Source organism: Epibacterium sp. ABV4_022 (assembly GCF_056159345.1).
Genome location: NZ_JBSWVA010000003.1, coordinates 56,516 through 112,077, shown reverse-complemented (window position 1 = coordinate 112,077; position 55,562 = coordinate 56,516). Strand labels below are relative to the sequence as shown.

The following is a 55,562-nucleotide window of genomic DNA, read 5'->3' as shown; positions in this document are numbered from 1 at the left end:
CATGCCACAGCCACCAGCGAAGGCTTTTCGCGGGGCGCTGGAACAGCACCGGAATTCCAGTGAATCCCGGTATCTGGACCAGACCCTGAACGGCGGCCTCGACATGTCGAATACGCATCGAGATGTGCCACCAGTCGAGGATATGCTTCACCTGGCCGTCGCCACCCATGGCATTCCGTATGAGGTTCGGGAGAGCAAGCTCGCCATCAGAGATTACCGTCAACAGACGGCCCGGCTTCCATCCAAAGTCTGACAGCTCTTCTCGCATCCGGCTGCCTGGCGATGCCGTCGCATTGGCGACCAAGCCAAATCGTCGGCACATATTGCGACTTTCAATCTTACCGACCACAAGATCCAGGTGTCGCTGCTGATACTCCGGTCGACAGCGGATATGCGCACCGTCCAGAAAAACCGTCAAACCCCCTTTGGGAAGTGCTTCAGCGGGATCGCCTGATGCCCTTCGACTTTTCTCGAGCCCCGCGGCTACTCTTCCCAACCGGTCACGCACCGTGGTGTGATGGGGCGGATGGCAGGGGAGGAAGCTTTTCATCAGCCGCGCGGCTTCGCGAAAGGAATGCCGGGACCCGAGTTCCGCATGGAGCCGCTGCAGCTCCGGGGTAGCCCGGTCAGGAAAGAAATAGGCCAGCGGAGAAATAGGTCCGCCTGGCATCGCCGCTGACCTGGCATCACACGAACAGCGGCGCAAGCGCGCGGCTTTGACCCGAACCCGCCCAAAGAGCGTGTCGAGATCGCGCGTGCGATAGTCATGAATGGCACGAACCGAGGCGCAATCCGGGCATACGCGGCTTTCTCGGATGATTTCCTCAACCTGATCGCAAAGAATTGCCCGCTGAATCTGTTCGACAACCCTCTTCCCATCCTCGAGGCGCAACCCGATCCCGTCTGGACAGGTCACCCGGTAGGGTCGTGAAATGCCGTCAAGCTGATGAGTGCGCTTCTCCCCGTTGTCGAAGGTAGTTTCGATTGTAATCCGTACGTCCATGGCAGCCCCACACGCAAAGAACTCACCTTAGCACGGGCCGCAACGACGAAGATGACCCCCATGTTTTGTCCACTCCCGCCAAACGCGTCGCGTCTCAGATTAAAGGGCAACGCGACAGCTCCAGCAGGTCAGGCAACATCGGCGCGTCGCCGACATTGCTTGTGGTGACCCCGACTGCGCGGATCTCCAGTGTTTCCTCGTCCATACCGAGGTGAAGCTTGCGCCACAGGCGCTTCTTTGGGCCGCCATGCTTGCGCGCATTCCATTCGCCTTCACCTTCGGCCTTGATCCCGGTCGCATCAATCAACAGATGGAGAGGCCCCGACCCGCCACGATAAGGGATGGCGACGTTCAGCGTCTTCTGGCGGCGACACAGAGTGCTGAAGTCGGGAACTTTCCAGTCAAGCCCAGCCAAACGCAGCAGGCTTTCGACGAAGCCCGTTGTCTGCCTCAAGGGCATGCCGAACAGTACCTTCATCGTCAAACAAACCTGGATCGCTGCGTCGCTGAAATCGGGTTGACGCCCCCGCTTGCCTGTCGGCGGCGCTTACCACGACATCTCGGGATCAAACCAGATTGATAGCGAACCGCGCTGCTTCAGCGCCGTGTTGTACGAAGGCCAGTTCCTGGTCTTGTACTTCGTAGGGGACCAACTGCTCATGCACCGTTGCTACCCCACTGGATTCACACAGTGAATCCCTTACACCATTTGTGCAACAAAGCCTCGCTGAAGTATCCTCTTTTCATCGACAGTCTTCTCAGTCCGAGAGCAGGCTCACTTGAAATCGAGGAAGTTTGATACGAGAAGGTCAATATCGCGCAGAATCTGAGTCTTCCTTTTCCAGCACAGATGCAGATTGTTTCCTAGATCAACATGCGACCGACGGTTGATACAGTCGGATTGAACCGCCCCTTCCGTTCAGAAGGGGCGGTTTCGCGTTAAAACATCAGACGCGTCCCAAAAACAATAGAGGTAACGCCGTTTTCTTCTCCGCTTGCACGAATAAGATCAGCCGTCCCACCGAAGGACTTTTCGTAGTTAACCCCTATGTAAGGTGAGAAGGAACGATCAATCAAATCATAGCTCAGCCGCAGCCCAGCTTCGATTGTTGCACCACCCGAAGCTTGATCATAAGCAAGATCATCCTCAAGGGGAACCGTTACTTCGATGCTAGGTGTCAAGATGAGTCGATTGGTAATTAGACCCTCATACTCCGCCTCAAATCGAAAGAACGAATGATCGGACAAAAAGAAGTCAGCATCAACCTCTAGGAAACCAGGAGCAAGACCTTTAAGGCCTAGCACCGCATTATACCGATCCGGTAATCCGTCGGGTGTACTTGCCTGAACACCGACAACGCCGTCAAAGAAAGTCGAAATCGGGAACTGTAGCCGCAGCTGGTTTTCCAAGCCTTCGAAGTCGCCAGACCCTTCCACGATTTCAGCTTCGCTCCGCCAAACGAACTTCAACTCGTCTGTTCCAACGACGAAATCGAAATCCCAGACAAAGACGTTTTCGCCGTTGTCACCGTCTCGATATTCGAACTGCTCCGCCTGAAACCCGTAGATGAGCGGTTCGGCTTGAGCCGTCGAAGCGGCTGCAAGCATCATGCCTGCAGCGCTAGCTATCTTTATGTTTTGCATTGATCTTTTCCTTCGTATTCGAGGCACTTATGCCGGTCGGCCGCGCACCACGACTTTGCGGAACATGCCAGCATCAGCGTGGTATGAGAGGTGACAGTGGAACGCCCACTGACCGGGTTCGTCGACCTCCACATCTATGTCCACCGTCATGGCGGGGTTCACATTGACGGTATGTTTGATGGGGTTGCGAGACCCTTTGCCCACATCCACGAGCGACCAAAGGCCGTGTAGGTGCATCGGGTGCGCCATCATCGTTTCGTTGATGAAGCGAATGCGCACGCGTTCTCCGTAATTCAGGACGATCGGCTCTGCATCATTGAATTTCACATCGTTAATCGACCAGATGTAGCGCTCCATGTTCCCCGTAAGGCGCAATTCGATGGTGCGCGACGGCTTCCTGTACTTGTATTTGGGCCGCGCAGCCGTGAGGTCGGCATAGGACAGGAATTTCCCACCATTGTAGGCCCTCGGTATCAAACCGCTGCCATTGGCATAGGAGGAGTCGACGCTGCTGGGCTCCGTCATGCCACCCATATTGGAATGATCCATGCCAGCCATATTGGAATGATCCATGCCAGCCATATTGGAGTGGTCCATACCGGCCATATTGGAATGATCCATACCGGCCATGTTGGAATGATCCATGCCAGCCATGTTCTGCATCACATGACCCTCCATGCCCATTCCACCCATCATTCCGCCCATGTCGGCCATAGTGAGAAGTGGTTTCGGCCGCATCGCCGGCACAGCGCCTGCCATACCTTCTCTTGGTGCCAGAGTTCCCCGCACCATGCCGGTACGTCCCACCGATTCCGCGATGATGCTGTAAGCTTTGTTCTCACGCGGCTGAACAATGACATCGTAGGTTTCGGCTACAGCAATACGGAGTTCGTCTACCTTGACCGGCTTAACATCATTCCCGTCCGCTTGAATCACGGTCATTTTGAGCCCCGGAATCCGCATGTCGAAATAGGTCATCGCGGACGCGTTGATGAAACGCAGCCGAACTTTCTCACCCGCTCGGAACAGGCCGGTCCAGTTCTGCGATGTGCTCTGGGCATTGATTGACGCAGTGAACCCTTGAACGTCCTCGATATCGGTCGGCATCATGCGCATTCTGCCCCACATCCCGCGTTCCTGCAGGGCTGCTTGCAGACTGTCAGCGCGCGAGTCTTTTATGAGCGTCTGGAGCGTGCGCTGCGACCGATTGTAGTAGTCAGGCATCCGCTTGAGATTGCGCATGATTTTTTTGCCGGAGTGTGGGTGATTATCTGCCAACTGAACGACATAATCGCGATCTGCCCGCACCCGTTCGCCTCCGCGAGGCTCGATCACAATGGCCCCGTAAGCACCGTCGGGTTCTTGGAACCCGGAATGGCTGTGAAACCAATAGGTGCCAGCCTGGGTGATCGGAAACCGATAAGTGAAGGTCTCTCCCGGGGGGATTCCGTTGAAGCTGATCCCAGGTACGCCGTCTTGTCTAAACGGCAGGATTAGCCCATGCCAGTGAATGGAGGTGGTTTCGTTTAGATTGTTTTTGACGTTGATCGTGACTTCTTCACCCTCCTTAAAACGGAGGACGGTTGGGAACTGACTATTGTTGTAACCGACACCCGTCTTACGGAAGTCTCCCGTATCGATCCGCACCCGATCGACTGTAATGTCATACGTTCCTTTGGATGTAATCGTAGGGTTTTGATGAGCCTGCAAAGCAGATGGCATTGCAAGAGCCGCCGCGGCAGCCAAACCGAATTGTCGCCGGGAAAGGCTACCCGACAAATGCTCCGATGTACTCAGAGCAGTGTCCGAGCGTGCAAGGAATTTTGCGCTAAAGAGAGGCATTTTCTTTTCCTCATTAGTGAGATTGTTGGAATCTGTTAAAGAGCAACATCTGAGATCGGGTGACCGGTTTCTGCGGCGTTGCGAAAAAGCCTACCGGCAACCGCCCTCAACGCATGCAGAAGCACGGACTAAGCGCTGTTCGCAGTTAACTACACGCACAGAGCCACCTGCAGATCGGATGGGATGTCAGGAACGCGGAGGGGGCGACTTCACTTCGAGTGTTCGACTCTCGGCGCTCTGCGCCTCAAGCTTATGAGCATCAAAAACTGTCACAAGACCTGGCGCACAAGGCGTCGGAGGCGTTGTGGAAATAATCGAACAGTACGCCATCGAGCCAAAGCACGCAGTGTCATGACGCCCTTGCTGGTCAGTAACCAGCGCAGCATGCCCTGAGTTATCTTCCGCGCAAATTTCCTCGAACGTTAGAGGCGGGCTCTCAACAGCAACAGACACAGTTGGAATGAGCGACAAAACAAAAAAAGCGAGCGACAAGACGCAAATTATCTTGGTCATCCATTCCAGCCGCATAGGTCTCTTTCTCCAGTGTTCCGACCAACTGCTATCGGTCGTACTCGTCGATGTAAACCTTACAAATTGATACATTTCAAACCGGCCCAGTGGTATTGATTTGGTTGGGGTTTTTAGCTTTATTAAGAATAGGCAGTCACCGTTCACAACTGAGTATGTCATGGGACTTTGAAGGTAGAAATGACGAGGTCGCCCTTACTGTCATCGTCAAAACGGCCGTTCGGTCAGACTTGGCAGCGAGAGTGAGTTCCCTCGGCGGTTTACAACAAAACCCAAAAATTGCCTGTTTTGAAATTAAGAAAGCCTCGACACTAACAATCGATCTTGTGCCTCTCAAAGGAGCATACAAAACATGAAAATTCTCTCACTCGCGGCCGCTTTGGCAGTTACTGCAACAACATCATTTGCTGGCGGCGACCATGATATGTCGATGGGCACCGTCACGAACTTGGACCGCAAGTCGAATGTGGTGACGATCAACCACGGCCCGCTCAAAAACATCAACATGCCCGCGATGGAAATGGGTTACGCGGTTGCCAAGCCTTCGATGCTGAAAGGCCTTCGCAAAGGCTCCCAGATCCATTTTGTCGTCGAGCAAGTCAATGGCCAGTACATTGTAACAGAGATTATGAAGTAGAAAACGTCATGTTGAGACTCCAGGGCCGTTACTCTGCTGGCCTTTTTGAGGAAATACAATGAGTGCGCCCCTGGAAATCGACGCGTTTACACTTTCCGGTCTTTCCGGCTGGACGCATCATATTGCAGACACATTGGGATTTCACATCAGTGAAAACCCGCCTCACTGGCTACATATGGCGCTGCACTTTATTCTAGTCGTTGCTCCACTGGTTGCTCTATTTGGTTTCCTGGTATTTTTAGCTCAGATTATCAAAAAAGCGGCTCGGAACAGTCTGTTTTCCGATGAAGATCGCGCTGAGTTTGTGCTTGTTCGCAATTTGATAGGATTGCGCTGGCACGAACAGGTTACCGTGATCTTCCTTGGTGTGTTGGCACAGCCAATTCTATATGCGACCCTCGAATTGCCGAAACGCATTGTCAATGGTGCTATCGAATCAAATCATTTTCCCATCGAGATTCTTAGCGGTCAGTATACGCAACTAGAGTACCTCGGGATCTTGTCAGGCCTATATCTTATTACACTGATTGCGAGTGGAGCAATTAAATATTGCATAAATGTCAAAAAGGGGCAGATCGGAGAGCGAACACTTTTGAGGCTTCGTCTGGTGCTTTACCGGGCATGGCGCCGTGCACCGGAAGGACAGCGCAGAACCGAAATCATCCCACTATCGACGAGCGAAATAGAGCCCATCGGAGGGTTTGCGGGAGAGGTTCTGGCAACACCTGTTTTCCAAGGCGGTACATTGATCACGGTCTTGTTGTTTATGTTCATTCAAGATCCGATATTGGGTGCAGCGGCGATGGCACTCGTCCCTGTTCAGCTGTTCATCTTACCCATTTTGCAAAGGTGGGTAAACAAACGGATGAGACTCCGGATTCGTGCTGTTCGCGCATTTGGAGACATTCTTGGTGAGCAAACCGGCGATGTGTCCGGCCGAAACATAACTCGCAGAACACTTTCAGCAGCTCACCGGCTAAGAAACACAAGACTCGACTTGCAGCGCGCAAAGTATTTGCAGAAAGCAATCAGCAATTTTCTAATGTCATTGACGCCCTTTCTACTCTACTCAATTGGAGGTTGGCTTGTCATTGAAGGCCGATTATCACTAGGGGCCTTGGTGGCAATAATTGCAGCCTTCAAAGATTTTTCCAGTCCTTTCCGGGAACTCATTCTCTACTACCAGAATTCGTCCGATGTCAGACTTCGATCAAGAGAGTATGAAAATTTCTTGATGAAATGTGGAAGTCTAACCCATGGGCCGAGCGTGAAGCAGTGGAGTAATCGTCCACAATTCTCTGAAATCGAAGGAGCTTCATGATGCGCTTTGCTCGGCTAGCTTTGGTGATGGGACTAATTTGGTCGACGGTGGCTGTTCTGCCTGCACACGCGGATGGCGTCGAACAGTCCTTGGAAGGTCTTCACGGCATCTACGTGAGCAAACTGTGCGTTGCCAGCGGTCTTCAAGATGGCGACGCTGAGATTGAGATGGTGTTCGAGAACATTTCCGCCGAGATGGTGTTCCTAGATGGTGTCGCATCCGATGTGTCTTTGGGTGGTGAGTTATACTTCAAAGATCTCGTGGGTTCGACGATCACGCAGAATGGATTTGGCGTGGATGAAGGAGAAATACTTGATGTCTCGAGTTCCCACATCGGCGCGCGATTGACTGATCTCAAACAAGATCTCAGCCCAGGCGACCATCCAACTGTTTTCTTGAACTTCAGGCACGGAACGCTGGAGGTCACGGCACATGTATTACCGCGAGGTCAATGCTGACCGTGACCGAGGCACAAAAACTTCTCAGTGGCGTAAACGGAACGTCGATTTGATTCCGTCATCGCGAAGTTGCTGCATCTCACCCTCATCAAACAATCCCCATGGAGATATACAAATGAAAAAGACCACCCTTTTACTCTCACTAGCCGCGATTTCCGCCGCAAGTCTCGTATGGGCGCATGGCGGTGCCACAGGGATCGTAAAGGAACGCATGGACGGCATGGTGGCTATGAGCAAGGCGACAAAGGCGATTACACCCATGATGCGCGGTAACGTCGAATACAATGCCGAAGCTATCCGAGAATATGCACGCACGATCGAGGAACATGCCGGAGAAGCAATGACAAAGCTTTTTCCCGAAGGGAGCGGTGGCATGCCCTCCGAGGCGAAAGACGATGTGTGGACCGACTGGGAGCAGTTTGAAGTTCTTGCCATGCAACTGGAGAGCCTTGGCAAAGGTCTCGGCCAAGCTGCCGAAAATGGCCTGGCGGCATCAGGTTCTGCGGACGGAGCTAGCACTAATATGATGGGGACCGGCGGCATGATGGGCACCGGCAGCATGATGGGCGCGGGCAGCATGATAGACATCGAGATGCTTGCGCAGATGCCAGCCGACGCGGTCTTTGCAAAAGTCGGCCAAGCATGTTCGGCGTGTCATACAAAATTCCGCGCCGAGTCCAACTAACATGAAGCGCTTATCTATTGGCCTTGGCTTGTTTGCCGCCCTTGCGGTGATCGGCTTTCTTGGGCTCGCTGCTTGGCCGATTTCCCGAACTCCGTCGCCTTCACTGGCGACTCTGGACGGCAATGTTCAGAATGGAGCCTATCTTGCGAGAGCATCCGGCTGCATCGCTTGCCATACCAACCCAGAGGGCGGCGCTCCTCTGGCAGGTGGTATAGCTCTGGAGACGCCATTTGGCACATTGTATTCGCCAAATCTAACGACAGATCCTGTTCACGGGATCGGGGATTGGACAATCGACCAGTTCGCAGTCGCGGTAAGGCAGGGCATATCCCCGGAGGGAGAGCCCTATTATCCCGCTTTCACCTATCCGTTCTATGCGGACTTCTCAGATCAGGACATCGCGGATCTCTGGGCGGCATTCCAAACTGTGCCACCGGTGGCGGAACCTTCTATCGCGCCAAATATGATGTTTCCGTTCAATCAGCGTGCGGGTCTAAAGTTGTGGCGCGCAGCATTTATGTACGACCCTGATACGGAACCTGTGGAGGGCAAAAGCGATAGTTGGAATCGTGGCAAATGGTTGGTCGAAGGAGCGACTCACTGCAGTGCGTGTCACACACCGCGCAACTTGGCTGGAGGGCGCAAGGAAAAAACGGAGAAGTTCGCTGGTTCAGACTTGATCCCAGGTGGAGGTAAAGCGCCTGCGATCGACACAGCGTCGCTTATGAATCAAGGATGGGACGCGGACAGTTTGGCCTATGCATTAAAGACCGGTCTTACCCCGTCCGGGGATGCCTTTGGCAACGCCATGGGAGAAGTCGTTTTACATGGAACCCAGTTTCTCAGTACCGCAGATCTTGCAGCCATGGCCGAGTACTTAATGGATCAACCCAGAAAGTGAAACCAGCTGAGGTATTTGATGGGTCCAATAAAACTCAGTTTCTGCGTTGGTGTCCACTTATCAAGCGGAATTTGACGTTAGCACTGCAAGAGACGTTGGACCGATTTAAACAGAGGGAGCAAGACTATGGACAAGTCTACCAACCAGCCGCCCCTAAATACCAGTTCACAAAGCACTGATCCGGAGGCGATGCTGTCAACGAACAGAGGAGCATTTCTCGGCTTCTTGATGAAGCGATTGAAGGACAGGTTGGGAGTGGACAAAACATGGGGGTCATCTTCGTCGTTGCGGCCCGTGCTAAGGTGAGTTCTTTGCGTGTGGGGCTGCCATGGACGTACGGATTACAATCGAAACTACCTTCGACAACGGGGAGAAGCGCACTCATCAGCTTGACGGCATTTCACGACCCTACCGGGTGACCTGTCCAGACGGGATCGGGTTGCGCCTCGAGGATGGGAAGAGGGTTGTCGAACAGATTCAGCGGGCAATTCTTTGCGATCAGGTTGAGGAAATCATCCGAGAAAGCCGCGTATGCCCGGATTGCGCCTCGGTTCGTGCCATTCATGACTATCGCACGCGCGATCTCGACACGCTCTTTGGGCGGGTTCGGGTCAAAGCCGCGCGCTTGCGCCGCTGTTCGTGTGATGCCAGGTCAGCGGCGATGCCAGGCGGACCTATTTCTCCGCTGGCCTATTTCTTTCCTGACCGGGCTACCCCGGAGCTGCAGCGGCTCCATGCGGAACTCGGGTCCCGGCATTCCTTTCGCGAAGCCGCGCGGCTGATGAAAAGCTTCCTCCCCTGCCATCCGCCCCATCACACCACGGTGCGTGACCGGTTGGGAAGAGTAGCCGCGGGGCTCGAGAAAAGTCGAAGGGCATCAGGCGATCCCGCTGAAGCACTTCCCAAAGGGGGTTTGACGGTTTTTCTGGACGGTGCGCATATCCGCTGTCGACCGGAGTATCAGCAGCGACACCTGGATCTTGTGGTCGGTAAGATTGAAAGTCGCAATATGTGCCGACGATTTGGCTTGGTCGCCAATGCGACGGCATCGCCAGGCAGCCGGATGCGAGAAGAGCTGTCAGACTTTGGATGGAAGCCGGGCCGTCTGTTGACGGTAATCTCTGATGGCGAGCTTGCTCTCCCGAACCTCATACGGAATGCCATGGGTGGCGACGGCCAGGTGAAGCATATCCTCGACTGGTGGCACATCTCGATGCGTATTCGACATGTCGAGGCCGCCGTTCAGGGTCTGGTCCAGATACCGGGATTCACTGGAATTCCGGTGCTGTTCCAGCGCCCCGCGAAAAGCCTTCGCTGGTGGCTGTGGCATGGCAGAGCACGGGTCGCGGAAACTTATCTGAAAGGGCTCATGCACGATTGCACCCGCCTTGCGGAAGAACCTTTGGCTGTCCGCACCGCTGCCGCTCGTGTGCAGGCCCGATGCGGGACACTGTACACCTATCTCGCGAACAACATGGAATCCCTTGTCGACTATGGCCGACGGTACCGTAACGGGCTGCCCATCTCGTCATCTCGTGCCGAAGGATCAGTCGATGACATTGCCAATGCCCGCATGGGAAAGCGCAGAAGGATGCGGTGGTCGCCCAAAGGGGCTCACCGAGTAGCCGTCACAAGGGCCGCAGTTCTCGATGGTCGGCTGACCGTCGCAAACAGAAAACGCGCCGCATGACCCCCATGTTTTGTCCACTCCCCCAAACGCGTCGCGTCTCAGATTAAAGGGCAACGCGACAGCAGATCATTGAAATTGTCGGCATCCGCCGCGCCGAGGATCGGGTGATGGCGGGGATCGTTACGGGTCTTCTGGAGGGCACAGTCGTCGACTTTGCCGCCCGTCTCCAGCTGACGCATGAGGCGACCTACCGTGCGCTGCGGGCGCTTGTCGAGGCGGGCCGGGTCACAAACCCGTCCCGTGGGACCTACCGATTGGCCTAGCTGTGACTGGCAAAGACCGATGTCGCGCCATCGGGCCCGACAAGCAGCGTATCAAACGTATCACCGGCCCCGGGACCACCCATGCCGGGGGAACTCATCGGCATACCCGGCACGGTGAGCCCGCGCGCCGCCGGTTGCTCTGCGAGAAGCCGGGCGATGTCTTCTGCCGGCACATGGCCCTCGACGAAATAATCGCCCACCACGGCGGTGTGGCAACCGGCCAGTTCCGGCGCGATCTGGAGCCTGTCTTTCAGCGCATAGAGGGCGTCCTGCTCGACATCCTGGACCTCGACCTGGAATCCGGCCTGCCGGACATGATCGACCCAGGCGGTACAGCATCCGCAGGTCGGGGATTTGACAACCTTTATGGCCGGTGCGGTATCGGCCATGGCCGGAAGCGCGATTGTGGCGGCAGCGCCGGTCAGTAGAAAGGTGCGTCGTATCATTCATCAATCCTTTTCTTCGGTATCTGGAATATTGGTCTTATCGGACTGGGAGTCGAGCGCCTGTTCGGACTGCGGTTCGCTATTCCCGGACATATCGAGCGCATATCCGCTTGCTGGTCCCCGGATCGGCTGAACCAGCATTCTGTCGATCCACAAATCTCGCGTCGTCCGAAATTGCTCGATACCTATTTCCATGCCGGTGTGTCCCTTCGCAGGTTGCGCGACATAGGTCCCGAGAAGCCGATCCCACCAAGGCAGGTTGAAACCGTAATTCGAGTTCGTTTCCCGCGGATCGACCGAATGGTGGACGCGGTGCATATCGGGGGTGACGATAATCCACCTCAGCCAGCGGTCGACGGACGGCGGCAGACTGATATTGGCGTGGTGGAACAGGGCCGTGGCGTTCAGGATCACCTCGAACAACAAAACCGCGACGGCAGGGGGTCCCAGGGCAGCGACGACTGCGAGCTTGAACACCATCGAGATCAGGATCTCGATTGGATGAAAGCGCAGGCCGGTCGTTGCATCGAATTCGAGGTCCACATGATGCATGCGGTGCAGGCGCCAGAGCGCAGGAATGGCGTGAAACATCACATGCTGCAGGTAGATCGCGATGTCGAGCAGCAGCATTGAGACGAGCACAGCCGCCCAGAACGGGACCTCCACGGTGTTGAACAAACCCCAGCCACGGTCTTCGGCGGTGACTGCGAGGCCCACTGCCAGAATCGGAAAGGTCAGACGCAGGATTGCCGTATCGATCACGACAAGCGCGATGTTGTTGGTCCACCGGATGACACGCGGAATGTCGCGCCGACGACGAGGAGCGGCGATTTCCCACAGCGCCATGGCCGCAAGGACGCCGAGGAACACCGTCAGGCGAATGGCCGGTTCCGAACCAAGGATCGTCTCGGTCATGTTTTGACCTCGTATGTTTTCAAAGCCACTTGAGAATGACTGGCCATGTCAACTCTCCTTCCGTTGTCTGCCGGTCTTTCGCGTCGCGGCGAAGAGAACCGACAGGCCGGTAAAGGCACCGAGGGCAAGCGCGGTCCAGGTGGCGGTGCGGGTATCTCCGTTCATCGCCTGGCTGCCCGTGTGAGCGAGGAGAAAGCTCGCCGGGATAATCCCGGCCATTGTGGCCAGCGCGAACCTCCAAAGGTGCAGCTTGCTCAGACCGGCAGCGTAACTGATCATGTCGAAGGACAGAAATGGCAGCAGGCGGCTGCCGAAGACCAGAAATGTCAGCATGTTCTGCGACCCGAACAGCCCCGTGTTTATCTTCTGACCGAGATGACGCTCAACAAACGGTCGGCCCAGGCTGCGCGCCAGACCAAAGGCGATAAGCGCGCCGAGTTCCGCGCCAAGAACGACGAGTATCGTTCCAAAGGTATGTCCATAGGCGGCTCCGGCAGCGAGAGCGATGGGCGCGGAGGGCAGTGGGCTCGCCACGATAGCGAGTGTCATAAGCGCGACGATGACAATTGGACCGGCAAGACCTGCGGCCTCGATCCAGCGGTCGATTTCCGCGCGAGAGGGCAGGCGAATATCAATGCCGAAGACATCCGGGAATGCCAAGGCGACAGTTCCGACAGAGATCACTGCAAGAAGAAGTACACGCCACTTCACGGTTCAAAACACGCCATAAAGCAGGATAAAAAAGGCCGCTGCGAGTAGGTCGAAGGCAACGCAAAACGGAATGTACCAGTTCGGAACGCTGGCGAGACGGCGAGACTTGTGGTGCAAGATGTCCCACAAGGCGTGCAGGGCCAATCCCAACGGGAGGAAGGCCCAATGCCATATCAGCCCCAAGAACGCCGCCAAGGCGAACAAAAGAGCGACGGCGAGCTCTGCCCAAAACACGCGGGGATTGCCGTCCGCGGCGCCAAAGCCAATATAGGCGCCACCGATCAACGCAAGCGTGATCGAAGCAAGAGCCACCGAGGTTCTCTCATCCAGAAACAGGTGAGCCGGCAATGACAGCAGGACCAGGAACGCACCGATCCGCACGGGAAATTTCATGATATCGCTGTGGCGATGTCGGGATGCGGGATCGCCGGTTTTTTCGATTATCTGTGCCATAGCTTGGTACCTAGGGATTCCAGCTACTGGAAGGTCAAGGGATATTCGGACAGGCGCGCATTGAGGCGCTGGCTTACCCGCTCAATCCGGGTGGCTGTCATTGGGTATCTTTCGCCTGCTGCCAGACTTGCTGGCAAGCAGAGTAAAGAAACGTCGCCGACCAAGTCAGCAACATGAAGCCCAAAAGCGATTGGAGCATCAGCAATAGCCGAAAGGGCCCCGCCACCTCGAGGGACGAATAGCCAAGAGTCGAAAAGGAGATGCCTGTCACATAGAGAATATCCTCAAACAGCGGCGGGCTATTGCCGAACGATTGCGGCAGTAAGTTTTCCACCACCATCGCGTTGAACAAGGCAAGCGTGACAAGTTCCAGAACGTGGAACAGCAACAGGACGGAAAATGTGAGGATGATCCGCAATCCCGATCCCTCCGACCGGTGCGGAGAAAACCTCAGGATGCCCGACAGCGCGTAATGATGGACAATTCCCATCAGAACCGCAGCGCATGTTCCAACAAGCATCGCCATCGATACGGTCATTCGACCAGACCCGCCTTACTGCTCAACCAGATCAAATTGACCATATATCAGGCTCTTTTCACAACCGGGCGTCAGGCCTTCGCGGGTCAGGCCAATTCGGCGGGCAGCCCCTTCAGGGCGACAGTGATCTGAACGGTTGGCAAGCCCGATGCGATCCAGCCTTTTCCGTCGCCTGAACCCAGCATCCCCTCCGAGATATCAGCGTAGCCTGAGTAACCAGCTTGTTTCAAAGCGCGAAGCAAGGAAGCAGAGCGTCCGCCCGTCGCGCAGATCAGTCCAACGATACGATCACCGCTTAATTCCTTTGCCTTGAACAAGCGGTCCGGAAAGCCGGTCTCGTGCATGCTGATCGGCCAGACCCCGGCACCTGCACCGGTTTCTTGCCACTCGTCGCGCGTTCTGACATCGATGATCCGAGCCGTGTCCGCCTGAAGCGCGTCAAAGGCAGTCTCTGCCGACCAAACAGATCGGAACTGCGCCATCACCGGCGATGCCATTACGGCCAATATCGTCATCTGAGCACCCAGGGCAAAGCGGCGCCGGTTCAAATCAGCCATGTTCGAAAACCTCATCGTTTGATCGGTTGCGGTTCTATGCGTCACGGGCCACGTGCACGACGCTACCCGGGAGTGCCGCGCGGTGCAGGTTTAGATTTGTATCCATGTGTAGCAAGGGACTGACCTGATACAAACAGCTACAATTCTGCCCCTGAAACATGAAACGACTATGATTTAGGAAGGACGCCATGGGACCACCACCTCATATCCTTATCGTGGATGATCACGCTCAGATTCGCGAAAGCGTCGCGCGCTTTCTGGAGAAGAACGGGATGCGGACCACAGTCGCCAAAGACGCCGTGGAAATGGATGCGAAACTCGTGACCGGCCATTTCGACCTGCTCGTGCTCGATGTCATGATGCCTGGAGAGGATGGCCTGTCGGTGTGCCGACGCCTTGCGCCCAAAGGTGATCTTCCGATAATTATGCTTACGGCGCTTGGTGAGGAAACAGATCGTATTGTGGGTCTGGAAATCGGCGCTGATGACTATCTGGCCAAGCCTTTCAATCCGCGAGAACTGCTCGCCCGGATCAAATCGGTTCTCAGAAGAAGCAACCGCGATGAACCCTTGGCCGGAAGTCTGGCTGGACGGAAAGTCAGTTTTGCGCATTGGATCCTGGATACCGACCGACAGGTCCTGATCGACGGCTCCGCCACCGAGACGCCATTGACGACATCCGAGTTCAAATTGCTGGCGGTCCTGCTTGAGAGAGCGAGGATGGTGCTCAGTCGTGACCAGTTGCTTGACCTGACCGCCGGTCGGAGCGCCGGTCCCATGGATCGCACAATTGACAATCAAATCAGCCGTCTTCGCCGCAAGATCGAGCCGGATGTGTTAAGACCAAGCGTCATCAAGACAGTGCGAAATGGTGGGTACTGTCTGGCGGCCGATGTCGAGGATGCGATATGATGCGCCGTGCGTTGGCCTCTCTGAGCGGACAGTTGATCCTGCTTGTGGTCGCCGCGCTTGTCGTGGCCCAGGCAATCAGCCTTTTCCTCTTCGCAGATGAGCGCAGCCTGGCTATCCGGGCGGCTTTGGGTTTTGAAGCCGCCGGTCGAGCGGCGAATGTCGCACGGCTGATCGAGGAGGCGCCGCGGGATTTGCATCAATCGATCCTTCGAGCGGCAAATTCACCTCTTATCCGTTTTGATCTATCGAGTACCCCGAGTGTCGAACACACCGGCCATTCCGACGGCGGCATCGTAGAGGGACGCATACGCGCCCTGATGGATGACAGCTACAGCCGGGATATTCGTGTTGAGTTGCATGAGGTCGAGGGCGAGTTGCGACCCTTGCCCAATCTCTCTGATGAAATGACAGAAATGCATCTCGCAATGATGCGTGGGGAGTTGACAGCGGTTGAAATGAACTTGTCGATCGCGATCGAGGGATCGCGTTGGCTGAATATTGGAACGCGGTTCGAGCGGCCACCAATCCAGTGGCCTTTTTATTCGATGCTGACCTTCGGGATCTCCGCTGGACTGCTTCTGGTGGCCATCATCTGGTTTGTCATGACGCGCCTGACGCGTCCGCTTCGGAATTTGTCCAAAGCCGCCAACCATCTCGGCCGAGGCGAGGATGTGCCGGAGCTGGCAATTGCAGGGCCGACCGAAGTCAGGGACCTGACTGTCGCCTTCAATCGCATGCAAATCCGGCTGACCCGGTTTGTCAGTGATCGGACACGGATGCTCGCAGCCCTCGGGCACGATTTGCGCTCGCCGCTCACCGCCATTCGGGTCCGCGCGGAACTGGTTGACGATGCAGAGACTCGCGAAAGCCTCATTGCATCGGTTGAGGAGATGCAAACCATGGTCGAAGCGACGCTCACCTTTGCTAGAGGCCTGACCGGATCCGAAGAGTCCGAAGTGGTGGATCTACGCGACTTCCTGAAAAGCTTGTGCAGCGATATGTCGGCACACTGCTCGTTTGGCCTGAGCGACGATATTTCCGTGCGGCTTCGACCCAACGCGTTTCGCAGGGCGCTTCGGAACCTGCTGGAAAATGCCGTTCGCTACGGTGGCGGCGCCCAAATCAGCTGGGCGGTCCGAGACGCGAACCTAGTGCTCAACATCGATGACACCGGCCCGGGCATTCCGGACAATGAATTGCAAAAGGTGTTCGATCCCTTCTATCGGCTGGAGCAATCGAGGTCGCTTGAAACGGGTGGCTACGGACTAGGGCTCTCCATCGCGCGGACAATCATCCAATCCCATGGCGGGGATATTGGATTGGTCAACCGGCACGGTGTCGGCTTGCGCGCAGTCGTGACCATTCCGTTGGATGAAAACCAAGAAATGAAAGGAGAAACAGATGAAACCGAAGACGTTTTTTCCAATGTTACTGTCCAGCTTGCCCGCCAGCATGGCGCGAGCTGATGGACCCGACTCCTGGACAGGTCACATGTGGGGCGGAGGCTATGGCTTTATGGGCGGCTTCATGATGCTCGCCTTCTGGAGCGTCGTGATAGCATTGATCGTGTTTCTGGTGCTCAGGCTGCGGGACAATGGCACCCGTCCCCCGGACTCGGACGCGCAGGAAGCGCTCCGGCGCCGCTTTGCGAATGGGGAAATCGACGAAGAAGAGTTCCGTCGCCGCAAAGCAACGCTCGACGAATAGACCCCGCCGCGGACGCCAAAGCCGTCCGACGCGACGCCCACCGACACTGGATAGGAAAGAACGCCATGGTCCCGGAAATTGGTCACTTCGCACTGGCCCTCGCGCTTGCGCTTGCGCTTGTTCAAAGCGTTCTGCCGATTGCAGGTGCGTCGCGTGGAAACGCCGTCTGGATGAAATCCGCCCAGGCGACGGCAATAGGACAAGTGCTGTTTGTGGCCATCGCCTTCGCAGCGCTGATGCAGGCTTTCATCGTCAGCGATTTTACCGTCAGGAACGTCGTCGAGAACTCCCATTCGCTCAAGCCAATGCTCTACAAGGTGGCCGGGACCTGGGGCAGCCATGAGGGTTCGCTGCTGCTCTGGATCCTGATACTCGCGGTGTTCGGCGCGGGCGTCGCCTGGTTCGGATCGAACATCCCCGCCGAGACCAAGGCGCGCACCTTGTCGGTGCAGGCGTGGATCAGCGTCGGCTTCCTGTCCTTCCTGCTGCTGACGTCGAACCCCTTCGAGCGGGTGTTTCCGCCGCCGCTCGACGGCAATGACCTCAACCCGTTGCTTCAGGACATGGGTCTCGCCATGCACCCGCCGCTCTTGTATTTCGGGTATGTCGGCTTCTCCATCGTGTTTTCCTTTGCCGTTGCGGCTCTTCTGGAAGGGCGCGTCGATCCGGCCTGGGCCAGATGGGTCCGCCCGTGGACATTGGCCGCGTGGGTCAGCCTTACGGCAGGTATCGCTCTTGGATCGTGGTGGGCCTATTATGAACTGGGCTGGGGCGGCTGGTGGTTCTGGGACCCGGTCGAGAACGTGAGCTTCATGCCCTGGCTTCTGGGCACGGCGCTGCTGCATTCCGCCATCGTCACCGAAAAGCGCGACGCGTTCAAAAGCTGGACCATCCTACTTGCCATCCTGACTTTCTCGCTTTCGCTGCTCGGGACGTTCATCGTCCGGTCGGGCCTGCTTACATCCGTGCATGCCTTCGCCGTCGATCCAGAGCGCGGGCTTTACATTCTGGGTCTGCTGGCCGTGTCCATCGGTGGGTCGCTGGCGCTCTACGCCTGGCGGGCGCCCGAAATGGAGCCTGGCGGTCTGTTTCGCCCGATCAGCCGCGAAGCCGGGCTGCTGGTGAACAACCTCATTCTTGCCGCCGCTACCGGAACAGTCCTGTTCGGAACACTTTATCCGCTAATCCTGGAGGCTGTCACCGGGGACAAGATCTCGGTGGGTCCACCTTTCTTCAATGCCGCATTTATCCCGATGATGCTGGCTTTGGTGGTGTTCATGGGTCTCGGTCCATTCCTGTCGTGGAAACGGGCCGATATCGCTGGGTTGCTCGATCGCATTCGGTTCGTAGCCGTGCTGGCTGTCATCGCAACTTTGGCCGCGTGGTATCTTCTGAACGGTGGGCCGATCATGGCCTATCTTGCCATCCTCGGCGCTGCGTGGCTGCTTTTGGCGACTTTACGGGAATGGGCGCTACGCATCCGTCTGTTCGAGGTTTCCTTTGCTGAGAGCGCGAGACGGGCGCGCAACCTGCCACGGGCGTCTCACGGCATGACGCTTGCCCATGCCGGCGTTGCCATTTTGATGATGGGGATGATCGGCTCCAGCGCTTGGAAGAGTGAAGAGATCGTCTTTGCTGCTCCAGGGACCGAAGTTGCGATCGCCGGGTTCGACATCACCTTCGAAGGCGCCGCGCAGGTTCAAGGGCCGAACTACATTGCGGATCGCGGCACCCTTGTGGTCCGCAGGGATGACGAATTGGTCACGACACTGTTCCCGGAACGTCGATATTACCCGGTCGCGGAAAGCCAGACGACGGAATCGGCGATCCGGTCCACACTTGCGGGCGATCTCTACACGTCGATTGCAACGCCAGCCTCGGATCAAGTGAACAACGCCGGAGCATGGACCCTGCGGATCCTCTATGAACCGCTCGTCAACCTGATCTGGATTGGCTCGATCCTGCTGGTGATCGGCGGCTGTCTTTCCTTGTCGGATCGCCGCTTGAGGGTCGGGGCGCCGCGCCGCGCCAAACAGCCTGCCAGCGACGCTGTTCCTGCCGAGTAGGAGAGAAGATGAAACGTCTCATCGCCGGGCTGCCGTTTATTGCAGCAGTCATATTCGGGGGGTTTTTCCTCTGGGGGCTCAATCCCGACCGGGATCCGAACGAAATCCCCTCCGTCCTCATCTCGCAACCGGCCCCGGCGTTCGACCTCGATCCCGTGCCGGGGTTGGAGACACCCGGCCTGGCCCGAAGCGATCTTGTCGGCAACGAACGACCGGTCGTGGTCAATGTCTTTGCGTCCTGGTGCGTGCCCTGCCGCGCGGAACATGCCGTGTTGACAAGATTTGTCGAACGAGACGGCATGCGGTTGTTCGGAATAAACTACAAAGACAAACCTGAGGATGCCGTGAAGTGGCTCAATGACCTCGGCAATCCCTACGAGCGGATCGGGTCCGACCTGTCGGGCCGCACCGGGATCGAATGGGGACTCTCGGGCGTGCCGGAGACCTTCATCGTCGATGGCGATGGCACCGTTTTGTTTCGCTATGTCGGGCCAGTTGTGGGTCCGGACGCTGTTGAACGTTTCACTACAGCCCTGACGCAAGCAGGCGCGCTGCCAAACGGAGCAGGATCATGAGACAGCTGATTTTCGCATTGTGCATCGGGGCGCTTCCCTTTGCTGCCAACGCCGTCGAACCGGACGAAATGCTGACTGACCCGCTATTGGAACAACGTGCACGGGAGATCTCCAAGGATCTGCGATGCGTCGTCTGTCAGAATCAGGACATCGACAGCTCCAACGCGGGTGTGGCCCGGGACCTGCGCCTTCTTGTCCGCGAGCGACTGGTCGCAGGAGACACTGACACCCAGGTGATCGAGTACATTCGGGCGCGGTACGGCGATTACGTGCTGCTCAAACCGCCTCTGGAGCCTGCGACCTACGCGCTTTGGTTTGCGCCGATCGCTTTCGTTCTGATCGGGGTTTTCGTTGGTGGCGGGGTACTGATGAGTCGGCGAAAGCAAGAGGCTTTTGAAGATTTGGGCGCGGAGGATGAGAACACCGTGTCCGAGATTCTCAGACAAAACGAAGCGGGGGATGCGTCATGATCTGGGGTATTTTCGGTCTTCTGACGCTGGTCGCGATCGGAATAGTCCTCTACCCGCTGCTGCTGTCCAAATCGAACACTCTCACCAGAGGAGATGCGGTACCGGCCATCCTCGCCGATCAGATGCAGGAAATCGAACGAGACATGGACCGCGGTTTGATTTCTGAACAAGAAGCTCAAGCAGCCAGACTCGAGATCAAGAAACGGATCCTCGCGACGACCCGCAATTTGGAAGCAAAAGCCGGATCGTCCCGTAGTGGTGGCAGAGGCACTCTTGTTGTCGCGGCGGTCCTCGCGCCGGTTATTGCCGCGGGCTACTATCTGACAATGGGATCGCCGGAGGTGCCTTCAATGGCCTTCGCTGCCCGTGCAGAGGAGCGCGCACAGACTGATGAAGTGACGGCGCTGGCAATACAACTTCGCGAAAGGCTTATATCCGATCCGACCGGCGGCCCCAGCGAAGGGTGGATGCTGTTGGGCCAGACCTATCAGCGCATGGGCAGAGCAGCCGATGCCGTCGAAGCCTTCGAAGTCGTTGCCGAACGGGAGGATGCCACCTCCGCGACATTCTCCATGCTGGCAGAGGCTGTCGCGGTTGCCAATGACGGCGTTGTTATTCCACGGGCGAAATTGGCCATTGATCGCGCTTTGGACCTTGACCCATCCAATCCTGCGGCAACCTACTTCGAGTCTCTGTATTACTTTCAGCAAGAAGAGACGCGTAAGGCCTACGATCTGCTTGTTTCACGACTGAATCAGGAAGAGGCTTACGTTCCCTGGATGGAGACCTATGCAGCGCAGATCAACCGGATTGCAGCGGCAGCTGACCTTCCGGTCGTCAATCTACCCAGCGGGCCCACGTCGCAACCAGGCCCGAGTGCCGCAGATGTCGCGGCGGCGTCGGAGATGAATGACGCGGATCGCGCGGAGTTCATCCGATCGATGGTCTCGCGGCTGGCCGAGCGTCTTGAGGATGAACCGGACGATCTGGATGGTTGGATGCGGCTGGCAAATGCCTATACCGTCCTTCAGGAGCCCGATCGCGCCGTTGAGGCCTACCGCAAGGCTGAAGCGCTGTTGGAGCAGCAGCCCGCCAGTGATCCTCGGCGTGCGGCGGTCCGTGCCGCGCTTGAGCGGCTCGGCGGCTGACTACTGCTCGGTGTCCCGGTCGAGCAAGTCACTCCTGTCCGGCAACCTTTGCGGAAACATCCCGACCACTGGCTTGCGCCAAGGCGTTCATCACGTCCTCGGTTTTTAGCAATTCGGACAGCACAATGCCGTTCGGTGCCGATGGTCCGTAGACGGCATTGAAGGGGATGCCGTATCTGCCGAAACTCTCAAGGTAGCGGGAAATGCGCGTGTCCGGGCGTGTCCAATCTGCCTGCATCGCCGTGACTCCAGGCGCTTCAAGCGCGCTCCGGACTGGCTCCCGATCGATGATAAGTGTCTTGTTCGCTTTGCAAGTCAGACACCAGTCAGCGGTCACATCGACAAAAACGACCTCTCCTGCGGACACGCGTTTCGCTATTTCCGAACGATCAAATGCGATCCAAGCCATTGCCAACTGCGGCGTCGAACGCGCAGGTGCTGATTGCTGCAAGAGAGGACCTGCGGCAATGGCCAGGACAAGGCTGGCTATGGCAATAGACCACCTGAATTGGGACTGCACATTCGGGAGAGATAGTATCAGAACGGCGAGACCGGACAACGCCGCGACCGCGATGACAGACGCAAGCCCGGCGACACCGTCGAGCACCCAGAACAGCCACACGGCGGTTGCAAGCAACAAAACCCCCATGACGCTTTTGATGATCAGCATCCATCGACCAGGCTTGGGCATCAATGCGACCAGACGCGGGAACGCGGCGATGACGAGATAGGGCAGGGCGAGGCCGAGCCCGAGGCTCGTAAAGACGATGAGGATGTCCACGCCACGCCCGGCCAAAGCAAAGGCCACCGCGGTGCCGAGGAACGGTGCCGAACAAGGCGTCGCCATGACGGCACCGAACATGCCAGTGAAAAAGTCGGCGGAATACCCGTTGCGTCCTCCGGCCCCTGCAAGCCGCGTCTGCATGCCGTGTGGAAGGGCGAACTCGAACGCTCCGAACAGATTTGCCGAAAAGACGAGCAGGACAGCGATCATCGCCGCAAGAAACAGCGGGCTTTGAAACTGCAAACCCCACCCGACGCTGAGGCCTGCCGTCTGGAGCGCCCAGAGGACGAGCGCCAGACCCCACATGAACGTCATGATGCCGGCGCTGGCAGCGACGAAACCGAACCGGACACGGGTTGTGTCGTGATCGGTGTGTTTGAGCACAGACGACACCTTGATGGACAGCACCGGCAGCACGCAGGGCATCACATTCAGGATCAATCCGCCCAGCAGCGCGATCACGGCAATCCAGATCAGTTCCATCATGTCCGGTGTCGTGGCGGCCAGTTCAAAGGGTGGTGCTATTCCTTGCGCCACGCGATCCGCGATGATCGTGAAGGCCCGGTTCTCGCCGTCGGTGACGGTAATCGACGGAGCCACTGTCACATCCGTATTCGACGAGAGGATCGGCAAGCGCGCCCAAAGCAAACGATCCTCTTCTCCCAAACGGATATCGGGTTTGCCAAGCGCAACACCCATACCCAGTTCGGGAAACACATCCGGCGACTGGAGTGGTTCATCGACGCGAAGGCTGACGATCAACTCCGTGAGGTCTTCGTCGATGAAGGCATTTGCCTCGCTGACGCCGCTCGTCTTGGCCCCTTCGGGGACGCGCTCGGAAAACGTACCGATCAGCCCAGCCGAAGTGCTGTCGATGACGTTGCCCCGTCCGAGGCGAAGTGACAGGTCAAACTCTTCCGGGACACAGACATTGGAGCACACCAGCAGTTTGACCTGCGCGGAAAGAGTCACAGGTGCGCCGGGATCTTTGAGCGTTATGCGCAGCGGAAAGACGACTTCACCCGCATAACCAAAATTTTCGATGCCGAAGGCGGTGAAGCGCGTCGGGGCGGGCCACATGAATTCGACATCTGCGACGTTTTCGGAACCGCTCCATTCGACCGAAGGCGGTATTCCCACCTCGCCCGCCGACCGCCAATAGGTCTTCCAGTTTTCGTTCAGTTGAAGGTGAAGCCCGGCTGACAGAGTCTGTGTGTTCTCGGGAACGCCGTCCTGTACACTAATGAGATGCGCGGTGAGTGGCGCGCTCTGGTATTCAGCAGAGGTTGCTGCCGCGACACTTCCAGAGACAAGGGCCAGGAGCACGAAGGGAATAAGCAAAACCCGTCGCAGGATCAAAAGGCAATCGATCAAGATACCTGCTTCCTTCCCATATTTTCCGCAGATTTCGCCAGGACGGCGGAAATTGCGTCAAAGTCCACCTGTGGCAAAACCCTGACGACCGTCCGCACAGACAATTCGCGCAACGCCAGTCGCAGAAGATGAAAGGGTTCGACACCCATCCGGCAGAAGGTCTGACGCTTGCTTCGTGGACACGATAGCCTTCAGATCTAGGCAGTCTGCAAGGCTTCCCGCGCAACCTCCAAGTAATGTAACCATCAACAGCAATACGAATACCTTTGCTTTCCCTCGCACATCACTGCCTGTTGCGGGCGACGCTAGGAATCACGGAACTTATGGGCTCGGGCGCTTCCTCGATAGTATCGTTTGCCTTGTCGGAATGGCACGATTTCCCCATGAATCTATGCATCACAAGATGCGCTCCAACGCACAACAGGAGCGGGGCGAAAGCCGATGCATTGCCCCACATACCCGCAAGCGTTCCGCCAGCGAGAAAAAAACCGATCACGGGCAACAGCATCACAATGCAACACGCCATCATTCCGTAATGCATGAGCTTGTCTGTAATCGGCTTATTCTTGGGATTTTCGTCGTCCATGACACCCTCTTTGTCTCGTTCCTGGCGTCATTTGCGACCCTCCAGCAGGGTAAGGTCAAGGATACAAATGGATACACTTCTCGCGGCCTTGTCAGGTTGCCAGATGCCGGGTCTCGCGTAAAAGACGTGTGACAAAACCGAGGCTGGGAGTGTGTCATGACGTCTTTGCCGAATAACAAGATTAACCGACGACGCCTATTTGGTTTGGCGGCGGTTGCTTTGGCTGCCCCAAGCGTGGTTCGGGCCGAAGTCATTCGCCGCAATATCTCTTCTTTCCGAGTTCATGACTGGCAAGACCATTTCGATACGCTTGGAAAGGGTATCATTATCTCGGACACGGAAACACGGGCTCTGCAGCATTGGACAGCAGATGGGTCAATGCGGATCTATCCGACATCCGTTCCTCTGACCGATGAACTCACAAAACGCGGTTATACCGAAGTCGTGGAAAAGCGCAAAAACCCCAGCTGGGCGCCGACGCCCTCCATGCGGGAACGCAATCCAGAATGGCCGGCACGTGTCGAGGGAGGCGATCCTGCCAACCCTCTGGGTACCCGCGCATTGTATCTGTCCTGGCAATACTACCGTATCCACGGAACACAGGACACGCGAAAAATCGGCCGTCGGTCATCAAATGGCTGCATCGGTTTGTTCAACGAACAGGTTGAAGAGCTTTACGAGCGGGTGCCCGTCGGCACTCAAGTCAAACTCATCTGACCCAAGAGACAAGGCGGAAGATACAGGCATGGACAAATTGACCGCGCTTATTGGAGCCGTAGTTATAGCTGGCGGGGGAGTTGCAACTTGGCAGTTCATTTCTGCGGAAGATTCTGCGGAAGATACAGCGATGGGTCATTCCATGACGCCTCCTGACACGAGTAGCATAGAAGCAGGCGACCCAATCGTTCAGGTCCAACTGCCGGCAGAATTCTCGGAGCAAGCCACGATTGGGAAAACCATATTCGAGGCTAAGTGTTCCGAGTGCCATGGAGCAAACGCAGCGGGACAAAACGGGATTGCCCCGCCTCTTGTGCACAAGATTTACGAGCCGAGCCACCATTCAGACATGGCCTTTGTTCTGGCCGCTCAAAATGGCGTGCGTGCGCATCACTGGAAATTCGGTAATATGCCCAAGATCGAGGGGCTGACCCAAGGAGACGTCAAGATGGTGGCTGCCTATGTCCGAGAACTACAGCGGGCCAACGGGATCAACTGATGCGTTGGTCGAAGACGAACAGATGGATCCTGTCGATCGTTTTTGGCCTGTTCCTTGTGGTTCTCGGTGTCCCTGAGGCACCAGCGTTCCATGATAGAGCGTCTTTGGCGCAAGAATCACACAGTCATGAAAATGTGGGGCCATCTACGAGCGAGACCTCTGGTCACTGTCATCCGGGACTCGACTGTTCTGTTCCGGCAGCGTTGTTGTTCCCAGAAACGGTGGTTTACGAGCCTCATTTTATGAACGCCGTCATGCAAGACGGCGCGACCCAACGAACCGAATTGCGCCCCGACAGCGATCCTCCACCCCCACGGAAGTGGGTCTGATTTCACACCCCTCTTAGAGCAGACCCATTAAAGGATCGAAGACATGAAAAAGACGACTATCGCAGCGGCAGTGTTGATTGCAGGAACCGCGGTCGCGGCATTTGCGCATAGCGGTGCCACGGGCATCGTAAAGGAACGCATGGATGCCATGGCCGCCATGGGAAAGGCAGTCAAAACCGTAGCCCCGATGATGCGGGGCGAAACGGCCTATGACGCAGAAACAGTGCGCGATGCCGCGCGCCTGTTCCAGCAGCACGCCGGTGAGAGCATGACAAAGCTGTTCCCAGAGGGCACAGGGGGCATGCCCTCGGAAGCCAAGGACGAGGTGTGGACCGACTGGGAGCGCTTCGCGGCATTGGCAAGTCAGCTGGAAGAATACTCTGAGGGCCTGGAACGCGCAGCCGACAATGGATTGGGCGGCATGAGCGGCAATACCTCCATGGATGGCGCCTCGATGATGGGCGGCGGATCCATGATGGGAGGCGATACAACCATGATGGGCGGGAGCACGATGATGGGCCGAGGCGACATGATGGATGCGGCCGCCATTGCCGAAATGCCCGCCGACGCAGCATTCGCGATGACGACCCAGGTCTGTTCCGCATGCCATGAACGCTTCCGGGCGGAAGAAGACTGACCATGCGCCGGTTCTTGACACTCGTCAGCGGGGCCGCCGTGCTGGGCGCGGCCAGCCTCGGCGTCGTGATTGCATGGCCTGTCGGCAGTGCAGTGACTCCGATTGCAATAGAGGGCAATGTCGACCGGGGCGCATATCTGGCGCGCGCCAGTGGGTGCATTGCCTGTCATACCAATTTTGAAGCGGGCGGCGCACCACTTGCCGGAGGGGCGCCGCTCGAAACCCCGTTCGGAACGTTCTACCCGCCCAACCTGACGACAGACCCGGAACATGGCATGGGCGAATGGACGGCAGAACAGTTCGCAAAAGCCGTGCGGCAAGGCATCGGCCCCGATGGAACGCCGTACTATCCGTCTTTCCCGTACACCTTCTATGCGGATTTTTCTGATCAGGATATCGCTGACCTCTGGGCGGCGTTTCAAACCGTGCCGCCCGTGGACGAGCCTGCACCAGAAAATGATGTCAGCTTCCCATTCGACCAACGATGGGGGCTGAAGCTCTGGCGAGCGGCGTTCTTCTACGATCCGGATACCGAACCGATTGAAGGGCGAAGCGACGCATGGAATCGAGGACGGGAATTGGTGCGCGGTGCGGCACATTGCGGAGCCTGCCATACGCCGCGCAATCTTGCGGGAGGCCGCGATATCGGTGCTTCCTTTGCAGGCAACGCCCAGCTTCCCGGTGGCAGCAAGGCCCCCGCGATACGGCCAAAAGACCTGGTCAAAAATGACTGGACGGTTTCAAACCTCGCTTATGCGCTCCAGACCGGCATCACCCCTTCGGGCGATGCTTTCGGCGGCAGCATGGCGGAAGTGGTTCGCGAGGGAACTCGGTTTCTGACACCTGCCGATCGCGAAGCGATGGCGCTTTTCCTGCTGAACAAGGACACGGTCGAGGCGGAGAACCCCGCGTCGAACTAACACCACGCGGGGGCAACACGCCCCCGCTTTCTCGAGGATCGAAATGAGACAAACACGTCGGGATTTCTTGCGCCATGCAACACTGGCGGCCTGCGCGGCGGCCATCCCGCAGTCGGCTTTTGCCGCGACCCCGTTCGAGGACCTGATTGCCAAGGTTGCACGTCGACAGCTTCTTCCGGACACCTACCCGGAAACAGAGATCTGGGGCTATGACGGCCTCGTTCCGGCCCCGGAAATCAGGGTCACACAAGGCGATCGGGTGCGTCGCAGGTTTCGCAACGAGGTACCCGATCCCAGTTCGGTTCACTGGCACGGAATCCGGATCGACAACGCGATGGATGGCGTTTCAGGGCTGACCCAAGAGGCCGTAGCGCCGGGTGGAACCTTTGACTACGACTTCGTCGTACCGGACGCGGGCACCTATTGGTATCACGCGCATAATCGCTCATACGAGCAAGTCGCGCGTGGTCTGCGCGGTGCCTTGATCGTCGAAGAGGTCGATGGACCGGACATCGACCGCGAGGAAGTCATCGTTCTGGAGGACTGGTTGCTCGACCCTGAGAGCGGGCAGCTGTTCGACAATTTCGAACAGCCCATGATGATGAGCCACGGTGGACGTACCGGCAACTTTATCACGACCAACGGGCGCTATGACCTGACCTTGCCCGCGCAGCGCAACGAGCGCATTCGCTTGCGGATCATCAACGCAGCAAGCGCTCGAATTTTCCCGCTGAGGCTCTCTGGATTCAGTGGCTGGACGGTGGCCGTGGATGGAATGCCAACCGGCCAACCCCAGTCGGTTGACGGCGAGTTGATCCTCGGCCCGGCACAGCGCGTCGACTTAATTGTGGATGTGACCGAAGACGAAGGCGGCACCGCCCAATTGCTTCGCATCGGCGATGATGATCAACTGACCCCGTTGGTGAGTTTTCTGGTCAACGGCACAGCCAGTTCAGTACCAAGAGGCAAGCCACTGCCGTTGCCGCCGAACCCCGCGGCACACGCCCCGGACCTTGCCGATGCGCGTGATTTGCGACTGGTCATGTCCGGCGGGGCAATGGGGCGAATGCAGTCCGCATTGCTTGGCGGGGAACGTCTTGGATTCCGTCAGCTTGCCCAAGCGGGCAAATTCTGGGCCCTGAATGATGTCGCCGAAATGACCTACACGCCACTGGCCGGTCTATCCCTGAACGAGCCGGTGCGCCTGAAGATCGAGAACCAGACCGTTTTCCCACATGCGATGCACCTGCACGGGATGCATTTCCGCGAGCTGCGCCCCGACGGCGCGTTCGGGCCGATGCGGGACACGATCCTGTTGGCCGGCAACGAGTCCCGGGAGATCGCCTTTACGGCAGACAATCCCGGCAAGTGGCTGTTCCATTGCCACATGCTCAGCCACGCCGCATCTGGCATGACAACCTGGATACGGGTCACATGAGATATCTCGTTTGGTCCCTTCCGATCACTGTCGCAGCAGCCGCCTTCACGTATTGGCTCTCGACCAGTGCATCCTCGGATGTCGGCAGCGCGTCCAGGGCGGAGAGCTACGACATCGAAGAAGGCGCGTTGCTCTACGCAGAAAACTGTGCGTCTTGTCATGGCGCGGGTCTGGAAGGCCAGCCGGAATGGCGAACGCCCGGCGCGGATGGGCGCCTGCCAGCACCACCACATGATGAGACGGGTCACACCTGGCATCATCCTGACAGCCTGCTCTTCGATTACACAAAACTGGGGGGTGCGGCGCTTCTGGCGCGTCAGGGCGTCGAATTCGACAGTGGCATGCCCGGTTTCGCAGACGTGCTGACCGACCAGCAAATTCACAACATCCTGGCCTTCATCCGGTCCACCTGGCCAGACCGCATCCGCGAAGTCCAGGCCGCGCGGACAGAAGCCGACGAACAACGGGGAGAGAACTAAAATGCGTTTCAGACAAGCCTTCACGACGGTCGCGATAGCTGCCTTGCTTCCGATACCGGCACTCGCGGACGAACTGTCAGAGTCCCGGGTCAAGGAACTTGTGCTCGAGGCAATCCGCGAGAACCCGGAGATTGTCATGGAGGCCGTGGCGATCCTCGAACAAAGGCAGGCGCAAGCGCAGGAGCTCAGTCAGGCCCAAGTTCTGAATGACCAGCGCGATCTGATCGAGAACGATCCGAATGCGCCGGTTCTCGGCAACCTGGAAGGGGACGTCACTGTTGTGGAATTTTTCGACTACAACTGTCCCTATTGTCGGCGGGTCAAACCCGAGGTGCGGGCTTTGATCGAAGACGATCCCAACATTCGCCTCGTCTATCGTGAATGGCCCATTCTCGGAGACGGATCGGTGTTTGCCGCGAAAGCGGCCTTGGCAGCGCGCAAGCAGGACAAATACGAAGAGTTTCACTGGGCAATGATGGGGCTGGAAGGCCGCGCGGAAGAGGCCTCCGTGCTGCGCGTGGCCGAGGAGATCGGCCTGGATATCGCGCAGTTGCGCAAGGACATGGAGGCCCCCGAGGTCGAAGAGCACATTGCGACCTCCATGCAACTGACCCAAGCTCTGGGCTTTAACGGCACGCCGTCTTTCGTGATCGGGGATGCGCTGGTCCCGGGCTTCGTCGAAAAGGCGCAGCTTGCCGACTTGGTCGAGGAAGCCCGCAAAGTCGAAGACTGAAATTCTGTGCCCGGACCACCCTTGGGTGGTCCAGGCACTGCATCAAGCGGCCGCAGGTTCCACGTTGTAGCCCGCATCCCGAATGATCGCTTGGACCTGATCGGCTGGTAACACGCTGTCGACATGCACCTGTCGGGCAGAAAGGTCACATTCTACGCCTGCATTCGGATCTGCGCTCTTCACCGCGCTTTCGATTGCTGCGGTGCAATGCCCACAGCTCATGTCCGGAACGCTGAACTTCATCGGAACCACTCCTTGATCTGATTTCTATCGGTGACATGGGGCTTCCCCCCGCTGGAAGGTCAAGTGAAGAAATTTATTTGGCGCCCTCCCATTGACCCTCCAGTAACTGGAAGCCTCATATTCCACTTCGAATGGAAAAACAGGTGACACATATGCCCGAACCCAAACAGATCAGCCTGCCGATCGAAGGCATGTCATGCGCGTCCTGCGTTGGCAGGGTCGATCGCGCATTGAATGCAATCGACGGCGTAGAGGATGTGTCGGTGAACCTTGCCTCGGAAACTGCTCGCATGAGCGTGGACGCGCTCAAGCGCATTCCCGACATCATCGAATCCCTTCGCGAGCTGGGCTACCCCGCGCGGAAGGCCAGGGCCGAACTCACGATTGCAGCGATGTCCTGTGCCTCTTGCGTCGGGCGGGTCGATAAGGCGCTTGCCGCGGTGCCCGGGGTGGTCGAGGTGAACGTCAACCTCGCCTCAGAGACGGCGACGGTCGTTTACGTCGAAGGTCTTGTCACGACATCCGATCTGATCGAATCAAGCGGCGCGGCAGGGTATCCAGCAACCGTGGCAACGGCCCAGGCCGGTGACGACAGAGTTGCGCGCAAGGAGGAAGAGGCTCAGGCGCTTGCCAAACGGGTCACCTTTGCGGCCATCCTCGCCTTGCCGGTCTTCCTGATCGAAATGGGTGGCCACGTCATTCCGGCCGTTCATATGCTGATCGAGACCACGATTGGCCAGCAGACGAGTTGGCTTCTTCAGTTCGTGCTGACGACAATCGTTCTCTTCGGCCCGGGCCGGACGTTTTACACCAAGGGTTTCCCGGCCTTGTTCCGGGGTTCCCCCGACATGAACAGCCTCGTCGCGGTCGGCACCGGGGCGGCTTACCTTTATTCCGTGGTTGCGACATTCGTACCGTCGGTCCTGCCTGACACGCTGCGCACCGTCTATTTCGAGGCGGCAGCGGTCATCGTCGTTCTGATCCTTCTGGGGCGGTTTCTTGAAGCGCGCGCCAAGGGGAGAACGGGCGCGGCCATCCAGAAGCTATTAGGGCTTCAGGCGCGGACTGCACGCGTGATGCGGGACGGAGAAAGCGTCGAGATCGAGATCGATGCGCTGGTTCAGGGTGACATCGTCATCGTGCGCCCTGGTGAACGCATCGCGGTCGATGGCGAGGTCATCGAGGGGACCAGCCGCGTCGACGAAAGCATGCTGACAGGCGAGCCGATCCCCGCTGAAAAAGGTGCCGGAGATACGGTGACCGGCGGGACGGTCAACGGCGCCGGAAGCCTGCAGTTCCTCGCCACGCGGGTCGGCGCCGACACGACCCTGGCGCAGATTATTCGCATGGTCGAAGAGGCCCAGGGCGCCAAACTGCCGATCCAGGGATTGGTCGACCGGATCACCTTGTGGTTCGTGCCTGCCGTGATGGCGATCGCGGCGGCGACCGTGCTGGTCTGGCTGTTTTTCGGGCCTGATCCGGCCCTGACGATGGCGCTGGTCGCCGGTGTGTCGGTGCTCATCATCGCGTGCCCCTGCGCGATGGGGCTTGCGACGCCGACCTCGATCATGGTCGGGACGGGACGTGCTGCGGAAATGGGTGTCCTGTTCCGTAAAGGTGACGCCTTGCAGCAACTTGATTCCGTTGATGTGGTCGCCCTCGACAAAACAGGCACGGTGACCGAGGGGCGACCCGCACTGACTGACCTTGTGCTGGCGGAAGGGTTCGATCGCCCAACAACGCTCTCGAAGATCGCTGCCGTGGAGTCGCTCTCCGAGCATCCTGTCGCGGACGCCATCGTGCGGGCCGCGCGGGCCGAGGGCGCACCTCTTGTGGCGGCCGAAGGCTTTCAATCGGTCACAGGTTACGGCGTGCGCGCCGTGGTCGAAGACGTGGAGGTGTTGGTTGGGGCCGACCGCTACATGGCGCGCGAAGGCATTGACGTCTCGGCATTGGCTCCAGAGGAAACGAAGATCGCAAGCAAGGGTCGCACGGCGCTTTACGCTGCCATAGATGGGCGTGTCGCCGCCGTGATCGGCGTGGCCGATCCGGTCAAACCGGCAAGCCGCGCAGCCATCGCAGCGCTGCACGAAAAGGGTCTTGCGGTTGCGATGATCACCGGCGACAAACGCGAAACCGCCGAAGCCATCGCCCGCGAAACCGGTATCGACCACGTCATCGCCGGCGTCCTGCCGGACGGCAAGGTTGCGGCGCTCGACAGTTTGCGCCAAGGGAACAAGCGCATCGCCTTTGTCGGCGACGGGATCAACGACGCCCCGGCGCTGGCGCATGCCGATGTGGGCATCGCCATTGGAACCGGCACCGATGTGGCCATCGAATCTGCGGATGTCGTCCTGATGTCGGGCGATTTGCGCGGCGTGGTGAACGCCTTCGAAGTATCGCGGCGGACCATGCGCAACATCCGGCAGAACCTGTTCTGGGCCTTTGCCTACAACGTGGCACTTATTCCGGTCGCTGCCGGGGTGCTTTATCCCGCCTTTGGGTTGCTCCTGTCACCAATCCTTGCGGCGGGTGCGATGGCGTTGTCCTCGGTGTTTGTCCTGACCAATGCCCTGCGGCTGCGGCGCATCGCGCCTGCGATGGACGAGCAGCGCGCAATCCCGGCAGAGCTGGCAGCCGCCACTCCTGCTCCAGCAGAATAACGGAGGTTCGACATGAACATCGGAGACGTTGCCCGACAATCGGGTGTGCCCCCAAAAACAATCCGCTACTACGAGGACATCGGGCTGATCCGCCCGAACCGTAGCGAGAACGGCTACCGCGCGTTCACCGAGAGCCACATTCACAAGCTGGCGTTTCTGGGTCGCGCACGGGCCTTGGGGTTCACCATCGAAGATTGCAGGACGCTCCTGTCGCTCTACGAGGATGAAAACCGCGAAAGCATGCAAGTGAAGGCGGTTGCGGAAGACCATCTGCGCCAGATCGAGGAAAAGATCGCGAAACTGCAATCCATGCGCGCGACGCTCGCCGAACTGGTGGAAAAATGTGCCGGGGATCACCGGCCCGACTGCCCCATCATCGAGGATCTGTCGCCGGAGCGGTTGGCCAAGTGACAGGCAAGAAGGGGCTGTACCTCAGAACCAGATCGCGCGGACCGGCATCCAGATACCCATGAAGATCATCATCAGGTTTTCCGTCAGCGAAATGAACCCCAGCGGGACGGAACTGTCACCGCCGACGCAGGCGCATTTCAGCTCTCTCTTGTCGATATAAACAGCCTTGAACACGCTGACAGCGCCGACCGTGCCGATAAACAGGGCGACAGGCGCCGAGAGCCACAGCAGCGCGCCGGCAGTCATCAGGACACCTGCCAACGCTTCGCCGAACGGGTAGACCTTGCCGTATCGCACCCATTTGCGCGCCAGCAGATCGTAGTTGAGGAACATCGTCGAAAACCCTTCGACATCCTGCAATTTCTGGATCGCGAGAATGGTCATGGACAGCGAAATGAACCATTCGAACCCCCGCAAGGTAAGGACCAACCCGTACTGGTGCCAAGACAGGCCCAATGCCAACAGCGCGGCAACGGAAAAGATCGCGATGACCGGCTGGTAGGTCGTGTCGCTTTGCTCTTCCTCGGGTGGGTCAATGTCGAAAAACACCCTGAGATCGTCGTAACCGCCGATCCGTTCGTCCCCGATGAAAGTCTGCGGCGTCGTCTCGACCCCGTGCTTCTCCATGAAAGCATCGGTGTCTTCACGGGTGTCAAGCGGATGGTCTTCCACCTCGAAGCCTTGCCGCTCCAGCAGGTCTTTCGATTTCAGACCGTAGGGGCAGACATGGCCCGGCATGACCATGCGATAAAGCTGCGCGGATTTACTGTCTGTGTCGCGGGGCATGTCCTTTCCTCCTTATCCGCTGCACGTAAGTTGACCACGGAACCCGGCTTCGTAGTCGGTTCCCGCGCTGACGATCAGATCGGTCAGGTCACCGTTCGTCTCTGCGATCTCGGCCGACAGCGGGCCTTCAGAAAATGCATTTTCGCCCTGCGCATTCAGGCGCACCAGATCACCGCTGATCTTCATTGCGGCGGCAGACCCTTCGCCGGTTTCACCAGTCACCAGTACAGCCGGACTGTCCGAGGTGTAAGCAAAGCGGCAATTTCCGCCATTCGGGAACACCGCAGCGATTTCGTCTTCCGTCAGAAACTCAGGATCGACCTTCGACACGACCTCCGTTTGAAGCGCCTGTTGCGCATCCACAACCTGCGCCGGCGTTTCGCTTCGCGTGGCCGATGCTTCGCCGTTTGCTCCAATGTCAGCAATAAGGTAGCGCATTTCGGCGATTTCCTTGTCCTGCGCATAGATAATGTCGTCTGCGAGCCCCCGGACGCGCGGGTCGGTGATCTCGGCACGAGTCGACGTCATGATGGCGATCGAGTGGTGCGGGATCATGGCGCGCATGTAGGACCTGTCCTGCACCGTGAATTGCCCGCGAACCAGCCAGAGGCTCGCCGCGAAAAGGACTATTGCGCCAACGAAAATCGCGATGTTGGCTTTGGTGTTCTGATACATGGACAACATGTACGCCAACATGATCACGGCCATGGTCGCCCCCATCAGGATGGCCATGTAAAGGCGTGTCTCCGAAAAGAAGATATGGCCCCAAAGATAGGTGTTCAGGTACATCAGAACGAACATGACCACGGTCGATGTTCCGATCATCATAAAGAATCGTGAGTAGTGCATTTCCAGTCACCTCCTTGCAGTTCTCTGTAAAACAACAACATTCCAGCGCTGGAGAGTTCCAAAAGCACGAATTTTCGTAGTTTCAAGGCAACAAAGGCGCGTCGTTTGCCCCGGTTCACGGCTTCTTTTCTTTGCCCCTGACGCGCACTGAATTTTCATGGGTCCGAGGAGATCGCGCCATGCAGAATTTCACGAGACGAGAATTGATTTGTGCCGGAGCGATGGGTTGCTTTCTGCCCACAACTGCCTGGGCCCACAAAGTCAAATTGCCCGAACGGTTCGAACCACAATTGGTAAACACCCGTCGTGGTGACTGGGTTAAAGGCGATGTCCACGTCGTTCCCGACGATTTTTTCCTTTATTTCATGCTCGAGGACGGGATGGCGATCCGCTACGGGGTCGGGGTAGGGCGCAAAGGTTTGTACGAACCCGGAGAGTTCACGGTAGCGCGCAAGGCCAAATGGCCATGGTGGCGGCCAACGAACGCCATGATCCGGCGCGAGCCACGCAAATACGCAAAGTACAAGGATGGACTGAAAGGCGGGCCAAACAACCCGCTCGGGGCCCGCGCGCTCTATCTCTACGATGCCGAGGGACGCGATACCTATCTTCGCATTCATGGAACGAACGCCCCGGAGACAATTGGGTCTGCCGTGTCGAATGGATGCGCGCGGTTGACGAATGAACATGTGAAGGATCTGTACGAACGCGTTGAAATCGGCGCCCGCGTCTTCCTGTATCCCAAAGTGACAACGGCGTGAGGAGTGTTCTGTCGCCTTGAAGTTCCTCTTCCGGAAATGGCACAAGTGCGGCAGTTGGCGAAAGCCAGTCTATCATTCATGAGGTGACGGAATTGTCTTTGAGCCGGAGGTCTTTCCTTGGCGGGATGACCGTTGCGCTGGCTGGTACCCGCTTGCCAGCAGCGACACACGAGTTGATCCTCGCGCCCCAATCGATCAAGGCGCACCTTGCTGGGTACGACGTGTCGATGTTGGGCTTCAACGGTGGTCTGCCGGGCCCAGAAGTCAGAATGCGACAAGGACAAACCGCCCGCATTACCCTCGATAACCGATTGGAGGAGGGCGCTCTCGTTCACTGGCATGGGTTGCGGGTTCCAAATCGGATGGATGGTGTCAACGTCCTCACTCAGGATGTGGTCATTCCGGGCGACTCGTATCGTTATCAATTCGGCGTCCCGGATGCCGGCACGTATTGGTATCACTCGCATTACCTGTCTTACGATCAGGTCAGCCGCGGTCTTTTCGGCGCCTTCATCGTCGAGGAGCAAAATGCGCCGGCTGTCGACCATGACATCGTTGTTCAGTTCTTCGATGTCTTGCTGGATCAGTCCGGGCAGTACGACGAAGCGTTCAACCCGGCCCACTTCGCAACCGAGGGCCGTATCGGCAATACGGTCACGGCACTTGTTTTCAATGGAACCGGCAAGACTGTGAAACGAGGCGACCGTCTGCGACTGCGTCTCATAAATCCCTCTATCGACAGGGTGTACCGTGTCGGCCTGGATGGTTTGATAGGCAAGATCGTTGCACTGGATGGCATGCCTCTGGCGCATCCTCGGACGCTCGAACCGATCCTTCTCGCTCCGGGGCAAAGATGCGATGTGATTGGTGATGCGACCGGGCCTATTAGATTCGACGACAGCTTTGGAGAACAGACGTTGAGCCTTGGCGAAATCGCTGTTTCCGGTTCCCGTGAGCCCGCGAAAGCGCCCATCACCGCATTGCCCGCCAACCGAATGCCCGCCCCGAAAGACCCCGGCCAAACCGCGGAGCTGGTGCTCCAGGGAGGTGCGGGAAGCGCGTCCCACAACGGCACAGGGACATGGGCGCTCAATGACGTATCCGGCCTGCCTCGAAGGCCTTTCCTATCCGCCGCGCAGGGGACGACCGCGCGCATTTCGATCCGCAACGAAACCGGGTTCCCACACGTCATGCATCTGCATGGCCACCATTTCTGGGAACTCGATGCGGCGGGTGAAGCCGGTCCATACCGGGACTCGACCTATCTGGATACCGGCGAGACGCGGGATATTCTCGTCGTCCTGGACAATCCGGGATCGTGGATGCTGCATTGCCACATGTTGAGCCACCAAGCCGACGGTATGGCAACGTGGATCAGAGTCGGCTGAGGGTCGAGACGGATACATACCGTTACAAATCTCTGAATGATAACAGGCCTTTCGCCGTCTACGTAACCTGACAAGCGAGAAACAGGTCCATCGACTGCCAATGGGAGCGTTCATTGACCCTGACACCAAAATCTCTCGGCATGACTGCGGCGGCAGGATCAGCCGCCTTGCTGTTGGGGGCCTTCGTTTTCCAGGCTCTTGGGTACGCGCCGTGCGCAATGTGCATCTGGCAACGCTACCCACACGCAATCGCCATTGGAATGGGCGCTCTGTTGCTCTTTGCTCTGCCGATTTTGCCAATCCTGATAATCGGTGCCCTGTCGGTACTCAGCACATCCGCGTTGGGAGTGTTTCATACCGGTGTCGAGCGCGGCTGGTGGGAGGGACCGACTTCTTGCACGGGATCCGGCCTCGATGTTTCCCAAATGTCGGTATCGGAATTGCTGCCCTCTGCCAGTTCAAATACGTCCAATCTTGTTCTGTGCAGTGAGGTTGTCTGGGAATTTCTGACGTTGTCCATGGCCAGTTGGAACGCGATCCTAAGCGGTGTCCTTGCTTGCCTCTGGTTGGTCGCGATCGCAAGACATCAAAAGGTTCGGTGGCATGGGGTCGCGGACGTTTCTTGAATCGTCCCGCATTCATCGAAAACAAACAAAGGGCTTCGCTTCATGGTTACAAGACGACACTTCCTTGCACTTTCCGGCTCGCTGTTTTCAGCGTCTCTGAGTTCGCCAGCATTCGCTAAGACCTGGCCGTCAACAGCCGAAAAAGCAGCTTGGGATGCGCAGATCACGCCCGCCAACTATGACCCGGCAACAACCAACCCATGGGGGCTGCATCCCAGGCTGCTGCCGCAACGCGTTTTGGCGAATGACGGTTTGCGCCCGGGTGACATTCACGTCGATGCGATCGCGCGCTATCTGTACCATATCGAGGAAGGTGGCACCGCGATGCGATACGGGGTGGCGATTGCCAAGGGCGATCTCTATGAACCCGGCACCTATACGATCCGCCGAAAGGTCGAATGGCCGCACTGGACGCCAACGCAGTCAATGATCGAACGCGATCCGGAGGCTTACGAGCGGTTTGCCGACGGTATGGAGCCCGGCCCCAACAATGCCTTGGGCAGCAGGGCTTTGTATCTATTCGTCGGAGATCGGGATACGTACCTTCGAATTCACGGAACGCCGAGCCCTCGCAGCATTGGCGGCCGGGCCAGTTCGGGATGCGTGCGCATGGTGATGGCCCACATCAATGATCTCTATCCGAATGTCGCTGTCGGATCGACGGCGTTCCTTTACTCGGCCGAAGACAGCGTTACCGCTCGAAGCTAACCTATTGCATCTTTGGCTCACACGCCGAGGACTGCGTCGTGCAGGGACATCTTCCAATGAATTGTTGGACGAACACTCACGGCTGTGTCGCAAGTGAACTTTCGAACTGTGCGATCGCTACGGATTTGTCGTCCTCATCGTTCTCGAACAGCTTTGTGGTTCGCACGCCCGGCAACTTGCCAAAATCCGCCATCAGGCGCTTTGGAAAAAATGTGCGTCCGATGGATTCAAATCCTGGTAATTGTCTGAGTACCGCGGAGGTACTGGCACTACAAAAACCGGAAGCGGCTGGGCCGCTGGCAATTGCAAGGCGCAAAGCCTGCTCCGCGACTTCGGGAGACACATCGATCTCTTGTATGACGACATGGTATGTCTCGCGAGCATGAGCCCGCGCATAAAAATCGGCCACTTGTGGAGTAATGCCATAAAGCACATCTCCCCGTTCCGGTACAGCGCTCAGCCGGACCGTTCCTGCCGGATCGAAGATAACACGCTGCGACCCATTAATCATGACGCTGCTATGCGCACCCGCCCCGGACCTGTTGTTGATCATGGTGTACAACGTCAGCGCGGCCGGTCCATCGTGACGGTAGGATGCGCTACTGATGACTTCGGCTGAAGCATCCGGGCGCATGTCGTTTCCTGCACCGCACCCCGCCAAAATTACCAAGGTTAGAACTGAGAAAATGCGGTTCAAAAAGAGCACCCTGCAGCCTCCTGCCATGGGTTGAATGATTGAATTTTCGGGATATTCAGGGCCTCTAGCAATCTCGACATCAACTCTTCCGGATTTCACCTCTACCGAAACATGGGTTCGGTTTCGGTTGGTATACGGATCCTCGACACCTTTTTTTCTGGATATCGCATGTTTCAGATGAAGAGGAGCGTTCGCCCCGAATTGATTTGTCGCAATTTGTAACAGACCCCGCCTTTGTGACCTCGCGATACAAAACACCGGCTCGCGTGGCATTCCGCATCTGCAGGTGCCCCCCATATGCTGGGTATCGCAACACTGACACGAGGTGATCGAAATGAAACGCAACACTTTACTCGCTGCAATGACCCTGGCTGCAACCGCCCTTGGCGGTGCCGCATTCGCGGACGCCAACCACGGGCGTGGGGGACAATTTGGCGCCCAGAGCGGACCAGGCATGATGCAGAACGGTGGTCCCGGTATGATGGGGAACATGGGCGGAATGATGGACATGATGAAGCGCATGCACGGAAACATGATGGGCGCAGGCATGATGGGCGCAGGCATGGGCAGTGGTATGATGAGCCCAGGCATGGCTGGCGGCATGATGCAAATGTTCGACACTGATGGAGACGGCACAACGACGCCGGAAGAAATGCGCACGCAGCTGCAGGCCAAGCTTTCCGAGTTTGACAGCGACGGGGATGGAAGCCTCTCGATTACCGAGTTTGAAGCTCTCCACAGCGCGATGATCCGCGAAATGATGGTGGATCGCTTCCAACACCTCGATGCCGATGGCGACGGCGCGGTGACGCCGGAAGAGATGGCCGCTCCTGCCGATAGGATGGAGCGGATGCAGATGATGCGGTCGAATATGGCAGATGCGCCTGCGCGGCCTGGCAACGGTCAGGGCATGGGCAACGGCTCCATGATGCAGGACAACTGAGCCAATGGGTGCCGGTTTTTTTCCGGCACCCGTCCTCACAACCCCAAAACCATTCGCGGTCGGGACATTGAACCGAACCGCGACCTGAACCGTTTAGCCTCGGTATGCCAACAAATAGAGACACGGAAAGGAAAATTCCCATGGCCTATACCTATGATCGCGTCCTGAAAGACACCAAAATCGATGACGCAGAGATGCGTGTTCGGGATGCTTTGGCAGACAAGGGCTTCGGCGTTCTGACTGAGATTGACGTCAAAGCGACGATGAAAAAGAAACTTGATGCGGACATGCCGCCTTACCGCATCTTGGGGGCCTGTAATCCGGGCATGGCGCACAAAGCCATCGAGATCGAGCCTCGCATCGGTGCGATGCTTCCCTGCAATGTTATCCTGCGGCAACTGGACGGCGACACCAAGGTCAGCGCGGTCGATCCTGTCGCTTCGATGCAGGCGGTGCAGAACCAAGACCTGGACGCGGTCGCCGGCGAAGTCCGCGATCTCCTTCGGGACGCCCTCGACACCGCGTGATGGCGGGATGGGCGTTGGATGCCCTGTCGCAGATCGAGCGCCTTTAGCGGTGCTCGATCAATGCCATCTAATCCCCACGTAAATTCCTGATGAGGAACTCACCCAGTGCTGCCAGCGGGATTGCCATTTCCGGATATTGGAACCGACCTCTTCTCCTTCGACATCGGGGGGGTCACATTCGCACTCCGCTGGTACGCGCTAGCCTATATCTTCGGTATCCTGATTGGCTGGCGCATTTGTTCGAGTGCCATAAGCCGTCCCGCGCTCTGGACGTCAGCTGGACCGCCGCTTGACCGAACGCAGATCGAAGATCTTCTGACGTGGATCATCATCGGCGTGATTGCTGGTGGTCGCCTGGGCTTTGTACTGTTCTACCAGCCCGCATATTATCTCGCCAATCCCTTGGAAATTCTGATGGTCTGGCAAGGCGGCATGTCTTTCCACGGGGGGTTCGCGGGAGTTGTCATCGCGGCCTTGCTGTTCTGCCTTAGACAGAACGCGTCATTGCTCAGCACTGGCGACTTGCTGGCTTTGGCAACACCACCAGGCTTGTTTCTTGGAAGGCTGGCGAACTTCACCAACAATGAGTTGTGGGGGCGTCCAACGGACGTTCCCTGGGCGGTGATCTTTCCCGGCGAAGTCGCGCAGGCCTGCCCAGGGGTTAGCGGCCTCTGCGCCCGACACCCGTCCCAGCTGTACGAGGCGGTATTGGAGGGGCTCATTCTTGGAATACTGCTCATTTATCTCGCTTGGGGCCGGGGCTGGCTGAAAATGCCCGGTGCCTTGGCTGGCGTGTTTCTGACCGGCTATGGTCTTGCCCGAAGTTTCGTCGAGATGTTCCGGCAACCGGACCAACAATTTGTGACGGCGGACAACCCGATCGGCCATGCGCTTCATTTTGGTGAGTGGGGTTTGACCATGGGCCAGTTGCTCTCCATGCCAATGGCGCTGGTCGGGCTGGCGTTGATCGTGTTCGCCCGGCGGGAACGGGGCCGGACAGCGCCACCCCGCAGAGCCGCAATGTAATCGCCGTACTGATCTCTCTTGACCCTCCCGCGGATGGAAGCCCTAGGCAAGAGAAGCATTCTCGGAAAGGACCGCAAAATGAGCACTCCCGACAGTTCTGAAACCACAGCAGCTTCTTCGGTATTCGTTTGCCCCATGCACCCTGAGGTGCGGCAGGACGAGCCCGGCAATTGTCCGAAATGCGGGATGCACCTCGTGCCGGAATCGGAGCTCGAGGTCCATTCAGCACATGATCATCACGAACACCACGCGGGTGCCACGCCGGCCGATGGCCGATATGATCTGGTTCCTACAGGACATGATGGTCCCATTTTCACCTGCCCGATGCACCCTCAGGTGCGGCAGCCTGATCCGGGCGCGTGTCCGATCTGTGGTATGGGATTGGAACTGGAATCCGGTGTGCCGGGCGATGAAGGTCCAAATCCCGAACTGGTGGATTTCACACGGCGGTTCTGGGTCGGCACAGTCCTGACGATCCCGCTCCTTGTCCTCACGATGGGGCCATTCGTCGGTTTCCCCGCAGTCCGGACTTTTTTTGGCGAAAGCACCACACAATGGATCGAATTGATCCTGGCAACGCCAGTGGTCTTGTGGTGCGGCTGGCCGTTTCTGGAACGCGGATGGATTTCGTTCCGCACATTGAACCTCAACATGTTCTCCCTGATCGGCATGGGCGTTCTTGCCGCCTGGCTCTTCAGCGTCGTTGCCGTTCTCGCACCGGACATATTCCCTGATGGGTTCCGAGACTCCGAAGGCCATGTCGGCGTCTATTTCGAGGCGGCGGCGGTGATCGTGACGCTGGTGCTGCTCGGCCAGGTGATGGAACTACGCGCCCGCGAGGGGACCGGCAAGGCGATCCGCGCGCTTCTCGACATGGCGGCAAAGACCGCGCGGGTCATCCGGGACGACGGATCCGAGGAGGAAATCCCGCTGGAGGACGTGCAAGTCGGGGACCGGCTGCGCGTGCGGCCCGGTGACAAGGTGCCGGTCGATGGCGTGGTTCTGGACGGCCGGTCCTCGGTCGACGAAAGCATGATCTCCGGTGAACCCGTGCCGGTCGAGAAGACCGAGGGCGACCCGCTGACCGGCGCGACGATCAATGGCACCGGCAGTCTGGTGATGGAGGCGACGCGTGTCGGGTCCGACACGATGCTGGCTCAAATTGTCGAGATGGTGTCGAACGCGCAGCGCTCGCGCGCCCCGATCCAGAAATACGCCGACAAGGTGGCGGGATATTTCGTTCCGGCCGTCATCGGTATCGCGGTCCTGTCCTTCATCGCCTGGGCGATCTGGGGGCCCGCGCCTGCGCTTTCCTACGCATTGATTTCGGCGGTGGCGGTTCTGATCATCGCCTGTCCTTGTGCGCTTGGCCTGGCGACACCGATGTCGATCATGACAGCGACAGGACGGGGCGCTCAGGCAGGGGTGCTGATCAAGAACGCCGAGGCGCTGGAGCGGTTCGAGAAAGTCGATACCCTGATCGTCGACAAGACCGGCACGTTGACCGAAGGCAAGCCGCGGCTTGTCGACGTACTCCCGCAACCCGGCCACGACGAAGCCGAGGTCTTGCGTCTCGCCGCATCGCTTGAGCGCGGATCGGAGCACCCCTTGGCCGAAGCGATCGTCAGGGGTGCGGAGGAGCGAGATGTCAAAATGGACGAGGCACGGGACTTCGAGGCGGTCACTGGCAAGGGCGTCAAGGGGGTCGTTGACGGCAAAGCGGTCGCGCTCGGCAATTTGGCGATGATCCGCGAATTGGGGCTCGAGGCGGGCGCGTTGACCGCCAAGGCCAATGCCCGCCGCGACGAAGGCGAGACGGTCATGTTCGTTGTGCTGGATGGCGAGATCGCCGGTCTAGTTGCTGTCGCCGACCCAGTGAAGGAGACCACGCCAGAAGCCATCGAGGATCTGCATGAACTGGGGTTCCGCGTCATCATGGCGACCGGCGACAACGAACGCACGGCCAAGGCCATCGGCACGCGGCTCGGAATCGATGAGATCCGGGCCGACGTGCTGCCGGAGGACAAGGCGCGGATCATCCTTGAGTTGCAAGAGGCGGGCCACAAGGTCGCCATGGCCGGGGATGGCGTCAACGACGCCCCCGCGCTCGCGCAGGCCGATGTCGGCATCGCCATGGGCACCGGCGCCGATGTGGCCATCGAAAGCGCGGGCGTCACGCTGGTCAAGGGCAACCTTGATGGTATCGTGCGTGCGCGGCGGCTCGCCCGGGCCACGATGCGCAACATCCGCCAGAACCTGTTCTTCGCGCTGATCTACAACGCCTCCGGCGTGCCGGTCGCGGCGGGAGTTCTGTTTCCCTTCTTTGGCATCCTCATCAGTCCGATGTTTGCTGCCTTCGCCATGAGCGCGTCGTCAATCTCGGTGGTGCTCAATTCGCTGCGCCTTCGCGGCGTTCGTATCTAGAAGCGCGCAACAGCGTTCGGATGAACCAAAATTAAAAGGGGGCCATTTATGCAGAGCGAAAAAGAAACGTACCGCGAAAATTCCATCAGTCTGGGCGGAGCCGTTGCGATGGGGACAGGCGTGATGATCGGCGCTGGAATCTTTGCGTTGACGGGGCAAATCGCGCAGCTCGCCGGCCCGCTTTTCCCGCTTGCATTCATCGCCGGCGCGGTCGTCACAAGCTTCAGCGCCTACAGCTACATCAGGATGTCGAACAAATGGCCGTCCTCGGGTGGCATCGCCATGATCCTGCAGAAATGCTATGGCCCCGGAGCCATCGCGGGCGGGGCCGCACTGCTGATGGCGCTCAGCATGGTGATCGCGGAAAGCCTCGTCGCGCGAACCTTCGCCACCTATGTCCTGCGCCCTTTCGATATCGAAGGTGGCCCATTGGTCCCCGCTCTGGCTGTGGCCGTGATCGTTTTCGCCTTTTTGGTGAACATGGCCGGAAACCGCTCGGTCGGGCTGTTCTCGTTGATCATGGCCGCGATCAAGATCGGAGGCATAGCTCTGTTTGGCATCGCGGCCCTGTGGTCCAGTGGTTTTGCGTTCGCCGCGGCGTCCGAGACCTCACAATCCTACGGGCTCACGGGGTTCATCGCCTCTACGGCGCTGGCCGTCCTTGCGTTCAAGGGATTCACCACGATCACCAACAGCGGAGCCGAGATCACTGAACCAAATCGCAATGTTGGCCGAGCGATCATGTTCTCTATCGGAATCTGCGTCGTCGTCTACCTGTTGGTCGCCTACGGGGTCGGTTCGAGTCTCACGATCGAGGAGATCATCTCAGCGCGTGACTATTCGCTGGCACAAGCGGCGCAGCCCGCCCTTGGACAAACCGGCTTCATACTCACGGTGATCCTGGCCGCTGTCGCAACGGCGTCCGGCGTTCTGGCCAGCGTCTTCGCGGTGTCGCGTATGCTGGCGATGCTGACCGACATGGAAATGATCCCGCACAGCCACTTCGGTATGCCAGGTCCCATCCAACGCCACACCCTGGTCTATACTGTCGTCATCGCCGCGACGTTGGCCGTGCTCTTTGATTTAGGCCGGATCGCATCCCTCGGTGCTTTCTTTTACCTCGTCATGGACATGATCATACATTGGGGCGTGTTCCGCTATCGTCGAGCAGACGTCGGCGCCTTCGGTATCGTGCTTTTGACTGCCCTGGCGCTCGATGCGATAGTACTGGCAGCTTTCACCGTGATGAAGCTTCAAAGCGACCCGATGATCGTTCTCTACGCCGCTGTCGGGATGATCGCTGTGTTCGCCTTCGAGCGCGTTTACTTGTCGCAATGGGTGGCACCGCAAGTCGCCCCCGCCCCCGCCCACGCCCACGGTGATTAGCCTGCCATCACCTGGCCTGAAGAGATGCGATGCCTTGTGCGCCGATCGTGATCAGCCCGACCGACAAGGCAAACGCAGCCAGGGCAAGCAGCATCACGCCCGTGTTCATGGGCAAGCGACGTACAACCGGTCCAAGAAATTCCGACCGCCCGAAAGCCGAGACGTAGAGCGGCAACGCGCTTATCATAGTCGCATAGAGGTAAACGCCGGAGATGTTCTCGAAAAACGCCGAACGCGCAAGAGTCGGGGATACAACCGCCAAAGCGGTTGAACGATTGCCGCCGAATGACCCGAACCAGTCGGCAGATAGAACGTATATCAGCACGTGGAGACCTGGAAAGAGAAGGGCTCTGAGCAAGACATCGACCAGCACGAAAAACGCCGTGTCTCTTGAGCCCGCCTTTGGTTGCTTTGTCATAGCGAAAAGGAAAAAACTGACATAGTTGACGGCAAAAACCACGGGCAAACCGTTGGTCGCAACCTGCCTTAGTAAGCGCATGAGTGCCGGTCCGCCGGCAGCAAGAGCCGGAGCAAAGCCCGGAGCCAGTAAGACGTAGAACAACAGGACCGGCAGTAATGCAGCGAAGCTGAACAGCAGGACATTTCTAACAAACTGAGCCGCGGGCATACTGATAGAGAAAAATCTATCCATTGAAATAGCCTGCCATGTGGGCACCACTAGGTCGATGATACGGGGCGTTGTTGCACAAGTCTGACGCCTCAGGATTCCCTTCGCGAACCCATGCTGTTAGCCGCATTCCATGAGCAACCCATCTCCCGCCCGCTATCGTACGACCAACTGGTCCAGCTACAACGCATCGCTGCGCAAGCGGGGGTCCCTCCTGATCTGGGTCGACGAAGACATCACTTGGCGCGCGCCCTCACCGCCGCCCTCCTAGCCGGCACGATATCATTTCTGTCCCCCTGCGTGCTACCTCTTGTGCCAGGTTATGTCTCCTACGTAACCGGGCGCACAGCCGCTGAGGGCGGGGTGGTCGGCGCTTCGCCGTCGCGCGCGGTCTGGCTGAGCCTGTGTTTTGTCCTCGGCTTCTCCACCATCTTCATGGGACTTGGCGCATCCGCGACTGCAATGGGTCAGGCCCTGCTTCGGTGGCGGTATGAACTCAACCTCGTTGGGGGCGGCATCATCATTTTCTTCGGGCTCTTCATGATAGGAGCCGCGCGTGTTTCGGTCATGGAACGCGACTTCCGATTCAATCTCAACATCCCCGGGGGCCAACCCGCTGCGTCCTATGTCCTCGGTCTTGCCTTCGGTTTCGGCTGGACTCCGTGCATCGGCCCGATCCTCGGCGCGATCCTGACAGCCAGTGCGGCGAGTGCCACGATGGGCGAAGGTATCATGCTGCTTGCCGTCTATTCCGCCGGCCTTGGAATACCGTTTCTGATCGTGGCCGGATTCACCGACCAGATCGCGGGACGGTTGCGGGCCATCGGCCGGGTTGGCCGCCGCCTCCACCAGCTTGCGGGCATAGTGATGATCTTGATGGGGCTGGCGATGATGACAGGGCAGTTGAGCGCGCTGTCATACTGGATGCTCGACGTATTTCCGGTTCTGGGACGGATCGGATAGCTCCATTAGTAGCAGCGTCTATTGATAACAGAAAATTTTCTTGAACCTCTAGTAGCTTTAGGAGTTAAGCCACCGACAAAGAACGGCACCATGGAGCAAGTTGCCAATAACGCCTCACTCCTTCCCGGGCGAACAACACTGCGTTCGGGGTAAGGTTCGGTTTGCCGTCCAATGCGTGAACGGAGCAATCTATATGCTGACAAGACGACATTTCATCCAGACGACCACCGCGCTGTTTTCGGCATCGATATCCAGCCCGCTCCTTGCAGACACGTGGCCTACCGATGCGCAGAAGGCAGCTTGGGACGCACAGGTTACACCTCCCGGCTACGACCCGGCCACGTCCAACCCTTGGGGCCTTCACCCTCGCTTCCTGCCACAGCGGGTCCTCGCGAAGGACGGACTTGTACCCGGTGATATCCATGTCGATGCTGTTGCGCGCTATCTCTACCACATCGAAGAAGGCGGCACGGCGATGCGCTATGGCGTGGCGATCGCGCGCGGTAAACTTTACGAACCGGGCACCTATACGATCAAGCGCAAGGTCAGGTGGCCGCATTGGCAGCCGACACAAAACATGATCGACCGCGACCCAGAGCTCTACGCCGATATCGCTGACGGTATGGAACCCGGACCTGAAAACGCGCTCGGATCGCGAGCCCTCTATCTCTTCGTCGGCGACCGAGACACCTATCTAAGGATTCACGGGACACCGTATCCAAGAAGCATTGGCGGCCGTGCGAGTTCCGGCTGCGTCCGAATGGTCATGGCACACATCAATGATCTCTATCCCAACGTCGAGATTGGCTCGACGGCATTCCTGTACTCGGCGGAAGACAGCGTCACCCCGAGAAGTTGACTGGCGCATCATGTGTTACGCGTGGGCTTGACGCATCTATGGGCTGATCAGGACTGGCGCGAAGTGCAGATGGGGTTGCCACCTGCCGAGCGTAGCGGAACCAAGGTGTTTTCCACCGGACCGCTGTGTTCATACCAATAACAGCCATCCTCGGGACGAAGCCGCGCCGTGGTGAGATCCTGACCAGGCGCAGCAAGGGCAATGACGGCCTCGGGAACACTTCCCACTTCGTTGCGAGCGCCGCCGTCGTCCAGCGTTGGCACCGCGCAGCCAGCAAGCACCAATGTCGCTGCGATAATCGGCGCGTTTCGTTTCTGCATGTCTACCTCACTCATTCTGATCGCTTCGTACCGGCAAGCGTTGCTCCAACCGCGTCGTTTCAAGGGGGCGGCTAGCTTCAAGCCTCCGCAGGGCGCCTTTCTTGCTGGACGAATATCCACTTGTTGCCCTTGAAGCTCTAGTTACTGTAGGGGCTATGTCAATGTGGAATCAATGAATCCTGAGGTCAATCCATGTCTTCCGACGGCAACCGCAACGATCACGGCCATCCGGGTGATCAAGAGCATTCTGACCCAAGAGGCAACTCCTGTTGCGACGCCAGCAAGGACGTCGCGTCCACGGCGCCAGCGCCGTCTGGCGGAAGGAGCTTTCAGGTCTCCGGGCTCGATTGCGCCGAAGAGGTGGCGATCCTGAACCGGGTTGTCGGGCCGAAAGTGGGCGGAACCGAACACCTGGCATTCGACGTGATCAACGGGCGAATGACCATCCTCGATAGCGCCGAGAGGATACCAGACGACGAAGTCACGCAGTTGGTCGCAACGACCGGCATGAGCGCCAAGCCATGGGATGCCGACAACGCAGCAGAGGACCAGGCGGCGCATCTGGCACGTCAGAAGCGCTTTACCTCGTTGAGCGGCGGCTTCTGGGCGGCGGGATTCCTTTTTCACATTGTCGAGACCGGCATGGGCGGCGCGCTCGGGCTCTTTGCGGGCCATGGCGAGGTGCCTATGCCTATGGTGGAAGCAGGGATCTTCGCCGTCGCGATTCTTTTTGGCGTCTGGCTTGTCGCGCCCAAGGCCTGGTCTTCGGCGCGGAGGCTTAGCCCCGACATGAACCTGCTCATGGTGGTGGCCGTCGCGGGCGCCATCGGCCTCGGCGAGTTTTTTGAGGCCGCGACGGTCGCCTTCTTCTTCTCGCTTTCGCTTTATCTTGAGAGCTGGAGCGTGGGGCGGGCGCGTAATGCGGTTTCCGCGCTCCTCGATCTGGCGCCGCCAACGGCGCGGGTTCTTTACGACGACGGATCTGAATCCGACGTTCCGGCCGCGGCCGTGGCAGTCAATGCAAGGTTTATCGTGCGCGGCGGCGACCGGATCCCCCTCGACGGTGAGGTCGTGGACGGGGCAGGGGCCGTCGATCAGGCCCCAATTACTGGGGAAAGCGCGCTAGTGCCCAAGGAACCAGGCGACGAGGTCTATGCCGGCACGATCAACGGCGAGGGCACACTGACGGTGCGGGCGACGAAGGCCGCCTCGGACACGGTGCTCGCGAAAATCATTCGCATGGTGGGCGATGCCCATGCCCGCCGCGCGCCGGTCGAACAGTGGGTGGCCAAGTTCGCGCGCATCTACACACCCATCGTGATGGCTTTGGCGATCGCCATCGCGCTGGTGCCGCCACTGCTGCTCGGCGGCGCCTGGGACTACTGGTTCTACAATGCTCTGGTCCTTCTGGTCATCGCATGTCCTTGCGCGCTGGTCATTTCTACGCCGGTCTCCATCGTGGCAGCGCTGACCGCGTCGGCACGGGCGGGGGTGCTCATCAAGGGCGGCGCCTATGTCGAGGCGCCGGGGCGGACCACGGCACTGGCGATGGACAAGACCGGGACGATCACCATGGGCGAGCCTGAGGTGGCGGCGGTTCACCCACTGGTCGGCGTTTCCGCACGCGATCTCATGGCGCTGGCAGCAAGCCTGGAGGCGCGGTCTTCACACCCGCTGGCACGCGCCATCCTCTCGCGCGCCGAAGCCGATGGTGTTTCCGTGTCTGCCGCAGAGGACACCCGTACCGTGCCCGGGCGCGGTCTGGAAGGACGCGCCGACGGGCGCGCTATCTGGCTCGGCTCGGATCGCTTCGCCGAAGAGAAGGGGTTCGGCAATGCCATTCCGGCGGATCTGCGGGATCGGATCGAAGGGGCAGGGAGCACCCTCGTTGCCGTGGGTGACGAGACCGGCGTGACCGGCGTACTGGAGCTTCGCGACCGCATCCGCCCAGATGCAAAGGGGATCGTTGCGCGTCTGCATGCGCAGGGTGTGAAGACCATCGTGATGTTGACGGGCGACAACGAACGCACCGCGCGCGCGGTGGCAGCCGAAGTCGGCATCGACGAGGTGCGCGCCGAACTTTTGCCAGAAGACAAGGTGACGGCCATTGAGGAACTCGTCGAAAGCCACGACATGGTGGCGATGATCGGCGACGGTGTGAATGACGCACCGGCCATGGCGCGGGCGCATTATGCCATCGCCATGGGCGCTGTCGGATCGGATGCCGCGATCGAGACGGCCGACATCGCGCTGATGACCGACGACATCGGCAAGGTACCCTGGCTTATCGGCCATTCGCGCCGTGCCATGACGATCATCCACCAGAATATCGGCATATCGCTGGCGACCAAGGCGCTGTTCGTCGGGCTGACCGCGTTCGGTATGGCCTCAATGTGGGGCGCCATTGCTGCGGATGTAGGCGTGTCTCTGCTGGTGGTCGCCAACGCACTTCGGCTCCTGAACGGCCATCAGGTTGAGGCCGGGCCTTCAGGCGGAGAACCGGTGGGCGAGCAGATGGCGAAAGGAGCACTGGCGCACGGTCATTGATCCGGCGGTTTCGGTAGCTCGATATCGCTTTTGCGGTCCAGCCACGCCAGCGCCCCGACAGAGAATTCCGAACCCCGGTAGGGTTCCGTCCAGGCGGTCTCGATGTCGTCCCAGGGCAGAGGCTCGAGATTTCCAAGAAAGAGCGTCAGACGGTAGGCCGCTGCCTCGGGAAGCCAAGGCGCCTCCTTGGCCGGCGTCGCGGCGACAGGTCCGGACAGGAGGAGCGCACTTGCGAGTGTGGCGAGCAGCACTCTCATAATATTTCGCATCACCACGGCCTCCAAAGTAAAAAGTTAGACATGGCTAACTTATCTACCCGAAGCAAACAAGTTGTCAATCCCGCTGTTTCGCTGCAAAGTCCCGAGTATGACAAAGCTACAATCACAAGGGCGTGAGCCATTCGAAGCGGTCGACCGGGCTCCCGAGGCGCAGGCCGATGGCTTTGCGACCGTGCGTCAGGCACATGAAAGCGAGATGGCGGAGGATTACGTCGAACTGATCGCGGAACTGATCGAGACGCGCGGGGAGGCAAGACCGGTCGAGATCGCCGAGCGGCTTGGCGTGAAGCCGCCGACCGTGACCAAGAACATCTCGCGGCTCAAGGCTGCTGGTCTGGTCCGGCGGGAGCCATACCGCGCGATATTCCTCACCGATGCCGGGCAGGACCTCGCGGAGATCTGTCGACGCCGCCACAGGGTCGTCGTCGCCTTTCTTCTGAGCCTGGGAATCGACGAAGAGACCGCGGAACGCGATGCGGAAGGGATCGAGCATCACGTCAGCGGGACGACATTGGAGGCGTTCGAGCGACGGCTCAATCAGAAATGAGCTCGCCTAGATGCACATTCGCGCGATTCTCTATCGGGACCTCGAGCTATCAGGTCTTCAAGCCGCTGACACGTTTGCGCAATTTCGAAGCTCGCTAGCCGAGAACCCGCGACAGCACGATGGTTGCAAACAGGGCGACAAGTCCGAAGGCGATCGCAGACGCTACCGCATATTGGAGGATATCCAGGTGATTCCCCCTCCTCCGTCGTGCCAGATAGCCACCCCAGATCGCGCCTCCGATAGCGCTCACGATCACAAGCATCAGGATACCTCCGTTCCAAAATGCCGCGCATCGGGTTCTCGTCCGAGCAAACTGGCCAGCCAGCCGAAGACCCAGCACCCAAAAACAAGAACCAACAAGGTCCAGTCGCCGAACCGCGCATAGGGCGTTGGAGTACGCGCGCCCGGCAGGCCGGCATCAATGGTGCCTGTTTCCCCGGTATCAAGACGCGCGACGACATTTCCATTGGCGTCGATGATCGCGGATATCCCAGTGTTGGCCGCCCGGACCACGGGAAGTCCCTCCTCGACCGCGCGCATCCGCGCGGAGGCGAGGTGCTGCTCGGGTCCGATGCTGGTTCCGAACCAGGCATCATTTGTGGCGTTGAATATCCAGTCGGGGCGGAAAAGGTCATCGACCACGTGGCCCGGAAAGATGATCTCGTAACAGATCGCCACCGCGACCAGAGGCGCGCCAGGGATCGCCAGCGTGCGCGGCCCTGGTCCCGGCGTGAAATCGCCCAACCCTTCGGTCAGCCGCTCGATGGGCAGCCAGCCTTTCAGGGGCACATATTCCCCGAACGGAACAAGATGATGTTTTGCATACCCCGTCAGAACCTCGCCGCTGCCGTCATAGGCCTGAACCGTGTTGAAATATCTGGTTCCCCCATCGCCCTCCACTCGGTCAGGCGCACCTGTCAGTAGGATCCTGCCGTCTGGCAAAGCTGCAGATATCCGCGCGCGTGCCGCAGCATCTTCGTCCAGAAAGCCGGGGAAGGCCGTTTCCGGCCAAAGCAGCAAATCGAAACGTCCGGGTTGCGCGGACAAGCCCAGGTATTTTTCCAAGGTTCGCTGGCGGCTGCCCGGTACCCACTTCTCGACTTGTGGCACATTGCCTTGGACGATGCGCAAAGCAACGTCTGTCGGCGGCACGTCCTGCCCTGACCGAAGCGCACCGCCAACCCAGAAACCCGCCACAGCAACGGCGAAGAGCACGAGAACAGGCGCGCGTCTCTTTGGCGCCGCCACAGTCAACACACCTGGCAATATGCCGATGAAGACCGTGAGAAAGCCCAAACCGTAGCTTCCGACCCAGGCGGCGGGTTGGCGCAGGGCGGCATAGTCGACAAGGGCATAAGCGGCAAGGTTCCAGGGAAACCCTGTCAGGACATGACCCCGCAGCCATTCCGTGGCCACCCAGCAGGTTGCAAACAGCAGGCCCGCCGCAATGCCGCCGACAGCTCGGCGCTGCATGATGGCGGCAAAAAGCATCGCCGCCATGCCCGGGAAGATGGCAAGTCCGGCGGACAGACCCGCGACCGCCGGAATCGCCAGTGCGCCGAAACGTTCGGCATCGACGTAAAAGCTCTCGGCGATCCAGGAAATTCCAATCCCGAATTGGCCCAGTCCGAAAGCCCAACCGACAAGGAAAGCGCGCGAGGTTGAGATGTTCCGGAGAACGATAAAGAGCACGGAGAAGGCGACAGGGACCGCGATGAGCCAAGAAAACGGCGGAAGAGTCAAAACCGTCAATCCGCCGGCAGCAAGGGCAAGACCCATGCGCTGGAACAGGTTCAGGTCCTCACTAACGAACTGCGGCAATCCCGGCTTCATGAATCGGTCTGAAGTCGAGCGCCAACCCACGGCGCAATGAGCAGCAGCATCACGCCGCCAACCACAAAAACATCGGCCATGTTGAAGGCAGGCCAGTGCGCCGTCCCGATGTAGAAATCGAGGAAATCCGTCACCGCACGATAGCGCAGGCGGTCCAGAATATTGCCGAGTGCACCGCCGATGATCGCACCATAGGCAATGGCCTCGACCCGGCTGCTGGTACGGACCAGCATGAACGCCAGCCAGACGCAGATGCCAAGCGCCAGTAAGACAAGGCTCCACCACGGCGCGCCGCCGAGAAGCCCGAAGGTCACTCCGTCATTGCGCAGGTAGATGAGATTGAAGCCGGGAAAGACCGATACGCCGGAACTAAGAACAGTCGCATTGGACACAACGATTGCCTTCGTTGCCTGATCGACAAGAAAGGCGATCAGCGCAGCAAGCAGACCGACGAAGAGGCAAGTTCTCATCAGCTTATCCCAGCCAGACGTCGAGGAACAACATGATCACAAGACCAACGGCGAGGCCGAGCGTCGCCCTGTTCTGATGGCCGGATCGGTGGGTTTCCGGAATGATCTCGTGGCTGATGACGTAGAGCATCGCACCTGCTGCGAAGGCGAGACCCCAGGGCAGCAGCGGTTGCGAAAGACTGATAATCCCTGCGCCGAGAAGTCCACCGACGGGCTCGACGAGACCGGTCAGAGCGGCGATGCCCCAGGCGCGAAGCCTGGAATAGCCCTCGCCGAGCAACGAAACCGCCACCGCCAGACCTTCGGGGGCATTCTGTAATCCAATACCGATCGCAAGTGGCAACCCGCCCGACAAACCGTCAGCCCCGAACCCGACGCCGACGGCAAGCCCTTCGGGAAAATTGTGGATAGTGATCGCGATGATGAAAAGCCAGACGCGCCGCAGCGATGCGGCGTCGGGACCTTCCCGCCCCGTCTTGAAATGTTCATGCGGTAGCCGTTCGTTCATCAGAGCGATCGCGCCCATGCCAAGCAGGATCGCAACACATACGATGGCCGCCGGGAGAGCACCGTTGTCGAACTGTCCTTCAGCTGCGTCGAGAGCCGGGATGATCAGCGAGAAGAACGAAGCCGCGAGCATGACACCCGCCGCGAAGCCAAGCAGCAGATCGCGCGTGGCCCGGGACGGGATGCGCCCAAAAAGAACGGGGACCGCCCCGACCGCGGTCAGCGATCCGGCGGCCAGGCTTCCAAGAAAGCCAAGCGCTATGGGGGAGAGGGGTTCCAATTGTTAAGGTTCTGCCGCGAGTTCAGTCAGGAGCCGAGTAGCTGGTGTAGACCTCGGTCGATCCGTCTTCGTGGATCAGGAAGACATCGTAAGCCTCCCGGTCGTCCTCCGGTCCCATGCCGGGCGACCCGTAGGGCATTCCCGGCACCGCCAGGCCTACCGCGTCTGGCCGGTCCTCCAGCAGGCGTTGGATGTCAGCCGCCGGCACGTGGCCCTCGATCACATAGCCGTCGACCAAAGCCGTATGGCAGGAGACCATGCGCTGCGGCACGCCATTGTCGAGTTTGAAGCGCACAAGAGATCCTCCGAACATGTCCTCGCCCATCGGCGCGAAGCCATTCTCCTCGAGGTGCTTCATCCAGGACAGGCAACAGCCGCAGCCGTTTGTCTTCCGGACGTCGATCTGAATCGCCTCTGCGACGGCCTGCGCCGCAGGAAGCAAGGCAAATGCGATGGCAAGGGCGGGAGTAAATCGTTTCATGGATCAAAGCCTTTCGGTTGTCGTCTGTGCAAATTCGCTGGCGAGCCTCTCAGCAAGAAGTGAACGCGCCTCACGCAGTCGCTCAAGCGCGGCCGTGTCGTCCGCTTCACGCTCGGCCGCCTCTGCCAATCGGTCGTCAGAGAGAGGGTCGGTTGGGCGACCGTCCACCAGCACTTCGTAATGTAGGTTGGGGCCTGTCGCGGTACCCGTCGCACCGACCCGCCCGATCATATCTCCGGCCATCACGCGTTGCCCTTGTGTGAGCCCGTCCGGTACGGCGCTCAGATGCGCATAGCGCGTCAGGGTGTCGGAGCCATGAGCGATCTCGACGACCCGGCCATACCCACCGCGTCGGCCGATGAAGCTAACGCGGCCCGGCGCCGTCGCCTGTACCGGCGTGCCGCGCGCCGCCGCGAAGTCGACTCCTGTGTGCATCCGTACATTGC

At 58.7% G+C, this 55,562-nt stretch carries 59 protein-coding genes and 2 pseudogenes (2 of these 61 running past the window's edge); 37 read left to right on the top strand and 24 right to left on the bottom strand.

Annotated elements, in window-relative coordinates:
* The 4 genes and pseudogenes from ACXAF5_RS20310 to ACXAF5_RS20295 all read right to left on the bottom strand — a co-directional run.
* Positions 1-1,003, bottom strand: partial view of an ISKra4 family transposase gene (locus ACXAF5_RS20310; RefSeq protein ID WP_040182552.1) — the 5' portion only. 359 nt of this gene lie to the left of the window's left edge; 1,003 of the gene's 1,362 nt are visible here — the first part of the coding sequence; it begins with the start codon at positions 1,001-1,003; its stop codon lies off the left edge, out of view.
* Between the two features lie 121 nt (positions 1,004-1,124).
* Positions 1,125-1,664, bottom strand: a pseudogene (locus tag ACXAF5_RS20305) (IS5 family transposase); the annotation flags it as partial.
* A 278-nt stretch (positions 1,665-1,942) separates the two neighbouring features.
* Positions 1,943-2,647 carry a copper resistance protein B gene (locus tag ACXAF5_RS20300; RefSeq protein WP_368999807.1) on the bottom strand — a complete coding sequence of 235 codons (705 nt, stop codon included), beginning with the start codon at positions 2,645-2,647 and terminating at the stop codon, positions 1,943-1,945.
* A gap of 27 nt (positions 2,648-2,674) precedes the next feature.
* Positions 2,675-4,489, bottom strand: a complete 1,815-nt coding sequence (locus ACXAF5_RS20295) for a copper resistance system multicopper oxidase (protein ID WP_474947987.1) — start codon at positions 4,487-4,489, stop codon at positions 2,675-2,677.
* Positions 4,490-5,369: 880 nt separating this feature from the next.
* Between ACXAF5_RS20295 and ACXAF5_RS20290 the strand changes: the two genes are divergently transcribed.
* From ACXAF5_RS20290 to ACXAF5_RS20260, 7 genes are all read left to right on the top strand, one after another.
* Positions 5,370-5,654: a copper-binding protein gene (locus tag ACXAF5_RS20290; RefSeq protein WP_046212316.1), complete on the top strand. Its 285-nt coding sequence runs from the start codon at positions 5,370-5,372 to the stop codon at positions 5,652-5,654.
* 58 nt (positions 5,655-5,712) lie between these two features.
* Positions 5,713-6,975 (top strand): ABC transporter ATP-binding protein, encoded by a 1,263-nt coding sequence (locus ACXAF5_RS20285; RefSeq protein WP_474947986.1) that lies wholly within the window; start codon positions 5,713-5,715, stop codon positions 6,973-6,975.
* Positions 6,972-7,433, top strand: coding sequence for a hypothetical protein (locus ACXAF5_RS20280; RefSeq protein ID WP_046212314.1), 462 nt, complete (start codon positions 6,972-6,974; stop codon positions 7,431-7,433). The genes ACXAF5_RS20285 and ACXAF5_RS20280 overlap by 4 nt, the downstream gene beginning before the upstream one ends.
* Positions 7,434-7,548: 115 nt before the next feature.
* Complete coding sequence (locus ACXAF5_RS20275; RefSeq protein ID WP_046212313.1) at positions 7,549-8,118, top strand: c-type cytochrome; 570 nt, start codon at positions 7,549-7,551, stop codon at positions 8,116-8,118.
* A 1-nt stretch (position 8,119) separates the two neighbouring features.
* Complete coding sequence (locus ACXAF5_RS20270) at positions 8,120-9,019, top strand: c-type cytochrome (RefSeq protein ID WP_474947985.1); 900 nt, start codon at positions 8,120-8,122, stop codon at positions 9,017-9,019.
* Between the two features lie 328 nt (positions 9,020-9,347).
* Entirely contained in the window at positions 9,348-10,709 is a 1,362-nt protein-coding gene (locus ACXAF5_RS20265; RefSeq protein WP_040182552.1) for an ISKra4 family transposase, read from the top strand.
* A gap of 107 nt (positions 10,710-10,816) precedes the next feature.
* Positions 10,817-10,972 carry a hypothetical protein gene (locus ACXAF5_RS20260; protein ID WP_274836171.1) on the top strand — a complete coding sequence of 52 codons (156 nt, stop codon included), beginning with the start codon at positions 10,817-10,819 and terminating at the stop codon, positions 10,970-10,972.
* On the opposite strand, the gene ACXAF5_RS20255 is transcribed toward ACXAF5_RS20260, so the two are convergent.
* The 6 genes from ACXAF5_RS20255 to ACXAF5_RS20230 form a co-directional block, all read right to left on the bottom strand.
* The gene (locus ACXAF5_RS20255) at positions 10,969-11,418 is read right to left on the bottom strand and encodes a DUF411 domain-containing protein (RefSeq protein WP_274836172.1); all 450 of its coding nucleotides are present in this window, start codon (positions 11,416-11,418) and stop codon (positions 10,969-10,971) included. The genes ACXAF5_RS20260 and ACXAF5_RS20255 overlap by 4 nt on opposite strands.
* A gap of 3 nt (positions 11,419-11,421) precedes the next feature.
* A complete protein-coding gene (locus ACXAF5_RS20250) occupies positions 11,422-12,333 on the bottom strand; it encodes a sterol desaturase family protein (RefSeq protein ID WP_274836173.1) in 912 nt (303 codons plus the stop codon).
* 48 nt (positions 12,334-12,381) lie between these two features.
* The gene (locus ACXAF5_RS20245) at positions 12,382-13,044 is read right to left on the bottom strand and encodes a TVP38/TMEM64 family protein (RefSeq protein ID WP_274836174.1); all 663 of its coding nucleotides are present in this window, start codon (positions 13,042-13,044) and stop codon (positions 12,382-12,384) included.
* A gap of 3 nt (positions 13,045-13,047) precedes the next feature.
* Positions 13,048-13,497, bottom strand: coding sequence for a DUF6010 family protein (locus tag ACXAF5_RS20240; protein WP_274836175.1), 450 nt, complete (start codon positions 13,495-13,497; stop codon positions 13,048-13,050).
* 97 nt (positions 13,498-13,594) lie between these two features.
* Positions 13,595-14,035, bottom strand: coding sequence for an ion channel (locus ACXAF5_RS20235; protein WP_274836176.1), 441 nt, complete (start codon positions 14,033-14,035; stop codon positions 13,595-13,597).
* Positions 14,036-14,121: 86 nt separating this feature from the next.
* A complete protein-coding gene (locus ACXAF5_RS20230) occupies positions 14,122-14,592 on the bottom strand; it encodes a rhodanese-like domain-containing protein (protein ID WP_274836177.1) in 471 nt (156 codons plus the stop codon).
* A gap of 188 nt (positions 14,593-14,780) precedes the next feature.
* On the opposite strand from ACXAF5_RS20230, the gene ACXAF5_RS20225 reads away from it, so the two are divergent.
* From ACXAF5_RS20225 to ccmI, 7 genes are all read left to right on the top strand, one after another.
* Positions 14,781-15,503: a response regulator gene (locus ACXAF5_RS20225; protein ID WP_046212146.1), complete on the top strand. Its 723-nt coding sequence runs from the start codon at positions 14,781-14,783 to the stop codon at positions 15,501-15,503.
* Entirely contained in the window at positions 15,503-16,969 is a 1,467-nt protein-coding gene (locus ACXAF5_RS20220) for an ATP-binding protein (protein WP_474947989.1), read from the top strand. Before ACXAF5_RS20225 ends, ACXAF5_RS20220 begins: the two co-directional genes overlap by 1 nt.
* Entirely contained in the window at positions 16,905-17,210 is a 306-nt protein-coding gene (locus ACXAF5_RS20215) for an SHOCT domain-containing protein (protein ID WP_223229242.1), read from the top strand. The genes ACXAF5_RS20220 and ACXAF5_RS20215 overlap by 65 nt, the downstream gene beginning before the upstream one ends.
* 65 nt (positions 17,211-17,275) lie before the next feature.
* Positions 17,276-19,276 carry a heme lyase CcmF/NrfE family subunit gene (locus ACXAF5_RS20210; RefSeq protein WP_046212145.1) on the top strand — a complete coding sequence of 667 codons (2,001 nt, stop codon included), beginning with the start codon at positions 17,276-17,278 and terminating at the stop codon, positions 19,274-19,276.
* Positions 19,277-19,284: 8 nt separating this feature from the next.
* Positions 19,285-19,851, top strand: coding sequence for a DsbE family thiol:disulfide interchange protein (locus ACXAF5_RS20205; protein ID WP_046212144.1), 567 nt, complete (start codon positions 19,285-19,287; stop codon positions 19,849-19,851).
* Positions 19,848-20,321 (top strand): cytochrome c-type biogenesis protein, encoded by a 474-nt coding sequence (locus tag ACXAF5_RS20200; RefSeq protein WP_058239070.1) that lies wholly within the window; start codon positions 19,848-19,850, stop codon positions 20,319-20,321. The genes ACXAF5_RS20205 and ACXAF5_RS20200 overlap by 4 nt, the downstream gene beginning before the upstream one ends.
* A complete protein-coding gene (gene ccmI, locus ACXAF5_RS20195; protein WP_474947984.1) occupies positions 20,318-21,469 on the top strand; it encodes a c-type cytochrome biogenesis protein CcmI in 1,152 nt (383 codons plus the stop codon). Before ACXAF5_RS20200 ends, ccmI begins: the two co-directional genes overlap by 4 nt.
* Before the next feature lie 28 nt (positions 21,470-21,497).
* On the opposite strand, the gene ACXAF5_RS20190 is transcribed toward ccmI, so the two are convergent.
* Positions 21,498-23,627: a protein-disulfide reductase DsbD family protein gene (locus ACXAF5_RS20190; protein ID WP_474947983.1), complete on the bottom strand. Its 2,130-nt coding sequence runs from the start codon at positions 23,625-23,627 to the stop codon at positions 21,498-21,500.
* Between the two features lie 283 nt (positions 23,628-23,910).
* The gene (locus tag ACXAF5_RS20185; protein WP_007803398.1) at positions 23,911-24,213 is read right to left on the bottom strand and encodes a DUF2933 domain-containing protein; all 303 of its coding nucleotides are present in this window, start codon (positions 24,211-24,213) and stop codon (positions 23,911-23,913) included.
* Positions 24,214-24,369: 156 nt separating this feature from the next.
* Between ACXAF5_RS20185 and ACXAF5_RS20180 the strand changes: the two genes are divergently transcribed.
* The 7 genes from ACXAF5_RS20180 to ACXAF5_RS20150 all read left to right on the top strand — a co-directional run bounded on the left by ACXAF5_RS20180 (position 24,370) and on the right by ACXAF5_RS20150 (position 29,965).
* Positions 24,370-24,930 carry a L,D-transpeptidase gene (locus tag ACXAF5_RS20180; RefSeq protein ID WP_474947982.1) on the top strand — a complete coding sequence of 187 codons (561 nt, stop codon included), beginning with the start codon at positions 24,370-24,372 and terminating at the stop codon, positions 24,928-24,930.
* Between the two features lie 28 nt (positions 24,931-24,958).
* Positions 24,959-25,429 (top strand): c-type cytochrome, encoded by a 471-nt coding sequence (locus tag ACXAF5_RS20175; protein ID WP_046212138.1) that lies wholly within the window; start codon positions 24,959-24,961, stop codon positions 25,427-25,429.
* A gap of 372 nt (positions 25,430-25,801) precedes the next feature.
* Positions 25,802-26,395 carry a c-type cytochrome gene (locus ACXAF5_RS20170; protein WP_474947981.1) on the top strand — a complete coding sequence of 198 codons (594 nt, stop codon included), beginning with the start codon at positions 25,802-25,804 and terminating at the stop codon, positions 26,393-26,395.
* Between the two features lie 2 nt (positions 26,396-26,397).
* On the top strand, positions 26,398-27,315 hold the full coding sequence (locus ACXAF5_RS20165) for a c-type cytochrome (protein WP_007803405.1): 918 nt from the start codon (positions 26,398-26,400) through the stop codon (positions 27,313-27,315).
* Positions 27,316-27,358: 43 nt separating this feature from the next.
* Positions 27,359-28,753 (top strand): multicopper oxidase family protein, encoded by a 1,395-nt coding sequence (locus ACXAF5_RS20160; RefSeq protein ID WP_474947980.1) that lies wholly within the window; start codon positions 27,359-27,361, stop codon positions 28,751-28,753.
* Complete coding sequence (locus ACXAF5_RS20155; RefSeq protein WP_007803408.1) at positions 28,750-29,232, top strand: c-type cytochrome; 483 nt, start codon at positions 28,750-28,752, stop codon at positions 29,230-29,232. The genes ACXAF5_RS20160 and ACXAF5_RS20155 overlap by 4 nt, the downstream gene beginning before the upstream one ends.
* A gap of 1 nt (position 29,233) precedes the next feature.
* On the top strand, positions 29,234-29,965 hold the full coding sequence (locus ACXAF5_RS20150) for a DsbA family protein (protein WP_009807488.1): 732 nt from the start codon (positions 29,234-29,236) through the stop codon (positions 29,963-29,965).
* A gap of 42 nt (positions 29,966-30,007) precedes the next feature.
* Here ACXAF5_RS20150 and ACXAF5_RS20145 read toward each other — a convergent pair whose 3' ends face one another.
* Complete coding sequence (locus ACXAF5_RS20145; RefSeq protein WP_007803412.1) at positions 30,008-30,208, bottom strand: heavy-metal-associated domain-containing protein; 201 nt, start codon at positions 30,206-30,208, stop codon at positions 30,008-30,010.
* 152 nt (positions 30,209-30,360) lie between these two features.
* Between ACXAF5_RS20145 and ACXAF5_RS20140 the strand changes: the two genes are divergently transcribed.
* The gene (locus ACXAF5_RS20140) at positions 30,361-32,871 is read left to right on the top strand and encodes a heavy metal translocating P-type ATPase (RefSeq protein WP_474947979.1); all 2,511 of its coding nucleotides are present in this window, start codon (positions 30,361-30,363) and stop codon (positions 32,869-32,871) included.
* A 12-nt stretch (positions 32,872-32,883) separates the two neighbouring features.
* Positions 32,884-33,282 (top strand): Cu(I)-responsive transcriptional regulator, encoded by a 399-nt coding sequence (gene cueR, locus ACXAF5_RS20135; protein WP_007803416.1) that lies wholly within the window; start codon positions 32,884-32,886, stop codon positions 33,280-33,282.
* 21 nt (positions 33,283-33,303) lie between these two features.
* On the opposite strand, the gene ACXAF5_RS20130 is transcribed toward cueR, so the two are convergent.
* Together ACXAF5_RS20130 and ACXAF5_RS20125 are read right to left on the bottom strand one after the other, a co-directional pair.
* Positions 33,304-34,068 (bottom strand): MauE/DoxX family redox-associated membrane protein, encoded by a 765-nt coding sequence (locus tag ACXAF5_RS20130; protein WP_474947978.1) that lies wholly within the window; start codon positions 34,066-34,068, stop codon positions 33,304-33,306.
* Positions 34,069-34,080: 12 nt separating this feature from the next.
* Entirely contained in the window at positions 34,081-34,917 is an 837-nt protein-coding gene (locus ACXAF5_RS20125; RefSeq protein ID WP_012187184.1) for a DUF305 domain-containing protein, read from the bottom strand.
* A 179-nt stretch (positions 34,918-35,096) separates the two neighbouring features.
* On the opposite strand from ACXAF5_RS20125, the gene ACXAF5_RS20120 reads away from it, so the two are divergent.
* The 4 genes from ACXAF5_RS20120 to ACXAF5_RS20105 all read left to right on the top strand — a co-directional run bounded on the left by ACXAF5_RS20120 (position 35,097) and on the right by ACXAF5_RS20105 (position 38,400).
* The gene (locus ACXAF5_RS20120; RefSeq protein WP_012187183.1) at positions 35,097-35,678 is read left to right on the top strand and encodes a L,D-transpeptidase; all 582 of its coding nucleotides are present in this window, start codon (positions 35,097-35,099) and stop codon (positions 35,676-35,678) included.
* Between the two features lie 125 nt (positions 35,679-35,803).
* A complete protein-coding gene (locus ACXAF5_RS20115; RefSeq protein ID WP_007803424.1) occupies positions 35,804-37,066 on the top strand; it encodes a multicopper oxidase family protein in 1,263 nt (420 codons plus the stop codon).
* Between the two features lie 113 nt (positions 37,067-37,179).
* Positions 37,180-37,692: a disulfide bond formation protein B gene (locus tag ACXAF5_RS20110; RefSeq protein WP_012187181.1), complete on the top strand. Its 513-nt coding sequence runs from the start codon at positions 37,180-37,182 to the stop codon at positions 37,690-37,692.
* Between the two features lie 42 nt (positions 37,693-37,734).
* Positions 37,735-38,400, top strand: a complete 666-nt coding sequence (locus ACXAF5_RS20105; RefSeq protein ID WP_012187180.1) for a L,D-transpeptidase — start codon at positions 37,735-37,737, stop codon at positions 38,398-38,400.
* A gap of 76 nt (positions 38,401-38,476) precedes the next feature.
* Here the strand turns inward: ACXAF5_RS20105 and ACXAF5_RS20100 are convergent, their stop codons facing one another.
* A complete protein-coding gene (locus ACXAF5_RS20100) occupies positions 38,477-39,034 on the bottom strand; it encodes a hypothetical protein (protein WP_012187179.1) in 558 nt (185 codons plus the stop codon).
* A 397-nt stretch (positions 39,035-39,431) separates the two neighbouring features.
* Between ACXAF5_RS20100 and ACXAF5_RS20095 the strand changes: the two genes are divergently transcribed.
* The 5 genes from ACXAF5_RS20095 (at position 39,432) to ACXAF5_RS20075 (ending at position 45,403) form a co-directional block, all read left to right on the top strand.
* Positions 39,432-40,040, top strand: coding sequence for an EF-hand domain-containing protein (locus tag ACXAF5_RS20095; RefSeq protein ID WP_012187178.1), 609 nt, complete (start codon positions 39,432-39,434; stop codon positions 40,038-40,040).
* Between the two features lie 140 nt (positions 40,041-40,180).
* A complete protein-coding gene (locus ACXAF5_RS20090) occupies positions 40,181-40,567 on the top strand; it encodes a DUF302 domain-containing protein (protein WP_474947977.1) in 387 nt (128 codons plus the stop codon).
* A gap of 105 nt (positions 40,568-40,672) precedes the next feature.
* Entirely contained in the window at positions 40,673-41,593 is a 921-nt protein-coding gene (lgt, locus tag ACXAF5_RS20085) for a prolipoprotein diacylglyceryl transferase (RefSeq protein ID WP_007803438.1), read from the top strand.
* Between the two features lie 135 nt (positions 41,594-41,728).
* A complete protein-coding gene (locus ACXAF5_RS20080; RefSeq protein WP_222864283.1) occupies positions 41,729-44,017 on the top strand; it encodes a copper-transporting P-type ATPase in 2,289 nt (762 codons plus the stop codon).
* Positions 44,018-44,065: 48 nt separating this feature from the next.
* The gene (locus ACXAF5_RS20075) at positions 44,066-45,403 is read left to right on the top strand and encodes an APC family permease (protein ID WP_474947976.1); all 1,338 of its coding nucleotides are present in this window, start codon (positions 44,066-44,068) and stop codon (positions 45,401-45,403) included.
* Positions 45,404-45,410: 7 nt separating this feature from the next.
* On the opposite strand, the gene ACXAF5_RS20070 is transcribed toward ACXAF5_RS20075, so the two are convergent.
* Positions 45,411-46,055, bottom strand: a complete 645-nt coding sequence (locus ACXAF5_RS20070; protein WP_007803445.1) for a hypothetical protein — start codon at positions 46,053-46,055, stop codon at positions 45,411-45,413.
* A 109-nt stretch (positions 46,056-46,164) separates the two neighbouring features.
* On the opposite strand from ACXAF5_RS20070, the pseudogene ACXAF5_RS20065 reads away from it, so the two are divergent.
* From ACXAF5_RS20065 to ACXAF5_RS20055, 3 genes and pseudogenes are all read left to right on the top strand, one after another.
* A pseudogene (locus tag ACXAF5_RS20065) lies at positions 46,165-46,284 on the top strand (IS5/IS1182 family transposase); the annotation flags it as partial.
* Entirely contained in the window at positions 46,272-46,994 is a 723-nt protein-coding gene (locus ACXAF5_RS20060) for a cytochrome c biogenesis CcdA family protein (RefSeq protein WP_007803446.1), read from the top strand. The pseudogene ACXAF5_RS20065 and the gene ACXAF5_RS20060, both read left to right, overlap by 13 nt.
* Positions 46,995-47,187: 193 nt before the next feature.
* Positions 47,188-47,853: a L,D-transpeptidase gene (locus ACXAF5_RS20055; protein ID WP_007803448.1), complete on the top strand. Its 666-nt coding sequence runs from the start codon at positions 47,188-47,190 to the stop codon at positions 47,851-47,853.
* A 47-nt stretch (positions 47,854-47,900) separates the two neighbouring features.
* On the opposite strand, the gene ACXAF5_RS20050 is transcribed toward ACXAF5_RS20055, so the two are convergent.
* Positions 47,901-48,173 carry a hypothetical protein gene (locus tag ACXAF5_RS20050; protein WP_012187176.1) on the bottom strand — a complete coding sequence of 91 codons (273 nt, stop codon included), beginning with the start codon at positions 48,171-48,173 and terminating at the stop codon, positions 47,901-47,903.
* Positions 48,174-48,365: 192 nt separating this feature from the next.
* Between ACXAF5_RS20050 and ACXAF5_RS20045 the strand changes: the two genes are divergently transcribed.
* Positions 48,366-50,720, top strand: a complete 2,355-nt coding sequence (locus ACXAF5_RS20045) for a heavy metal translocating P-type ATPase (protein WP_207287124.1) — start codon at positions 48,366-48,368, stop codon at positions 50,718-50,720.
* Here ACXAF5_RS20045 and ACXAF5_RS20040 read toward each other — a convergent pair.
* Positions 50,714-50,989, bottom strand: coding sequence for a hypothetical protein (locus ACXAF5_RS20040; protein ID WP_012187175.1), 276 nt, complete (start codon positions 50,987-50,989; stop codon positions 50,714-50,716). The genes ACXAF5_RS20045 and ACXAF5_RS20040 overlap by 7 nt on opposite strands.
* 97 nt (positions 50,990-51,086) lie before the next feature.
* Here ACXAF5_RS20040 and mntR point away from each other — a divergent pair, with 97 nt between their 5' ends.
* Positions 51,087-51,545 carry a manganese-binding transcriptional regulator MntR gene (mntR, locus tag ACXAF5_RS20035; protein ID WP_008327326.1) on the top strand — a complete coding sequence of 153 codons (459 nt, stop codon included), beginning with the start codon at positions 51,087-51,089 and terminating at the stop codon, positions 51,543-51,545.
* Positions 51,546-51,806: 261 nt separating this feature from the next.
* Here mntR and lnt read toward each other — a convergent pair whose 3' ends face one another.
* The 5 genes in view from lnt to ACXAF5_RS20010 are tightly spaced (at most 22 nt apart) and all read right to left on the bottom strand, a layout consistent with a single transcriptional unit that may run on beyond the window.
* Positions 51,807-53,378, bottom strand: coding sequence for an apolipoprotein N-acyltransferase (gene lnt / locus ACXAF5_RS20030; RefSeq protein ID WP_474947975.1), 1,572 nt, complete (start codon positions 53,376-53,378; stop codon positions 51,807-51,809).
* Positions 53,375-53,848: a signal peptidase II gene (gene lspA / locus ACXAF5_RS20025; protein WP_007803461.1), complete on the bottom strand. Its 474-nt coding sequence runs from the start codon at positions 53,846-53,848 to the stop codon at positions 53,375-53,377. The genes lnt and lspA overlap by 4 nt, the downstream gene beginning before the upstream one ends.
* Positions 53,849-53,852: 4 nt before the next feature.
* A complete protein-coding gene (locus tag ACXAF5_RS20020) occupies positions 53,853-54,635 on the bottom strand; it encodes a ZIP family metal transporter (RefSeq protein ID WP_007803463.1) in 783 nt (260 codons plus the stop codon).
* 22 nt (positions 54,636-54,657) lie between these two features.
* Positions 54,658-55,116, bottom strand: coding sequence for a DUF411 domain-containing protein (locus ACXAF5_RS20015; protein WP_007803465.1), 459 nt, complete (start codon positions 55,114-55,116; stop codon positions 54,658-54,660).
* A 3-nt stretch (positions 55,117-55,119) separates the two neighbouring features.
* On the bottom strand, positions 55,120-55,562 hold the final stretch of the coding sequence (locus ACXAF5_RS20010; protein WP_007803467.1) for a M23 family metallopeptidase. 931 nt of this gene lie beyond the right edge of the window; 443 of the gene's 1,374 nt are visible here — the last part of the coding sequence; the start codon falls outside the window, past its right edge; it ends in the stop codon at positions 55,120-55,122.

Excerpts from the sequence above, each read along its gene's own strand:
- ACXAF5_RS20300 (WP_368999807.1), bottom strand. The coding sequence starts at position 2,647 with ATGCAAAACATAAAGATAGCTAGCGCTGCAGGCATGATGCTTGCAGCC.
- ACXAF5_RS20295 (WP_474947987.1), bottom strand. The coding sequence starts at position 4,489 with ATGCCTCTCTTTAGCGCAAAATTCCTTGCACGCTCGGACACTGCTCTG.
- ACXAF5_RS20290 (WP_046212316.1), top strand. The coding sequence starts at position 5,370 with ATGAAAATTCTCTCACTCGCGGCCGCTTTGGCAGTTACTGCAACAACA.
- ACXAF5_RS20285 (WP_474947986.1), top strand. The coding sequence starts at position 5,713 with ATGAGTGCGCCCCTGGAAATCGACGCGTTTACACTTTCCGGTCTTTCC.
- ACXAF5_RS20280 (WP_046212314.1), top strand. The coding sequence starts at position 6,972 with ATGATGCGCTTTGCTCGGCTAGCTTTGGTGATGGGACTAATTTGGTCG.
- ACXAF5_RS20275 (WP_046212313.1), top strand. The coding sequence starts at position 7,549 with ATGAAAAAGACCACCCTTTTACTCTCACTAGCCGCGATTTCCGCCGCA.
- ACXAF5_RS20270 (WP_474947985.1), top strand. The coding sequence starts at position 8,120 with ATGAAGCGCTTATCTATTGGCCTTGGCTTGTTTGCCGCCCTTGCGGTG.
- ACXAF5_RS20265 (WP_040182552.1), top strand. The coding sequence starts at position 9,348 with ATGGACGTACGGATTACAATCGAAACTACCTTCGACAACGGGGAGAAG.
- ACXAF5_RS20260 (WP_274836171.1), top strand. The coding sequence starts at position 10,817 with ATGGCGGGGATCGTTACGGGTCTTCTGGAGGGCACAGTCGTCGACTTT.
- ACXAF5_RS20255 (WP_274836172.1), bottom strand. The coding sequence starts at position 11,418 with ATGATACGACGCACCTTTCTACTGACCGGCGCTGCCGCCACAATCGCG.
- ACXAF5_RS20250 (WP_274836173.1), bottom strand. The coding sequence starts at position 12,333 with ATGACCGAGACGATCCTTGGTTCGGAACCGGCCATTCGCCTGACGGTG.
- ACXAF5_RS20240 (WP_274836175.1), bottom strand. The coding sequence starts at position 13,497 with ATGGCACAGATAATCGAAAAAACCGGCGATCCCGCATCCCGACATCGC.
- ACXAF5_RS20235 (WP_274836176.1), bottom strand. The coding sequence starts at position 14,035 with ATGACCGTATCGATGGCGATGCTTGTTGGAACATGCGCTGCGGTTCTG.
- ACXAF5_RS20230 (WP_274836177.1), bottom strand. The coding sequence starts at position 14,592 with ATGGCTGATTTGAACCGGCGCCGCTTTGCCCTGGGTGCTCAGATGACG.
- ACXAF5_RS20225 (WP_046212146.1), top strand. The coding sequence starts at position 14,781 with ATGGGACCACCACCTCATATCCTTATCGTGGATGATCACGCTCAGATT.
- ACXAF5_RS20220 (WP_474947989.1), top strand. The coding sequence starts at position 15,503 with ATGCGCCGTGCGTTGGCCTCTCTGAGCGGACAGTTGATCCTGCTTGTG.
- ACXAF5_RS20215 (WP_223229242.1), top strand. The coding sequence starts at position 16,905 with ATGAAACCGAAGACGTTTTTTCCAATGTTACTGTCCAGCTTGCCCGCC.
- ACXAF5_RS20210 (WP_046212145.1), top strand. The coding sequence starts at position 17,276 with ATGGTCCCGGAAATTGGTCACTTCGCACTGGCCCTCGCGCTTGCGCTT.
- ACXAF5_RS20205 (WP_046212144.1), top strand. The coding sequence starts at position 19,285 with ATGAAACGTCTCATCGCCGGGCTGCCGTTTATTGCAGCAGTCATATTC.
- ACXAF5_RS20200 (WP_058239070.1), top strand. The coding sequence starts at position 19,848 with ATGAGACAGCTGATTTTCGCATTGTGCATCGGGGCGCTTCCCTTTGCT.
- ccmI (WP_474947984.1), top strand. The coding sequence starts at position 20,318 with ATGATCTGGGGTATTTTCGGTCTTCTGACGCTGGTCGCGATCGGAATA.
- ACXAF5_RS20185 (WP_007803398.1), bottom strand. The coding sequence starts at position 24,213 with ATGGACGACGAAAATCCCAAGAATAAGCCGATTACAGACAAGCTCATG.
- ACXAF5_RS20180 (WP_474947982.1), top strand. The coding sequence starts at position 24,370 with ATGACGTCTTTGCCGAATAACAAGATTAACCGACGACGCCTATTTGGT.
- ACXAF5_RS20175 (WP_046212138.1), top strand. The coding sequence starts at position 24,959 with ATGGACAAATTGACCGCGCTTATTGGAGCCGTAGTTATAGCTGGCGGG.
- ACXAF5_RS20170 (WP_474947981.1), top strand. The coding sequence starts at position 25,802 with ATGAAAAAGACGACTATCGCAGCGGCAGTGTTGATTGCAGGAACCGCG.
- ACXAF5_RS20165 (WP_007803405.1), top strand. The coding sequence starts at position 26,398 with ATGCGCCGGTTCTTGACACTCGTCAGCGGGGCCGCCGTGCTGGGCGCG.
- ACXAF5_RS20160 (WP_474947980.1), top strand. The coding sequence starts at position 27,359 with ATGAGACAAACACGTCGGGATTTCTTGCGCCATGCAACACTGGCGGCC.
- ACXAF5_RS20155 (WP_007803408.1), top strand. The coding sequence starts at position 28,750 with ATGAGATATCTCGTTTGGTCCCTTCCGATCACTGTCGCAGCAGCCGCC.
- ACXAF5_RS20150 (WP_009807488.1), top strand. The coding sequence starts at position 29,234 with ATGCGTTTCAGACAAGCCTTCACGACGGTCGCGATAGCTGCCTTGCTT.
- ACXAF5_RS20145 (WP_007803412.1), bottom strand. The coding sequence starts at position 30,208 with ATGAAGTTCAGCGTTCCGGACATGAGCTGTGGGCATTGCACCGCAGCA.
- ACXAF5_RS20140 (WP_474947979.1), top strand. The coding sequence starts at position 30,361 with ATGCCCGAACCCAAACAGATCAGCCTGCCGATCGAAGGCATGTCATGC.
- cueR (WP_007803416.1), top strand. The coding sequence starts at position 32,884 with ATGAACATCGGAGACGTTGCCCGACAATCGGGTGTGCCCCCAAAAACA.
- ACXAF5_RS20130 (WP_474947978.1), bottom strand. The coding sequence starts at position 34,068 with ATGCCCCGCGACACAGACAGTAAATCCGCGCAGCTTTATCGCATGGTC.
- ACXAF5_RS20125 (WP_012187184.1), bottom strand. The coding sequence starts at position 34,917 with ATGCACTACTCACGATTCTTTATGATGATCGGAACATCGACCGTGGTC.
- ACXAF5_RS20120 (WP_012187183.1), top strand. The coding sequence starts at position 35,097 with ATGCAGAATTTCACGAGACGAGAATTGATTTGTGCCGGAGCGATGGGT.
- ACXAF5_RS20115 (WP_007803424.1), top strand. The coding sequence starts at position 35,804 with ATGACCGTTGCGCTGGCTGGTACCCGCTTGCCAGCAGCGACACACGAG.
- ACXAF5_RS20105 (WP_012187180.1), top strand. The coding sequence starts at position 37,735 with ATGGTTACAAGACGACACTTCCTTGCACTTTCCGGCTCGCTGTTTTCA.
- ACXAF5_RS20100 (WP_012187179.1), bottom strand. The coding sequence starts at position 39,034 with ATGCGCCCGGATGCTTCAGCCGAAGTCATCAGTAGCGCATCCTACCGT.
- ACXAF5_RS20095 (WP_012187178.1), top strand. The coding sequence starts at position 39,432 with ATGAAACGCAACACTTTACTCGCTGCAATGACCCTGGCTGCAACCGCC.
- ACXAF5_RS20090 (WP_474947977.1), top strand. The coding sequence starts at position 40,181 with ATGGCCTATACCTATGATCGCGTCCTGAAAGACACCAAAATCGATGAC.
- ACXAF5_RS20080 (WP_222864283.1), top strand. The coding sequence starts at position 41,729 with ATGCACCCTGAGGTGCGGCAGGACGAGCCCGGCAATTGTCCGAAATGC.
- ACXAF5_RS20075 (WP_474947976.1), top strand. The coding sequence starts at position 44,066 with ATGCAGAGCGAAAAAGAAACGTACCGCGAAAATTCCATCAGTCTGGGC.
- ACXAF5_RS20070 (WP_007803445.1), bottom strand. The coding sequence starts at position 46,055 with ATGGATAGATTTTTCTCTATCAGTATGCCCGCGGCTCAGTTTGTTAGA.
- ACXAF5_RS20055 (WP_007803448.1), top strand. The coding sequence starts at position 47,188 with ATGCTGACAAGACGACATTTCATCCAGACGACCACCGCGCTGTTTTCG.
- ACXAF5_RS20050 (WP_012187176.1), bottom strand. The coding sequence starts at position 48,173 with ATGCAGAAACGAAACGCGCCGATTATCGCAGCGACATTGGTGCTTGCT.
- ACXAF5_RS20045 (WP_207287124.1), top strand. The coding sequence starts at position 48,366 with ATGTCTTCCGACGGCAACCGCAACGATCACGGCCATCCGGGTGATCAA.
- ACXAF5_RS20040 (WP_012187175.1), bottom strand. The coding sequence starts at position 50,989 with ATGCGAAATATTATGAGAGTGCTGCTCGCCACACTCGCAAGTGCGCTC.
- mntR (WP_008327326.1), top strand. The coding sequence starts at position 51,087 with ATGACAAAGCTACAATCACAAGGGCGTGAGCCATTCGAAGCGGTCGAC.
- lnt (WP_474947975.1), bottom strand. The coding sequence starts at position 53,378 with ATGAAGCCGGGATTGCCGCAGTTCGTTAGTGAGGACCTGAACCTGTTC.
- lspA (WP_007803461.1), bottom strand. The coding sequence starts at position 53,848 with ATGAGAACTTGCCTCTTCGTCGGTCTGCTTGCTGCGCTGATCGCCTTT.
- ACXAF5_RS20015 (WP_007803465.1), bottom strand. The coding sequence starts at position 55,116 with ATGAAACGATTTACTCCCGCCCTTGCCATCGCATTTGCCTTGCTTCCT.